General features: G+C 46.6%; 42 protein-coding genes, 1 tRNA gene and 1 riboswitch (2 of these 44 cut by a window edge). Of the genes, 30 read left to right on the forward strand and 13 right to left on the reverse strand.

What is annotated here, in order from left to right; translation table 11 throughout:
- The 4 genes from CIK88_RS10795 to CIK88_RS10810 form a co-directional block, all read left to right on the forward strand.
- Positions 1-192, forward strand: the 3' portion of a protein-coding gene (locus CIK88_RS10795) for a hypothetical protein (RefSeq protein ID WP_094436423.1). 174 nt of this gene lie to the left of the window's left edge; only the last 192 of its 366 coding nucleotides appear in the window; the start codon falls outside the window, past its left edge; the stop codon is at positions 190-192.
- 105 nt (positions 193-297) lie between these two features.
- The gene (locus CIK88_RS10800) at positions 298-684 is read left to right on the forward strand and encodes a hypothetical protein (RefSeq protein WP_094436425.1); all 387 of its coding nucleotides are present in this window, start codon (positions 298-300) and stop codon (positions 682-684) included.
- 170 nt (positions 685-854) lie between these two features.
- Entirely contained in the window at positions 855-1,493 is a 639-nt protein-coding gene (locus tag CIK88_RS10805; protein WP_158214677.1) for a murein L,D-transpeptidase catalytic domain-containing protein, read from the forward strand.
- Between the two features lie 1,703 nt (positions 1,494-3,196).
- A complete protein-coding gene (locus CIK88_RS10810) occupies positions 3,197-5,047 on the forward strand; it encodes a DNA polymerase III subunit gamma/tau (protein WP_094436429.1) in 1,851 nt (616 codons plus the stop codon).
- A gap of 105 nt (positions 5,048-5,152) precedes the next feature.
- Here the strand turns inward: CIK88_RS10810 and asnA are convergent, their stop codons facing one another.
- The 3 genes from asnA to CIK88_RS10825 form a co-directional block, all read right to left on the reverse strand.
- A complete protein-coding gene (gene asnA / locus CIK88_RS10815) occupies positions 5,153-6,190 on the reverse strand; it encodes an aspartate--ammonia ligase (protein WP_094436431.1) in 1,038 nt (345 codons plus the stop codon).
- Between the two features lie 473 nt (positions 6,191-6,663).
- Entirely contained in the window at positions 6,664-9,096 is a 2,433-nt protein-coding gene (gene galA, locus CIK88_RS10820; protein ID WP_254046891.1) for a beta-galactosidase GalA, read from the reverse strand.
- Between the two features lie 313 nt (positions 9,097-9,409).
- Positions 9,410-9,483, reverse strand: a tRNA-Arg gene (locus CIK88_RS10825).
- Positions 9,484-9,915: 432 nt separating this feature from the next.
- Between CIK88_RS10825 and CIK88_RS10830 the strand changes: the two genes are divergently transcribed.
- The 3 genes from CIK88_RS10830 to pepT all read left to right on the forward strand — a co-directional run bounded on the left by CIK88_RS10830 (position 9,916) and on the right by pepT (position 15,359).
- Complete coding sequence (locus tag CIK88_RS10830; RefSeq protein WP_158214678.1) at positions 9,916-12,468, forward strand: C10 family peptidase; 2,553 nt, start codon at positions 9,916-9,918, stop codon at positions 12,466-12,468.
- A 2-nt stretch (positions 12,469-12,470) separates the two neighbouring features.
- Positions 12,471-13,271, forward strand: coding sequence for a ThiF family adenylyltransferase (locus CIK88_RS10835; RefSeq protein WP_094390076.1), 801 nt, complete (start codon positions 12,471-12,473; stop codon positions 13,269-13,271).
- Between the two features lie 864 nt (positions 13,272-14,135).
- Entirely contained in the window at positions 14,136-15,359 is a 1,224-nt protein-coding gene (gene pepT, locus CIK88_RS10845) for a peptidase T (RefSeq protein WP_094390078.1), read from the forward strand.
- 56 nt (positions 15,360-15,415) lie between these two features.
- Here the strand turns inward: pepT and CIK88_RS10850 are convergent, their stop codons facing one another.
- The 4 genes from CIK88_RS10850 to mutA form a co-directional block, all read right to left on the reverse strand.
- Positions 15,416-17,677 carry a cation:proton antiporter gene (locus tag CIK88_RS10850; protein WP_094390079.1) on the reverse strand — a complete coding sequence of 754 codons (2,262 nt, stop codon included), beginning with the start codon at positions 17,675-17,677 and terminating at the stop codon, positions 15,416-15,418.
- A gap of 4 nt (positions 17,678-17,681) precedes the next feature.
- The gene (locus tag CIK88_RS10855; RefSeq protein ID WP_094436437.1) at positions 17,682-20,567 is read right to left on the reverse strand and encodes a putative LPS assembly protein LptD; all 2,886 of its coding nucleotides are present in this window, start codon (positions 20,565-20,567) and stop codon (positions 17,682-17,684) included.
- A 236-nt stretch (positions 20,568-20,803) separates the two neighbouring features.
- Positions 20,804-22,969, reverse strand: coding sequence for a methylmalonyl-CoA mutase (gene scpA / locus CIK88_RS10860; RefSeq protein WP_094390081.1), 2,166 nt, complete (start codon positions 22,967-22,969; stop codon positions 20,804-20,806).
- 4 nt (positions 22,970-22,973) lie between these two features.
- A complete protein-coding gene (gene mutA, locus CIK88_RS10865) occupies positions 22,974-24,824 on the reverse strand; it encodes a methylmalonyl-CoA mutase small subunit (RefSeq protein WP_094436560.1) in 1,851 nt (616 codons plus the stop codon).
- A 201-nt stretch (positions 24,825-25,025) separates the two neighbouring features.
- Between mutA and CIK88_RS10870 the strand changes: the two genes are divergently transcribed.
- The 5 genes from CIK88_RS10870 (at position 25,026) to CIK88_RS10890 (ending at position 30,490) form a co-directional block, all read left to right on the forward strand.
- Complete coding sequence (locus tag CIK88_RS10870; RefSeq protein ID WP_094436439.1) at positions 25,026-26,717, forward strand: putative transporter; 1,692 nt, start codon at positions 25,026-25,028, stop codon at positions 26,715-26,717.
- A 57-nt stretch (positions 26,718-26,774) separates the two neighbouring features.
- Positions 26,775-27,815: an OadG family transporter subunit gene (locus tag CIK88_RS10875; RefSeq protein ID WP_094436441.1), complete on the forward strand. Its 1,041-nt coding sequence runs from the start codon at positions 26,775-26,777 to the stop codon at positions 27,813-27,815.
- 2 nt (positions 27,816-27,817) lie between these two features.
- Positions 27,818-28,273 (forward strand): acetyl-CoA carboxylase biotin carboxyl carrier protein subunit, encoded by a 456-nt coding sequence (locus CIK88_RS10880; protein ID WP_094436443.1) that lies wholly within the window; start codon positions 27,818-27,820, stop codon positions 28,271-28,273.
- Between the two features lie 32 nt (positions 28,274-28,305).
- A complete protein-coding gene (locus CIK88_RS10885; protein WP_173815665.1) occupies positions 28,306-29,466 on the forward strand; it encodes a sodium ion-translocating decarboxylase subunit beta in 1,161 nt (386 codons plus the stop codon).
- Between the two features lie 400 nt (positions 29,467-29,866).
- Complete coding sequence (locus CIK88_RS10890) at positions 29,867-30,490, forward strand: response regulator transcription factor (protein ID WP_254046710.1); 624 nt, start codon at positions 29,867-29,869, stop codon at positions 30,488-30,490.
- Between the two features lie 4 nt (positions 30,491-30,494).
- On the opposite strand, the gene CIK88_RS10895 is transcribed toward CIK88_RS10890, so the two are convergent.
- Together CIK88_RS10895 and CIK88_RS10900 are read right to left on the reverse strand one after the other, a co-directional pair.
- Positions 30,495-31,454 (reverse strand): LuxR C-terminal-related transcriptional regulator, encoded by a 960-nt coding sequence (locus CIK88_RS10895; RefSeq protein ID WP_094390086.1) that lies wholly within the window; start codon positions 31,452-31,454, stop codon positions 30,495-30,497.
- Positions 31,455-31,534: 80 nt separating this feature from the next.
- On the reverse strand, positions 31,535-31,912 hold the full coding sequence (locus tag CIK88_RS10900; RefSeq protein WP_094436445.1) for a hypothetical protein: 378 nt from the start codon (positions 31,910-31,912) through the stop codon (positions 31,535-31,537).
- Between the two features lie 218 nt (positions 31,913-32,130).
- On the opposite strand from CIK88_RS10900, the gene CIK88_RS10905 reads away from it, so the two are divergent.
- The 7 genes from CIK88_RS10905 to ccsA all read left to right on the forward strand — a co-directional run bounded on the left by CIK88_RS10905 (position 32,131) and on the right by ccsA (position 41,562).
- A complete protein-coding gene (locus tag CIK88_RS10905; RefSeq protein ID WP_094436447.1) occupies positions 32,131-33,531 on the forward strand; it encodes a hypothetical protein in 1,401 nt (466 codons plus the stop codon).
- 39 nt (positions 33,532-33,570) lie between these two features.
- Positions 33,571-34,722, forward strand: coding sequence for an imelysin family protein (locus tag CIK88_RS10910; protein WP_094436449.1), 1,152 nt, complete (start codon positions 33,571-33,573; stop codon positions 34,720-34,722).
- Positions 34,723-34,870: 148 nt separating this feature from the next.
- The gene (locus tag CIK88_RS10915; protein ID WP_371327205.1) at positions 34,871-36,280 is read left to right on the forward strand and encodes a di-heme oxidoredictase family protein; all 1,410 of its coding nucleotides are present in this window, start codon (positions 34,871-34,873) and stop codon (positions 36,278-36,280) included.
- A 63-nt stretch (positions 36,281-36,343) separates the two neighbouring features.
- Positions 36,344-37,630: a porin gene (locus CIK88_RS10920; protein ID WP_094436453.1), complete on the forward strand. Its 1,287-nt coding sequence runs from the start codon at positions 36,344-36,346 to the stop codon at positions 37,628-37,630.
- Positions 37,630-38,367 carry a hypothetical protein gene (locus CIK88_RS10925; protein ID WP_094436455.1) on the forward strand — a complete coding sequence of 246 codons (738 nt, stop codon included), beginning with the start codon at positions 37,630-37,632 and terminating at the stop codon, positions 38,365-38,367. The genes CIK88_RS10920 and CIK88_RS10925 overlap by 1 nt, the downstream gene beginning before the upstream one ends.
- A 14-nt stretch (positions 38,368-38,381) precedes the next feature.
- Positions 38,382-39,524: a Rid family hydrolase gene (locus tag CIK88_RS10930; protein ID WP_094436457.1), complete on the forward strand. Its 1,143-nt coding sequence runs from the start codon at positions 38,382-38,384 to the stop codon at positions 39,522-39,524.
- Between the two features lie 34 nt (positions 39,525-39,558).
- Positions 39,559-41,562 carry a cytochrome c biogenesis protein CcsA gene (gene ccsA, locus CIK88_RS10935; RefSeq protein WP_094436459.1) on the forward strand — a complete coding sequence of 668 codons (2,004 nt, stop codon included), beginning with the start codon at positions 39,559-39,561 and terminating at the stop codon, positions 41,560-41,562.
- Positions 41,563-42,166: 604 nt separating this feature from the next.
- Positions 42,167-42,354, reverse strand: a riboswitch (cobalamin riboswitch).
- Between the two features lie 113 nt (positions 42,355-42,467).
- On the opposite strand, the gene CIK88_RS10940 is transcribed toward ccsA, so the two are convergent.
- Complete coding sequence (locus CIK88_RS10940; protein WP_094390095.1) at positions 42,468-43,448, reverse strand: ROK family protein; 981 nt, start codon at positions 43,446-43,448, stop codon at positions 42,468-42,470.
- Positions 43,449-43,584: 136 nt separating this feature from the next.
- Between CIK88_RS10940 and CIK88_RS10945 the strand changes: the two genes are divergently transcribed.
- The 9 genes from CIK88_RS10945 (at position 43,585) to rpe (ending at position 51,576) form a co-directional block, all read left to right on the forward strand.
- Entirely contained in the window at positions 43,585-44,247 is a 663-nt protein-coding gene (locus CIK88_RS10945) for a LysE family translocator (protein WP_094390096.1), read from the forward strand.
- Between the two features lie 15 nt (positions 44,248-44,262).
- Entirely contained in the window at positions 44,263-44,808 is a 546-nt protein-coding gene (locus CIK88_RS10950) for a DUF4924 family protein (RefSeq protein WP_094390097.1), read from the forward strand.
- A 4-nt stretch (positions 44,809-44,812) separates the two neighbouring features.
- A complete protein-coding gene (gene rfbD / locus CIK88_RS10955) occupies positions 44,813-45,661 on the forward strand; it encodes a dTDP-4-dehydrorhamnose reductase (protein WP_094436461.1) in 849 nt (282 codons plus the stop codon).
- Positions 45,658-47,244: a peptide chain release factor 3 gene (locus tag CIK88_RS10960; RefSeq protein ID WP_094436463.1), complete on the forward strand. Its 1,587-nt coding sequence runs from the start codon at positions 45,658-45,660 to the stop codon at positions 47,242-47,244. The genes rfbD and CIK88_RS10960 overlap by 4 nt, the downstream gene beginning before the upstream one ends.
- Before the next feature lie 14 nt (positions 47,245-47,258).
- The gene (locus tag CIK88_RS10965; protein ID WP_094390100.1) at positions 47,259-47,828 is read left to right on the forward strand and encodes an L-threonylcarbamoyladenylate synthase; all 570 of its coding nucleotides are present in this window, start codon (positions 47,259-47,261) and stop codon (positions 47,826-47,828) included.
- Between the two features lie 39 nt (positions 47,829-47,867).
- Positions 47,868-49,673: a chloride channel protein gene (locus tag CIK88_RS10970; protein WP_094390101.1), complete on the forward strand. Its 1,806-nt coding sequence runs from the start codon at positions 47,868-47,870 to the stop codon at positions 49,671-49,673.
- 40 nt (positions 49,674-49,713) lie between these two features.
- Entirely contained in the window at positions 49,714-50,688 is a 975-nt protein-coding gene (gene fmt, locus CIK88_RS10975) for a methionyl-tRNA formyltransferase (protein ID WP_094390185.1), read from the forward strand.
- A 79-nt stretch (positions 50,689-50,767) separates the two neighbouring features.
- Positions 50,768-50,899 carry a hypothetical protein gene (locus CIK88_RS12705; protein WP_256387694.1) on the forward strand — a complete coding sequence of 44 codons (132 nt, stop codon included), beginning with the start codon at positions 50,768-50,770 and terminating at the stop codon, positions 50,897-50,899.
- Between the two features lie 29 nt (positions 50,900-50,928).
- Positions 50,929-51,576: a ribulose-phosphate 3-epimerase gene (gene rpe, locus CIK88_RS10980; protein ID WP_094436465.1), complete on the forward strand. Its 648-nt coding sequence runs from the start codon at positions 50,929-50,931 to the stop codon at positions 51,574-51,576.
- A gap of 130 nt (positions 51,577-51,706) precedes the next feature.
- Here the strand turns inward: rpe and CIK88_RS10985 are convergent, their stop codons facing one another.
- Positions 51,707-52,288: a sigma-70 family RNA polymerase sigma factor gene (locus CIK88_RS10985; RefSeq protein ID WP_094436467.1), complete on the reverse strand. Its 582-nt coding sequence runs from the start codon at positions 52,286-52,288 to the stop codon at positions 51,707-51,709.
- Between the two features lie 208 nt (positions 52,289-52,496).
- Between CIK88_RS10985 and CIK88_RS10990 the strand changes: the two genes are divergently transcribed.
- Positions 52,497-54,440: a sugar phosphate nucleotidyltransferase gene (locus CIK88_RS10990; protein ID WP_094390104.1), complete on the forward strand. Its 1,944-nt coding sequence runs from the start codon at positions 52,497-52,499 to the stop codon at positions 54,438-54,440.
- A 119-nt stretch (positions 54,441-54,559) separates the two neighbouring features.
- Entirely contained in the window at positions 54,560-56,521 is a 1,962-nt protein-coding gene (locus CIK88_RS10995) for a hypothetical protein (protein ID WP_094436469.1), read from the forward strand.
- Positions 56,522-56,619: 98 nt separating this feature from the next.
- Here the strand turns inward: CIK88_RS10995 and rfbA are convergent, their stop codons facing one another.
- Both rfbA and rny read right to left on the reverse strand, forming a co-directional pair.
- Positions 56,620-57,495, reverse strand: a complete 876-nt coding sequence (rfbA, locus tag CIK88_RS11000) for a glucose-1-phosphate thymidylyltransferase RfbA (RefSeq protein ID WP_094390108.1) — start codon at positions 57,493-57,495, stop codon at positions 56,620-56,622.
- A 174-nt stretch (positions 57,496-57,669) separates the two neighbouring features.
- Positions 57,670-57,671, reverse strand: partial view of a ribonuclease Y gene (gene rny, locus CIK88_RS11005; RefSeq protein ID WP_094390109.1) — a 2-nt sliver only. The gene runs 1,537 nt beyond the window's last position; just 2 of its 1,539 coding nucleotides fall inside the window; its start codon lies off the right edge, out of view; the stop codon is cut by the window's right edge — 2 of its three bases fall inside, at positions 57,670-57,671.

The raw sequence follows: 57,671 nt of genomic DNA on the forward strand, positions 1-57,671 counted from the left end.
ACTAATGAAACATATCACACTATAAAATTTCTCATAACGCCTGATGGTGGTTATATGGTAAAGAGTTATTCAGGAAATAGGGCTGATAATTTTATTGGTAAATTTATGAGCATAGGAATGGAAGACAGATGGAGTTCGCCTCTTTATAGTGAATCAGAGTTCAGAATGCCTAAAGATGATGACGAGTGGTAAATAGTGATTGAAAGTGAGCGTAAAGAACTGCTAGAGGACATTAGGAACTGACACAAGTTATCCTCTTTAGCATCATATCAACGTTATATGTAAATCCATAATAATATGAGTACAATAGAAGAACTCCGAATACAGAACGAGGCTTTAGAAAGATCTCCCGAATACCAAAGGATAATCCCCGAGGTAATGAAAGAGGTCTATACCCAGTTTGTCAATGAGAGGATTAAACAGGAAGAGAAATGGCTAGAAATGGATGACTCAGACGATCCGTTCTATGATGGTTCAGGCGAGTCCATGAAAGTTTCTATAAGTAAGAGAATTGCCGAAGCAAAAAGATTGCTGCCTTCCAATCCTGAGCAAGCAGCCGAATTATTCATGCAGCTTGGTTGCTGTCATACTCTATGGGCATTACAAAAGTGCATCCTAAAAGAGAAATACGACATTACTTGGTACACTCCTGCAGAACTTCATCCAGAGATCAAATATGATTAGCTTGGATCTAAGGGAGTAGATTACATGGGTGACAATTTAGACCACGACTTTATTGAATTAGAATACGAAGACAAATACGTTTACATTGACCCTAAATTATATGAATTCTGTGGCAGGACTGGTGAGACTGAATGCCCAAAGAAATAACCAATAACAGTTTCGGAAATACCATGTGGAAGAAGATACTAACGATTACATTAGTCTGCATCGTTGCGGCAATAGCCATAGCGATGGGAGCGGCTTTATTTTGGGGTAAGACTCCATCTATATGCTCTGAAAGAATCAATGAGGCTAAGACCTTCGCAAAAGAAAAAGGCTTCAATCCAGACTACTGCATCTTCGTAGATTTCTCTGCTTATTCTGGCAGCAAAAGATTCATGCTCTATAGTTTCAAAGAGGATAAAGTAATCTATAGCTGCAAGTGTGCTCATGGAAATGATGGTTCTGAGAAGATGGAAGCTACAGAACAGTCGTTTAGTAATGAAAAGGGCAGTCATAAATCAAGCCTTGGTAAATACAAGATAGGCAAGAAGAGGACAATGAACACCATAGATGGAACAATAGACATTAGTAAACTAAAGGTTTCTTGCTATGAAATGCACGGTTTAGAAAAGACCAATAGCAACGCACATTCCAGAGGAATACTATTGCACCCAGACCCAACAATGACTAATATACCCACTCCTTTGCTTCCTTGGCATAGTTTTGGCTGTTTCTCTATACCATATAGCGCATTTAATACCATCTCTAAACACATTGACCAGTCAGAGAAGCCTATATTGTTGTGGGCTTATTATGCCCCATCTTAACTCCATAAGAGAGAGGTGACAAATTAGCTCAAAAATTGCTCTTATATACCCGAAATGTTAAAATGTCCCCTCTCTCATAATAGATTATTTCATAGAATCGCTATATCTTGTGGTATAATTAAGAAATGAGAAGTTCCATTTTGAGGTCTGATTCGGAATACATATACTTGTTTAGAGATTGATTCAAAGTGACTTCGCGGGTGCGCACCACTTTTCTATTTGAATCAATCGTTTCCAGATAAGTTACGTTGAATCAATTAAAAATTCGGACTATGGAAAAGGACATCAAAAAGGGTAATGCCCCGTATTTCGCTGATCTTATCGGCTTTAAGAATGAAAAGTCAAAAGGCTATGCCAACATGAGTTTTACAAAGCAGCTATCACATTAATGTGGTGGCTGTTTTCCTTTTTAATGGATTCCGTACAAAATCAATCCATTTTGTCAATTCCAGACATTTAAGATTTTTAACTTGAACTCTCATTCACTAATGGATATATTAGTGTGTTGAGGCAGAGAATCAGAGTCATTCTTTAATCTTGTCTCTAAATTCTTTAAAAGCCCATGGAGGGGCTTCTACATGGTTGAACCATAGGGTTTCCACGGGATGGACGAAATGGTATTATTCGCCGCGGAAATGCTCAGTGTGTACAGGAAGTGCAGGGTTCTGCCTCGGCAGATTGGGAGCAAAAGGCATTTTGCTGGTTTGTGGTTGCAGAAGGGTATTCTGCCAGCCATGAAGGTGGCTACTCGTCGAGTTGCCGATAGTTTCTCGTCGGCATCTCGATCGATATTCGTTGCTCTTTCGTTCGTTTTTCGCTTGTTCCTCGTTCGGTCCTCGTTCGGTCTTCGATAGACTAACGAATAAGCAACGAGAGACGAACGAGAGACGAACGAGGACCTAACGAGAAGTGAACGAGAACCGAACGAGAACCGAACGATAACGGGTCGGGTGTCAATTGAAGTCTCATAGTCCTTCTGTTGTAACCAGTTTGGATAGTTGAATACGATGTTTGTAAACATAAATGCCTTGGTTTTAATTATACGATAAATGATTTGTTGCAGGGGTACCTTCTTGTTTTGAAAATCATCCTCAGGTAGGGCTGCAAAGATACAACATCACAAAAACCAGATGTCCATCTTTGTCACTCTTTGTCACTTTTTGGTCGAAAATTTAGTTTTATTTAACTTATCTACAGATTATTTTACATAAATTCTACACAAAGAACAGCTAAACGCCTTTGATGAGAGATCAATAGTCGAACTATGAGGTGCCGTATCTTTTATGGATAATAAACCTTAATCAGACCGAAGGTTATTTGTAAACAGTATTTACCTTTACCCAAGATCTTGAGTTTTTTATAAGACTGCATTTTGTGAAGTTTTCAATCACCAGGGTCTCTCACGTTTCATTCAAAATCTCAAAAAATCCAGTATTATAAGAAATGCAAAACCTAACCAAACCTTAATGACCGATTTGGATTAAAGTTAGGTACTCACGCTCGGAGAAACACAAATTTATTTGGATTCTGCTCACTTAATCGTACCTCTGACCTGAAGGTCCAAGGTACTTCTGCTCACTTAATCGTACCTTTAATCCTTCGGTTTTTAGGTACTCCCGTTCGGGAATTCCAAAGAAAAAAGTGTTTTTCTTTGGAATTTCACTCACTTAATCGTACCTTTGTGTGCGAAATCTATTAATCACATGGAAGAATATATCGTATCGGCAAGAAAATACCGCCCTGCCACATTCGATACCGTAGTGGGACAACAAGCACTGACCACTACGCTGAAGAATGCTGTGAAGAGCGGCAAACTGGCTCACGCCTACTTGTTTTGCGGTCCGAGAGGTGTAGGAAAGACTACCTGCGCACGTATCTTTGCCAAGGCTATCAACTGTCTCTCTCCCACGGAAGACGGGGAGGCATGCGGACACTGTGAAAGTTGCCAAGCCTTCAACGAGCAACGGTCGTTCAACATCTTCGAACTCGATGCCGCCTCCAACAACTCGGTAGAGCATATCAAGACACTCATGGAGCAAACCCGCATACCACCGCAGGTTGGTAAATACAAGGTGTTTATCATCGACGAGGTGCACATGCTCTCTACCGCTGCCTTCAATGCTTTTCTAAAAACACTGGAAGAGCCACCTGCACATGTCATCTTTATCTTAGCAACCACCGAGAAGCATAAGATTCTGCCTACCATTCTCAGCCGTTGCCAAATCTACGACTTTGAGCGCATGACCGTGCAAAACACCATTGCTCATCTGAAATCGGTTGCAGAGAAAGAGGGCATACAATATGAAGAGCAGGCATTGGAGGTGATAGCAGAAAAGGCTGATGGCGGAATGCGCGACGCACTCTCCATCTTCGACCAGGCTGCATCATTCTGCCAAGGCAATATCACTTATCAGAAGGTGATAGAAGACTTGAACGTGCTTGACTCCGACTATTACTTCAAGATTATAGACTATTCCATCGAAAACAAAGTAAGCGAAATCATGTTGCTTGCCAACCAGATTATTGCCCATGGTTTCGATGGCGGATTATTGATAGGGGGGCTTGCCAAACACGTGCGTAACGTGATGATGGCGAAAGACCCACAGACCCTGCCTTTGCTTGAGACAAGCGAACAACAACGGGAGCGTCTGCAGCAACAGGCGCAGCGTTGCGACTTGCGCTTCCTCTATAGTGCCCTACGCCTGATGAACCAATGCGACATTAACTACCGACAGTCTTCCAACAAACGACTGCTGGTAGAACTGACGCTCATCGAGGTAGCTCAGCTGACTCAGCCCGCCGAGGGGGCTGGCAGTGGGCGTAGGCCCAGAAGACTGAAATCCCTGTTCAAACACTTGATACGGCAGTCGCAACACACACAGCAGGCTCAACAGGTGGCCTCAGCTGCTACTGCCGTATCCACAGCATCGGCAGCAGGAAGAGTTTCACAGCAGACTTCTTCCGCAACGAATGTTGTACCCACTCCTAAGATTCTGCAACAGACGCAGACTGCCTCTCCCCAGCCCAGGCAGCAGGTGGCTACCTACAATACAGCAAACCGCCCACGGCTGAAAACTGCCGTTGGCTTCTCATGGAACAATCTGCGCAAACAGTCGGACACTGACAAGGCTCCGATGACCGATGTCTTGGTCAACGAGCAAGCTGCAACAAGCGCCGCAACACAGGATCAAGCCGAATTCACCGAAGCCGACCTGACGCGCGAATGGATTGCCATGTGCAACCGTATGCCCCAGCAATACAGTGCTGTTGCCACTCGCATGAAGAACATGACACCGGTCATTAAAGAAATGCCACAGATAGAGGTAACGGTTGACAACCAGTTGGTCATGGAACAGATGCAGCAGATCAAAGGCAGTATTGTCAACACCTTGAAACTGCATCTGCAAAACAATAAGATTACGCTCAACATCGTTTTGGCAGAGTTCGACGAACAAGAGCGTTCTCTGACCCGTCGTGAGCAATACGAAGAAATGGAAAAAGATAATCCCGCAGTCAAGCAACTGCGGGACATGTTGAATCTTGAATTGGCCTAAGCATTATTTATCGCAAACGACTCAGGCCTCTAACTACTGACGCTAAGCAAATCGAGCAGGCAAGCACGACGTCCCAACAGGGGCATCAGGCCTGCCTGTTTCGAATTATATCAACTGCATGCCCAGTGCCTTACACTCGGCGCGCATATCATCGGGCCATATCGAAGCCTGTATCTCACCGATATGTCCTTTATGAAGCAATACCATACACAAGCGACTCTGACCAATACCGCCACCAATGCTTAATGGCAGTTCGCCCTGCAATAGTTTGCGGTGGAAATAGAGTTGCTCGCGATCTTCCTTACCTTCCAGTTTCAACTGTCGCAACAAGGCTTTCTTGTCCACACGGATACCCATTGACGACAACTCAAACGAACGTCCCAATACAGGATACCAAATCAGAATATCACCATTGAGTCCCGGCAGTCCGTTCTCGCCCATTGTTGACCAGTCATCATAGTCTGGTGCACGTCCATCGTGTTTCTCTCCGTTAGAGAGTACGCCACCGATACCTATGATAAACACCGCACCGTATTTCTCACAGATGGCATCTTCGCGCTCTTTCGGCGACTTGTCTGGATACATCTGCAAGAGTTCTTCTGCATGGATAAAGGTAATCTTCTCAGGCAGGAAGGGCTTAATCTGATCGTAGGTCTCACAGGTGAGGTATTCCGTACGGCGAATAGCTGCATAGATGCGCTCTACCACATTTTTCAGATAAGCCACAGTGCGCTGTTCTGGAGTGATAACAGCCTCCCAGTCCCACTGATCGACATAGAGCGAATGTAGATTATCCAGTTCCTCATCGGCACGGATAGCATTCATATCGGTATAGATACCATATCCCGGCTCTATTTTGTATTCTGCCAGCGAAAGGCGTTTCCACTTAGCCAACGAATGAACTACTTCTGCCGTAGCATCGCCAAGATCCTTGATAGGAAACGAAACGGCACGCTCCACACCATTGAGGTCGTCGTTGATACCGAGTCCTTTCAAAACAAACAAAGGAGCTGTGACACGGCGGAGTCTTAATTCAGTAGATAGATTCTGCTGAAAGAACTCCTTGATAAGCTTGATTCCCTGTTCGGTGTGTTTCACGTCGAGCAGTGGCTGATATACTATAGGTTTAATAAGTCTGGTCATTTTTTATGCTTTTTCTTTATTTCGTCTGCAAAGGTACTACTTTTATATTAAATTGCAAGCAAAAAGCCCAGATATTTTTACACAATGATACTATTTTCTTTATAATTAATGCACATTGACGACATATTGCCACAATGAACGGCATTCGAGTTGACAAATGACAGGTATTTACATCATCCTATGCTAAGCCGCCATTTTCCATCAGATCAATATTCCGGAAGGTCTCGCATGGAATCAACAAAAGGGGAAGGTGAAAGCCTTCCCCTCCATATCATTTATTCAAGTTTCGCAACTGAGGGAATTGATTGAAGTTAAAGAAGTTATCACTCCCTACGGTCGTTCGGGAAGTTAAGAGACAATAGCCTTTTGCCGTAAGACGTAGGACATTTGTCTCTTAACTTCTCTCTAACTTCCCTCTAACTTCTCTCTAACTTCCCTAACTTCCCTTAACTTCCCCACATGCGAAAGTTCAGTCATTTAGTATTAATAGTCAGTTCTCCAGTTTTAAGTTTGTTGGCTTCGCCGCTCAACTGCAGTGCAGAGGAATGGCGTGAACTCTGGATGATCACCTGCGCCAGTCCATTGAATGCAGGAATGCTAAACTCATGGCAGTCGTTATGATGAGGATGGTCAGCACCAAGATAAGACGGATCTCCATTTCCTACACCGAGTATTCTGCCATCACCTGCAAGTTTAAACGTCAGCATCGGACAAGCATCGGGCACTATACGTCCCTTAGCATCCTGCACTTCTACTGTGACAACAGCCACATCGCGTCCGTCTGCACTGATCGTCTGACGGTCTGTTTTCATCACAATCTTATAAGCCGGCTTGGTAGTTTCCACTTGTTGGGTAAGCATACGTTTACCATTCTTATAACCAATAGCCACAACCTTTCCGGGCTGATAAACAGCTTGCCATTTCAGGTGACCGTTCTTAGGCATGGTCTGGCGTCCCAGTTTCTTTCCATTCACTATCAGTTCCACTTCGTCGCAGTTACTATACGCCCAAACCTCCACGGTTTCACCTTCATGTCCTTGCAGATTCCAGTGTGGGAATATATGCAACACAGGCTCGTCAGTCCATACAGATTTCAGATACCATGCCTCATCTTTCATGAAACCGCAATAGTCAAGGATACCAAACTCAGAATCATGGGCGGGATATTCCAGCGGATTAGGTTCGCCACGATAGTCAAATCCTGTCCAATAGAAAAGACCGGCAGCCCACGGACGTTCATCATAGAATTTCCACCCGCGCTCTATCACGTTTTCCACGCCAGGTTTTGTTCCTCTGTTCATGCTAACCATGTGTCCGGGCTGTTCTTTTGATTCGAAATACACCCCACGAGTACCACAACCTGTTGTTTCCTCTGTGCCCACGATTTTCCAGTCAGGATTAGCTTTTTTTCTATTATCCACATCGTTTTGAACGATATAATTAAAGCCAACCACATCCAGTCCTTTAATCATCTCCGAACCTCCGGCATTGGCAATAGTAGAATGACGTGTAGGATCGAGCAGTCGGGTATATTCTCGCATGGCAGCAGCAATACGTGTGCCCTGTACGGAGTTTTCTATTCCCCACTCCTCATTACCATCACTCCACAGAATGACTGACGGATGGTTTCGGTCGCGCTTAATCATGTTCTCCAGCAAGCGCAAGTGTTCTGTGTTAATACCGGTCAAACGGTTTTCGTCGATGACCAACAGTCCCTCTCTATCACAAATATCGAGCAAGGCAGGTGTCATGGGGTTATGTGAAGCACGATAGGCATTACAGCCAAACTCCTTGAGCTTCTTGATGCGCCAAGCCTGCAAAGCATCGGGAATAGCAGCCCCTACCCCAGCATGATCCTGATGCATATTGACGCCCTTCAGTTTGATGGGTTTTCCATTAAGCATGAAACCCGATTGAGCATCAAACACCACTTCACGGATACCCGTTGTCGTTTCATAGACATCTGTCACTTCGCCATTCACCTTTACCGTAGTTTCCACCTTATATATATAAGGGTCGTCGGTTGACCACAGATGCGGATGGTCGAGCGCAATGGTCTGTTCGCAGCCAAGGGTCTGTTTGGCGTTTAGACTAAGGTTTACGCTTTCAGCCTTTCCCACCAGTTTACCTTCTGCGTCCAGCAGTCGTTGCTCTACACTGCATTGCTGCGATTCAAGCGAATGGTTGTTGACCTCAGTTTTCACATGAACCACCGCAGCATCGTAGGGTTTCTTGATATCGGCAAACACGAAAGTGCCAAACGGTGCCACACTTACGGAAGCAGACTTCAACAGCCAAGCATCCCGATAGATGCCTGCCCCTTCATAAAACCATCCTTCCTCTAATGTTGCGTCAGCACGCACACAGATGAGGTTCTCGCCTCCATAGTTGACATATTCTGTCACATCATACACCTGTGTAGCATAGCCACTCGGTTCCGTTCCCATATAAAATCCGTTGAACCACACTTGTGCGTTACGGAAGATACCATCAAACTGAATGGCGATATGCTTTCCCAAATCCTCCTTAGGAATACTGATAGTTTTACGATACCATCCTACACTTGTCTCTGGAAATTTATATCCTACAGTCTTATAACCATGCGAATGACTTGCATTCCGAGCATAAGGCAGATTGGTCACCCAATCGTGAGGGATAGTGACAGACACCCAGGTGGAATCGTTGAATTTCTGAGCATACGGACCTTCGTTATGTATGGAATTTGCCTTCGTCAGATAGTTGAAATACTCAGTACCACAGCCAAAATCCTTGGCAGGGTCGGCAGCATTTCCAAAAGCAAACTTCCATCCTTCGTCTATGAGAATCTTCTCACGTACGTTGTCAGCCATGGCACCAGTCATCTGCATACTGGCGACAGCTAAGAGTAACCATTTTCTTATCTTCATTGTTTTTCGTCATTGATTGTTTCTATTTCTGATTATATCATTTTAGAGTGGGCTTTCACCCTTCGTTTTCTCGCCATGAAATGGAAGGATGAAATCCAATATTATTTTTTGCAAAGATAAGGAATTATTGGTAATGCAACGAGTTGAAGACAATATAGTACGCAAAACTGCAAAATAATGCAAATAGTTATGGATAAACAACACCCTGTCATTTCAAAACATCGGTCATTAAAGTATTATACCGCCGATATTGTTGAACGTAGGTATAAATAGCTAAAAAAGAGCATGACTTCTGATAAGTCATGCTCTTTAGTGATTCCGCAGGGATTCAAACCCTGGACCTTCAGAACCGGAATCTGACGCTCTATTCAGCTAAGCTACGGAACCAATGCGAGTGCAAAATTACTAAAAAGCGAGCGAACTACCAAATTTATCTGGTGGTTTTCACCCTTCGTTTTCACTTCTGCCTATCCTTTTGACTACGGTGTATTATGCCTGTCTGTCGGGAATGGTAAAGACAAAGCGTGCACCAGGAGTGTATTGCCAGTCAATATCAACGCTGCCTCCCATTTTCTCTGCAATGGTACGACTGATATAAATTCTATTTCTGCACCATTGTACTCTACCATACCCACTGTTTTCCCCTCATACCAATCTTATTGGCTCAACAAAACAGCTCAAAACAAGTTCATCTGATAAAAAAGATGTTTCATAGCGTAAAAAGCAGGTGTTACGACTTGTAAATCTCAGAAAATCATGCTATATTTGCAAAATAATTACAACCGACGACAACATATAAACCATAAATATAGTAAGCTTATGAGAAAACATTTACTCCTACTCTTTGCCATGTGTTTTGTGCAACTGATGGCTTTTGCAGGACCACGCAGTTACCAACAAGCACTCAAAATTGCACAGCAACAAGCCGAGCGATTGGGCATCAGCATGGACGCCATGTCGCCCCAACCGAGAATGGTTCAAAAGACCAACGGCATCGATCCTGCCTACTATGTGATTGAAAACGGAACGAACAAGGGTTACACCATCGTCTCTGCAGACGACCGGTTGCCTGAGATTGTGGGTTATGCCAAGCAAGGCAACTACACCGAAGACACATTGCCTGAGGCATACGTCGAGTTCATCACCGCCTATCAGAAATTTGTTGAAGAGGTGAAAGCTGGCAATCCCCATGCCCTGCGCACAGCTGCCGAAGCTAAGGCGCTGCGCGAGTCGGCATCCTACACCCAACCTACCGTAGCTCCACTCTTGGGCAACATCCAATGGAACCAAGGCGACCCCTACAACCGCATGTGTCCCGAATACGACGGTGTCCACAAGGCGGTAACAGGTTGTGTGGCAACCGCCATGGCGCAGGTGATGGGCTATTGGAAGTATCCCAGCCAACTACAAGCAGATATTCCTGGCTATACCACTAGAAGCAATAAAATCAACGTGCCTGGCATCAGCAAAGCTACCGATGGCACCTACGACTGGGATAATATCCTACCGCAATACAGATCTGGAAGTTTTAATGATGACCAAGCCAATGCCGTTGCCAAACTCATGCATCATTGCGGTGTAGCTGTAAAGATGGACTATGGGCAATCGTCTGGTGCTAATGTTAATCCTGAACATCTGTCTAAATATTTTGGCTATGACAAAGACTTCATGGCAGAAGTTCGTCGTGAGGCATTCTCCATAAAAGAATGGAATACGTTGATTGACAATGAACTCATAGCCAAAAGACCTATTCTCTACAGCGGACAATCGTCAGATGGCGGTCACCAGTTTGTCTGCGACGGTTCTGACGGAAAAGGTCTGTACCACATCAATTGGGGATGGGGCGGCTATCAAGATGGTTATTTCGACATCACGATCCTCAATCCCGCGAAGGGCGGCATCGGTTCGGGTAATGCACCCGATGGTTATAACCAAGGTAGCGATATGATTATAGGTATCATGCCCGATAATGGTCAAGAGGATATACCACTGGTAACACTCAAGCCGATATATGCCACGGGTATCAGTACTGATACTAAGATCACGATAACCCAAGACACACGAACAAGTGCTACCGACAACTTCAAAATTGAATTCTATAACTACTTCACCAACAGAGCTCCGAAAAAATTCTCTGGCTATTGCGGTTGGGGAATTAAAGCTGCTGACGGCAGTATGAAGCTGATTACTAACACAAGAATGGTTCAGAATCTCCAACAAAACTACTGGTTCCCCAATACCTATAAAATAGACTACGCTTTCCCTGTAGGTGTTACCACCATTTACCCTGTGTATAGTGAAGACAATATCACTTGGAAGGAAGCAGGATTGGAGCGCATGGGCTACTATACGGTAGAGGCTACAGAAACCAGCCTCAAGCAGTTATATCCTTTGACCGCCGAGGTAATCGTAGAAAGCGAATTGCTATCAGGCAAGAGCAATACCATTAAGTTGGATGTTAGCAACGCAACAGACAATGATGTATTCAGTATGCTCAGTGTCTATACCAGCACAGATCAGACTTGTCCTGAAGATGGTGTTAACGTCTATGTAAGTGTACCTGCTAAAGGCAAGTCAATACGTGAGGTGGCAATCCCTGTACCTGCTGAGGAATTCTACCTTTGGGTAAAAGATGTAGATTCTGGTACCGAACTGGTCAGTGCCAAGAAGTTTACTGCAACACCCTCTGGAATTCCGCAACTCGAATTGGTACAAGTTGTAACCAATGCCAGCAATGAGTTTGAAACAGAGGATGCCTATTACAACAATGATAGAGTAAAAGCTCCAAAAGTGAAAGACGACAAGCTGGTGGTTCGGTACGATATCAAGAACAACGGCGGACTATCCTCTGGCACCTGGAGTATTAGTGGTTTTGGTGCTAAAGAATTCACATGGGGTGGTACGAACTCAAACACGATTGTGTTCCCTGGTAACGGTACCATCACCCAACTGACAGCAACATACACACCAGATGCAGTAGGTTGCAAAACCATTTATGTACAATTTAATGGCATCTACGATAATGGCACAGGCGGTACAGAATATGATGTCACCACATCACTACAAGAATGGCAACTCCCTCTTATTGACAAGCTTGGTTACGTTTACAGAATAAGACCTTTTGATGTCGTAGCCTATGTGGCTGGCGCCGAAGGCGGCACGGGCATTGGCAAGGTGGATATCAGCAAAACCTATATCCGCGGTGACCATGGTCAAATCAACATCACAACAGACCGCAACAAGACTGTCAATATATACAAGCTGAACGGACAGAAGGTGGCTGAAGTTAAAGCAACAGCAGGACAACCTGTCAGCATTCCCGTTGCAGCAGGCATCTATGTGGTAGATGGCACGAAAGTTGCTGTGAAATAAGCATGGATATAGAACAAGGCATTTTTAACCGTACAGAGCGACTGGTGGGTGAAGACATCCTCCAGTCGCTTCAATCTAAACGTGTCATCGTCTTCGGTGTAGGCGGCGTGGGCAGTTGGTGTGTAGAAGCATTGGTGCGTTCTGGCGTACGCCATATCACCATTGTTGATTCTGACAAAGTGGCTATCAGCAATGTCAATCGTCAACTCATGGCTACTACAAAAACCGTGGGACGTGTCAAGGTGGATGCACTCAAAGAACATCTTCTCGACATCAACCCTCATGCAGATATCACTGCCCTGCAGATGATATTCGACGAAACGACTGCCGAGAGTTTCCATCTTGAGGACTACGACTATATAGTAGATGCCATCGACAGCCTTCGCGACAAACTGTTGCTCATCGAGTGTGCATGTCGCACCAAGGCAAAATTCTTCTCGTCGATGGGGGCTGCACTGAAGATGGACCCTACCAAGATAGAGGTGGCTGAGTTTTGGAAAGTCAAAGGTTGTCCGTTGGGAGCTGCCCTACGCCACAAATTCCGCAGTCTGAAACGGCGCCCTGCGCGTAAGTTTCTATGTGTGTTTAGTCAGGAGTTACTGCCCAACTTAGGTCCCGACAACTCCGTAGATGCTGCCTTTGCACCAACCGGCACACAGGAAGGCAATCCCGAACTGGCACATCACGATTGGAATGTGCGGAAAGCGCAAATCAACGGATCGTTACTCCACATCACCGGCATATTCGGCTTTACCCTGGCGGGACTCATCCTCAAAGACATCTACAACAAAAGCAAGGAATAATCACACTATCAAGACTTGTATCGACAAGCCGAAGATACAAAAAAAATAGTTTTCTGTTTTTTTCGACCACACGACCACAAACGCGCATAACCTCATGACATTCAGGTTTTTGCTGGTGGTCGAAGCTTTTTTCATCGACCACACATCGACCACCGAGAAACGATTGCAAAAAACCTGCTTACGATGCAAGTGAAAGTTCCTACTGTTTTCCGTTTGTTTTACGTTAGCAGATAAGAACTCTTATACAATATTGCAAAAATTTTTATCCACCATTGGATAACACCTTTATCAAACGTTGGATAATACTTTTATCAAACATTGGATAACTCCTTTATCAAACGTTGGATAACTCCTTTATCAAACGTTGAAAAGATATTTTTAAAACGTTGGAAAACACTTTTGCCAAACGTTGGAAAACATTTTTGCCAAACGTTGGAAAACACTCTTACCAAACGTTGGAAAACACTCTTACCAAACGTTGGGCAATACTTTTGCCAAAGGTTTGGAAATGTCTGACAATACGTATATTGGTCTGAAATGTAAAATTCAACAAATTTTGGCGGTGGTCGATGAGTGGTCGATAGAAACAGCTTCGACCACCACCTAAACTACTGTATGATAGCACGATGCACGCTTCGGTGGTCGAGTGGTCGAAATTTTCTGAAAACTAAAATTTTATGTGTGCCAAGGCAAAAGCTGCTACAAACGTGGAGTGCATAGACAAAATCTACCGCAATAGAAGATTACCACACCCCAAGCGCATAGGCAGAACAGCTACAATTTAACCTAAAAAACTACATTATATTTGGCGGTTCGCCTAATTATTCGTAATTTCGCAGACAGAAACAATAGCAATAAGCAAATATGGATATAACAGAAAGATTCCTGAATTACGTGAAATTTGACACACAGTCGAGCGAAGAAAGCCAGACTGTGCCAAGTACAAGCAAACAACTGTTGTTTGCGGAATATCTGAAGAAAGAACTGGAACGCGAGGGGCTCGACGACGTGGAACTCGACGAGAAAGGTTATCTCTACGCCACGCTCAAGGGGAATATCAAAGAAGAGGTGCCCACCATCGGATTCATCTCACACTATGATACAAGCCCTGACTGCTCTGGTGCAGATATCAAACCACAGATTGTGCAAAACTATAATGGTACGGATATCCTGCTGTCGGAGGGTATCATATCCAGTCCGAAGAAATTTCCCGAACTGTTACAACACGTGGGCGAAGACCTCATTGTGACAGACGGACACACTCTGCTCGGTGCAGACGACAAGGCGGGTATTGCCGAAATCGTACAGGCCATGGTTTATCTGCAAGAACACAAAGAGATTAAGCACGGCAAGATCAGAGTGGCTTTCAACCCCGATGAAGAAATCGGTATGGGCGCCCATCACTTCGATGTAGAGAAGTTTGGATGCGAATGGGCATACACCATGGACGGTGGTGATGTGGGCGAATTGGAATTTGAAAACTTCAATGCCGCTTCTGCCAAAATCACAATCAAGGGAGTGAGCGTACACCCAGGATATGCAAAAGGCAAGATGATCAATGCCAATGCACTGGCTGCGGAGTTTGCCAAGATGTTGCCCGAAAACGAGACACCAGAAACCACCGAAGGCTATCAGGGCTTCTATCACCTGCTGGGCATTCAGTCGAATATAGAACTGGCAAAGCTGAACTATATCATTCGCGACCATGATCGCGAGAAGTTTGAAGACCGCAAACACTTCATCATGCAGTGTGCAGAGAAGATGAATGAAAAATACGGTGAGGGAACTGTAGAGGCTGTGGTTAGCGACCAGTATTACAACATGAAGGAGAAAATTGATCCACAGATGCACGTGATAGACCTCGTATTGCGTGCCATGCAAGATACTGGTGTGGCTCCAAAGGTCAGCCCGATACGCGGTGGTACCGACGGTGCACAGCTTTCGTTCAAAGGTCTGCCCTGCCCCAATATCTTCGCTGGTGGTGTGAATTTCCATGGACCATACGAGTTTGTATCAATACAGTCGATGGAGAAAGCCATGAATGTTATCGTGAAAATCTGCGAACTTACTGCTGGATATAACGACTAAGCATAAAGATAAACAGACCTGACAAGGTCTAAGAAAAATCGGAAACGATACCGATATCAAGCCTTGAGGATTGCCTCAAGGCTTTCTTTTTCGCCAACCACCCAGATGATATCGCCTTTCTGGAACTTGCGTTTGGGATGAATCTGAGAGAGATTTTCCTTTCCTTCCTCCAATCCGACTACCATGCAGCTGTATTGTGAACGGATGCCACTCTCTTCAAGGGTCTTGCCAACAAAAGGACTTGAACCGGTGATGACCATCTGACGGAGCTTCATTTCACGCTTCTCGAAATCAATATCATCGCCCAACACCTCACGCTTAATGGCTTCGCCCAACTGGCGGAGCTGATCGTCGTTGCCGATTACCTGCAGTCGGTCGCCAGGGAAGATGACATCGTTGCCATCGGGAATATTCAACCGATGACCGGCACGAAGAATACTGCTGACATGCACACCAAACTGCTGACCAAGTGCCAACTGACGAAGGGTCTTACCCATCCAACGGGTGTTGAAGGGAATATCGAAGTCTGCCATGTGGACATCACGGTCGAGCAAATGCCCTTCATAAAGTGGGCGGCGACGACCATGCACTTGTGCCTCAATATCGCGAGAACGGAGGTTCTGAATGAAGAGGCGCTCCATCTGTATGCTTCCTTTCTTCAATCCGCGCGACAATACCATCAGTACAACCAATGCCAACGCTATGGAGATGATGATGGCATTCTTGAAACGACTCAGATAGTTGATGATATAGAAGACAAAAGCACAAGCCAATACCACACGAACAATGATGGTAAATATCAACGGAAAATGGTTGACCCAACTCTCTGCCCACAGTGCCTTAAACTCATCAGAGTGGTTTTTCTTAACCACCATTGCACGAAGGAAAGGCGAAATGATAAGCACGGTCAATATTCCGCAGATGGCATTGGCATACCAGTGAAGTTCGTATGAGGGGAAAAAGCTGCGCACAAATGGCAAGAAGAAGGTGAACATCAACACGATGGCAGCAATGGAAAGGATGCTGTAGATAACCGTATTGCGGAGCATCTGTATCAATAGACTCTTCCATTTGTTTTCTGCAGAGGGTGTCTGCGGATGAGATATCGTGATGTGGTTGAGTGCCACAATCCATTTCTTAGGCAGATGGCGCTCCATGATATTGTAACAGGGTTCAGCCATGCGTATCATATATGGTGTCAGAAAGGTTGTGACAACTGATACTGCCACAACCACTGGATAGAGAAAATGGCCTATGACACCAAGCGACAAGCCCAACGATGCAATGATAAAGGCAAATTCACCTATCTGGGCCATAGAGAATCCACACTTCATGGCTGTCTTCAACGGATTGCCACTGATGAGATATCCCAACGAACCAAATACCGACTGACCGATAAGAATGGTCAATGTGATAGCGATGATGGGCCAGGCGTAATCGACCAGCACCTGCGGTTCGACCAACATACCCACCGACACGAAGAAAATAGCACCGAAGAGATTTTTCACTGGTTCGACCAAACGCACGATTTTGTCGGCTTCGACCGTTTCGGCAAGAATACTACCCATGACAAATGCACCAAATGCACTGCTAAAGCCGACCTTGGTGGAGAATACTGCCATGAAACAACAGAGACCAAGCGCCACGATGAGTAGCGTCTCTTCATTCATCAATCGGCGCGTGGCACGAAGGAAGGCAGGGATAAAAAAGATGCCGACCACAAACCAAAGCACCAAGAAGAATCCGATACGCAATACACTCTCGACCATCTGACCACCATCGGGACTGCTGCCACTGGCTATGGCAGACAGCATCACCATCATCACAATGGCAAGCACATCTTCCAGTATCAGCACACTCATCACCATTCCTGCGAATCGCTGTTGGCGAAGTCCCATGTCATCGAATGCCTTATATATAATAGTGGTGGACGACATAGCCAACATACCGCCAAGGAAGATGGAGTCCATGTGGGTCCAACCGAATGCCTTGCCCACCACAATTCCTGCCATCATCATACAGAAGATGATGGTACAAGCGGCTATGACAGGAGCCATGCCCATCTTCACAATCTTCTTGAAAGAAAAATCGAGACCCAGGGAAAACAAAAGAAAGATCACACCGATATCTGCCCACATCTGCACATTGGCACGATCCATCACCGACATGGTATAGGGCATCTGCGGTGAAACTAAGAATCCTGCTACGATATATCCAAGGACAAGAGGCTGTTTCAGTCGCTTGAAGATAAGCGTGACAAATGCTGCCACCACAAGGATGAGGGCAAGGTCTTTGACGAGTGCGGGAAGTTCTGCCATAGATTTAGTACCATTGTACTGCGTTGGAATAGCTGCTGCGCTTATCGTATTTCAGCGCATCGGTCAAGGTTGCTGCATTGCATCGGAACGAGAAATTGTAGCTCGTATAGGGTGCCAGCACCACCGAGCACGACATATTAAAGCAATGGAGGTCGCGCGACAGTGACGCAGTGGTCATTGAAATCTTATGGTTCTCAAAGTCATAACCAGAAGAGAAAGAGATGTTCCAACCATCGGAAATGCGAAGGTTACCGCTGACATTGAGGTTCTGGGTGAACTTATAAGGATAGCGCATCGAATCGTAATTGAACTTGCCACTGGTGTTTTCTCGCATGGTGACACCATAACCCAAACTGAGCGACCAAGGAAGATTGAAAGCCATATAACCGTCTTCGTCGGTCTCTGCCTTGCCGGCATTATCCTTACGGGCACCATGTTTTCCACGTTCCATATCCTCATCGACATTGGTTTCAACACCTGTATCGTAGTCGTCATCACGATTAGCACGACTGTCGCGGTCGTTCTTACGCTTAGGACGTTCGCCCTTCAACCACTTGATAAGGTCGCTCACTTTCTTGTTATCAAGCGTATAAGAGAGGTTTTGCGACATGCCCTGGAAACGACCGAAGCGGCCCTTACTATATTCGGTATGGGTTCCGATGTAAGGACGGGCACCTACGGAATCGGCTTCATAAGCATAAGTGGCAAATACCGCATTGATATTCAACGTATAACTCTTGGTGAGTTTCAAACGTAAACGCGTAGAGAGGTCACTCCATGGACGTTCCTCTGCAGCCATGTTATACGACATTGAGGCTCCCAATTCATCGATGATACTGATTTTCTTCACACCCGTAGAGTCGGCATCGCTCTTCACTTTCATCTCGATATTGTTGGACAAATCCATCGAGATACTACCAGTTTTGCCACGACCTGGCACACCATAGAGTGATCCCTCATAGGGTGAATACTCTACAAGCGACACATTGCCATCGGCATCGGTCTTCTGATAGGTCTTGTAGAATCCATAGCGCGACGCACTGAAGTCTGGTGCATAGTTGAAGCTGACAGATGGTGTCACCACGTGGCGAACCGCCATGATCTTGTCGCCGAATACTTTACGACTGGGGATATACATACCATAGAGCTTGGTAGATGCCGAAACGCTGAAAGCCCAGTTATAGACATTATAGAATCCCTGCAAGGTATCGCGCTTCACTGTCTGTGTGGCTTCGTCCCACGAAAGTTCCTGCTTCTGCGTGTACATACGGTCGGTGAAGGTCAACGACGGATTGATATTCAGATAGCCAAACAATGTAAAATTGCCGCTAATGGGGATGCTATGCTGCATACCGTTGCGCCAATCGCGTGTCAAGCTGGAGTGCATCAAACGATCTTCCTTGGTACTGATGCTATTGCTCAACTGTCCGGTATAGCTCATAGAGATCTTCTCATACCAGCGTTCCTTACCTACAGCATGACGGCGTTTGAAAGGATAGAAGCGCGAAATAGAGATGTTGAGGTCGGGTAATGTCAGGGCGATAGTCGAGTCACGCATGTTCTGGTTGAGGTTGAACGTTGAGCTCAAGCTCATGCCGATACTGGAGAATGTGGTACTCCATGATACCGAGCTGGTACGTGTAGATTGTGTCATTGCCTGCGGATTGTACATCGAAGTGAGGTTGTTGCGCTCATAGCTCGATGTGGCAAAGTTGACACTGGCAGACAAAGAACTATAGGGATTAGCTTTGCTGTCTTGACGGTGACTCCATTGCACCTTGAAACTGGTGGCTTTGGTATAGTCGGGCATATTCTTTTCGCCATTCACCGTATTCTGGTAACTGGCAAAAAACGAACCGCTGTACTTATAGCGTTTGCGATAGTTGGAGGCTGCAGAGAGTCCCCACGATCCTTTGGTATAGATTTCACCCAACAGTTTCAAGTCCATCTTGTCGTTGATGGCAAAATAGTAACCACCATCACGGAGGTAGAAACCGCGCGATGTTTCATCACCATAGGTAGGCATGATAAAACCAGAAGAATAACTCTTACTGAAAGGGAAGAAACCATAAGGTATGGCAAATGGCAATGGCACATCTGCTACTACCAAATAAGCAGGACCGAAAACGACATCCTTACCTGGGCGCATCTTGGCACGTGACAAGGCTATATAGAAATCGGGATGATCTTTGTCGCAGGTGGTATAACGACCGTGTTGCAAATAAATCTCACCATTGGCTCCACGCTTAGCCAGTTGGGCAGTCATATAGCCATCATCCTGCTGGGTATATACATCGCTGATGAGTCCCTTTTTGGTCTTGAAATTAAAAGCTATAGTGTCGTTCTCATAAGTGTCACTACCCATCTTGAATATTGGTGTACCGAATTTCTTACCGAGAGAGTCGAGCGAACCTGTAGCATGTACCAAACTGGAATCGAGTTGCATGAAGATTTGATCACTCTGCAAATCCATATCCTGATATTTCACATGGGACTGGCCATACAGATGGGCTAAACCTGAAGCACCTTCATAGGTCATAGAGTCTTCAGCAGTATATTCCACTGGAGCATCAATACCATTCTTACGCTGACGATTGATAGAGTCGGCACGCAAAGAGTCGTCAATAGCTTTGTTGTGCATCCAGATGGCTTTTTGCAATGAATCCATCTTTGCGGTATCAGCAAGAACCTGTGTTGTGGTATCAATTACAGTACTGTCGGACTTGGCACTATGGGGCAACAACTGCGTATTGACCGTCTGCCCTTTACCCACAGAATCAGACACATCAGTATTGGCCGCTCCAAGTAGAGGAAAGGTCAAACGAGGCATTTCCGCCATTACAAATGTAATGACGAAAAAGAGCAATATGATGAGCATATTTTTTCTCACGGCTGCAAAGGTACAAAGAAAAAATGAATTCACTTACACATCGGCAGATGTTTAACGTAAATTTTTGTAATACTCATATAGATAACATATAGAATACCCACCGCGACACAACATCATATTGATATCGATTTGAACTGCTTTACAAAGATAACAATATAAAAAGCGCGCCATGACACAACGTCATGACACGCTCTTGATATCGGATATTCGTACGATGTACGATTACTGCGTACGATTTATTCCTCGTCGAGAAGAATCTTCATCATCTCACAGGCAGCCTTGGCAACAGATGTACCAGGACCGAAGATGGCGGCAACACCGGCTTTATAGAGGAAGTCGTAGTCCTGTGCGGGAATCACACCACCGGCAATAACCATGATGTCTTCACGTCCAAGTTTCTTCAATTCCTCAATCAGCTGAGGTATCAAGGTCTTGTGACCTGCGGCGAGTGACGATGCACCAACAATATGTACGTCGTTCTCAACTGCCTCACGTGCAGCCTCGGCAGGTGTTTGGAACAATGGTCCCATATCCACGTCGAAACCACAGTCGGCATAACCGGTGGCTACTACCTTTGCACCACGGTCGTGACCGTCTTGACCCATCTTCGCAACGAAGATACGGGGACGGCGACCTTCCTTCTTCGCAAACTTCTCGGTCAACTCGCAGGCTTTCTCAAAGTCGGAGTCGTTCTTGCTTTCTGAACTATACACGCCTGAAATGGTTCTGATTACTGCTTTATAACGACCTACGATTTCTTCGCAGGCATCACTGATCTCACCAAGAGTACAACGCAACTGAGCTGCTTTCACTGCCAAATCGAGTAAGTTGTTCTCGCTCTTGCGGCCTTCCTTGAAATCGCGAACGCACTCGGTAATTGCCTTGAGGGCTGCCTGACAAGCGGCTTCATCACGTGAAGCGCGTACCTCTGCCAAGCACTCTTCCTGCTGTTTGCGTACTGCTGTATTATCAACCTCGAGGATATCGATAGGATCTTCATGGTCGAGACGATACTTGTTGGTACCAACAATGGTCTGTACACCAGAGTCGATACGTGCCTGAGTGCGGGCAGCTGCCTCTTCAATACGCATCTTAGGCAGACCAGTTTCAATAGCCTTTGCCATACCACCAAGTTTCTCGATTTCCTGAATATGCTCCCAAGCCTTATGAACGAGCTCGTTGGTCAGGGTCTCTACATAGTATGAACCTGCCCATGGGTCAATCTGCTTGCAGACTTTAGTCTCGTTCTGAATATAGATCTGGGTATTACGAGCAATACGAGCTGAGAAGTCAGTAGGCAGGGCAATAGCCTCGTCAAGAGCATTGGTGTGGAGCGACTGAGTATGACCCAATACAGCTGCCATAGCCTCAATACAGGTACGGCCTACATTGTTGAAAGGATCCTGCTCGGTCAGCGACCAACCAGAAGTCTGAGAGTGGGTACGCAGAGCGAGTGACTTTGGATTCTTAGCACCGAAGCTCTTCACAATCTTAGCCCACAACAGACGACCTGCACGCATCTTGGCAATCTCCATGAAGTGATTCATACCGATAGCCCAGAAGAACGACAGACGGGGTGCGAAAGCATCCACATCAATACCTGCATTAACACCAGTACGCAGATAGTCGATACCGTCGGCAAGTGTATATGCCAATTCGATGTCGGCAGTAGCACCAGCTTCCTGCATGTGGTAACCTGAGATAGAGATACTGTTGAACTTAGGCATCTTCTGTGAGGTAAACTCGAAGATGTCGGCAATAATCTTCATTGAGAATGCAGGTGGATAAATATAGGTATTACGCACCATGAACTCTTTCAGAATATCGTTCTGAATAGTTCCTGCCATCTCTTCCAGCTTAGCACCCTGCTCCAGACCTGCTACGATATAGAAAGCCAAAATAGGAAGCACAGCTCCGTTCATGGTCATCGAGACAGACATCTTGTTCAAGGGAATACCTGAGAAGAGCACCTTCATGTTCTCTTCATTACAGATAGATACACCTGCTTTACCAACGTCGCCAACTACGCGAGCGTTGTCGGGGTCATAACCACGGTGGGTGGGCAAGTCGAAGGCTACAGACAGACCTTTCTGACCACTGGCGAGGTTACGACGGTAGAATGCATTCGACTCCTCTGCAGTAGAGAATCCGGCATACTGACGGATAGTCCATGGGCGGAATGGATACATCATACTATACGGACCGCGGAGATATGGAGGGATACCTGCTGTGAAGTCGAGGTGCTCCATGCCTTCAAGGTCTTCTTTGGTATATACGGGACGAACCTCAATGTGCTCTGGTGTCTTCCAGTTAGGCACGATGTGGTTCTCTTTCAGCCAGGCTGCGCCATCGGTGGCGTGGATGCCGGCATAAATATCAATATTCTTGAAATCTTTTCTCATAACTTTAGATGCCTAACTTTTGATTGTACTCTTTCAAAGTCTCAAGCACGTTGCAACGAACGTGTACGAAGTTCTCAATACCAGCGGCCTTCAGGTCGTCCATGCATGCAGGAGCTCCTGCCACTACAAACATGGCCCGTCCGTCCAAATACTTGAATGCTGGGATGGCATACTCTGCATATTCATCGTCTGACGAACAGAGAACTACGATATCTGCACCAGCCTTAAGTGCAGCATCAACGCCTTCCTCTACGGTCTTGAAGCCGAGATTGTCGATAACTTTATAACCGGCACAAGCCAAGAAGTTGCAAGAGAACTGTGCACGAGCCTGACGCATAGCCAAATTACCAATGGTCAACATAAACGCAGTAGGTGTCTTGGCCTCTTCAGTATGGATGCGGAGATTCTCGAAGTCGGCAGCCAAACGAGTGGTTTCGAGCTTCTTGAAAGGAGTTTCTTCTGCCTTTCCACAACCACATGCACAAGGTCCGATGGCGCGTTTGCCTTCGCTCTTCTCTGTGAAGTTGGGGAACTGGTTTGTTCCGAGAAGAAACTCTTTGCGTTTAGCAGCATCGCCGTGACGCTTCACATTGGTAGCATTGATATCATCCTGTACGGTGCCATTCTTAACAGCAGCGAGGAATCCGCCTTCTTCTTCCACTTTGAGGAAAATCTTCCAAGCCTCCTGAGCCAACGCATCAGTGAGGTGTTCGATATAGTAAGAACCGGCAGAAGGATCGACGATACGATCGAAATGGCTCTCTTCCTTGATGAGCAACTGCTGGTTGCGAGCAATGCGCTCTGAGAAATCGGTTGGCTTCTCATATACTACGTCAAACGGAGTTACGACGAGTGAATGAACACCGCCAAGGGCAGCACTCATTGCCTCTGTCTGTGAGCGGAGCAGGTTAACATAGCTGTCAAACACAGTTTGGTTGTAAGTAGAAGTAGAAGCGTTGATTACCATCTTGCAAGAGCAGTCGCACTTAGGCTCGTACTGTTTTACAATTTGGGCCCACAACAGACGAGCTGCGCGGAACTTGGCAATTTCCATGAAATAGTTTTCAGAAACGCCCATATAGAACTTGATGCTCTTGGCTGCAAGATCTACATCTACGCCGGCATCCACCAACTGCTGCAGATACTCATTACCCCAAGCAAGGGCATAGCCGAGTTCCTGTACGATATATGCACCGGCATTGTTCAGCGTGTCGGTGTGTACCATAACGCAACGCAGATTGGGATATTCCTTGAAAGCCTCAACCACCTGAGGGAGTTTGGCAAGTACCTTGCTGGTATCCTTACCCTTTTGGATCATCTTGTCTATGGGATCGAAACCTACACCACCCACGATTTTTTCCTTATCATAGCCTTCCTTCTCGAAGTAAGCCTTCAGAATTTCTGCCAGTTCAAGAACATGACATGGGCATGTACGATAGCTGACCTCTACAATATCCAAACGGATATCTTTCAGTAACTTGTCGATAAAATCGGCACTAACAAGATCACCGTCAAAACGGAATCCGATAGAGTTTACACCCTTCATCAGAATGTCGAGTGCCTTTTTGTTGGCCTCTACAGGATCGGTAACGACGATGTTCTGTCGAACATACCATTCGTTAGAGTCTTTTTTATTTCCACGAACGAATGGGAACTCACCGGGAAGTGCATCTGGAGTTTTCAAGTTTGCCAGATCTTCACGGCGGTAGAAGGGTTGTACGTTGAAACCCTCATTGGTTCTCCACACGAGTCGTTTCTGGAAGTCAGCACCTTTCAGATCGACTTCAATCTTGTCCAGCCACTCTTGTGTGGTTGGCGCCTGAAACTCGGTGAAGAGTTTTTCTTTGTTAGCCATAGTTTGAATGATTATGTAAGTTGTTTCGTTGTAGTCAAATTCGGTTATGCACACATGTATTGCGGCCTACAAAGTTACAAATAATTTTTGAACCGCCGAAAGATTTAATAATATTTTGATATTTATAAAAAAAAGATGCACAAAAATTATGCCATTGCGCAATTTTTGGCTACCTTTGCATGCTGTAAGAAAAAGCATGTTATGGAAGCATTTCAATGGTTAAAAGATTTATTTACCACAACTGATTCTGTGGCGCATATTGCGCTACTGTATGCCGTGGTGATTGCCACTGGTGTATATTTGGGAAAAATCAAGATTGGAGGCATCTCGCTGGGTGTCACCTTTGTGTTGTTTGCTGGCATTGTGGCTGGCCACATTGGATTTACTGCCCCACTTCCCATCTTGACATTTATTCAAGACTTCGGTCTTATACTGTTTGTCTTCATGATAGGACTACAGGTTGGACCTGGTTTCTTTGAGAGTTTTGGTACTACAGGCATCAAGCTGAACGGATTGGCCATAACGACTATCCTACTCAACATTCTTGTGATGTTTGCCTGCTACTTCATCTTCTTCGACACATCCAACGTCTGCAACCTACCAATGATGGTAGGTACGCTCTATGGTGCTGTGACCAACACACCAGGACTTGGTGCTGCCAACGAAGCATTGGGTTCGGTATTTACCGACAATGCACCACAGATAGCATCGGCTTACGCTTGTGCTTATCCACTCGGTGTATTGGGTATTATTGGTGCCACTATATTAATAAGGTATATATGCAAGGTTCGCTTGGAGAAAGAAGAAGACGAACTCAACGAGCATGAAGGTGTGAAAGCCAATCAGAAGCCTCACAAGATGCACCTTGAAGTGACCAACACTTACCTTGAAGGAAAAACAATGTTACAGGTTCACGACTTTTTGAACCGCGACTTTGTATGTTCACGTATTCTGCACGAAGGTCACGTGAGCATTCCAAACCGCAACACCGTATTCCACAAAGGTGACCAACTCTATATTGTATGTACAGAAGCTGATGCCGAGGCTATCATCGCCTTTATCGGTCCAGTGATACAGGTCAACTGGGAACAACAGGACCAACCTTTCGTATCAAAGCGTGTCTTGGTAACCAACCCCAAGATGAACGGAAAATCGCTGGCATCGTTGCATTTCTCAAGTGTACATGGTGTCAATGTAACCCGTATCACCCGTCAGGGCATGGATATCTTTGCCTCCAGCAGTCTGCCTCTTCAAGTGGGTGACCGCATTATGGTAGTAGGTCCTGAAGACGCTGTTGACCGTGTAGCCAACGAGATGGGTAACTCTATCCGTCGCCTTGATGCCCCAAATATTGCAACGATATTCGTGGGCATCATCATCGGTATTATCTTCGGTTCACTGCCCGTAGCATTCCCAGGAATGCCTGTTCCAATGAAGCTCGGTATTGCAGGTGGTCCGCTGATTATCGCAATTCTTATCGGACGTTATGGTTATAAAGTAAAATTGGTAACCTATACAACGACATCGGCCAATATGATGTTGCGCGAAATCGGTCTGGTACTCTTCTTAGCAAGTGTGGGTATCAAGGCAGGAGCCAACTTCTTTGAGACTGTTGTAGAAGGTGACGGTCTGCTCTATGTAATGACCGGTTTCCTCATAACCATCATTCCAATCCTCATCGTAGGTCCTATAGCTCGTCTTTATTTCAAATTCAACTATTTCACCATCGCAGGAATGATTGCCGGTACATATACCGACCCACCCGCATTGGCATACGCCAATTCAATCTGTACTCGCGAAGCCCCTGCTGTAGGTTACTCAACAGTTTATCCGCTGTCGATGTTCCTTCGCATCTTCACGGCCCAAATCATCGTGCTGTTCTTCTGCGGATAACAGCCGATAATACATATAATACGAAAAACTTACATAATTATACATTACATTACTAACATGACAAAATTCGGATTTCTGTTAAGCGCTATGTTGCTGGCAGGCACTTCCGCCATGCATGCCCAAATGGATGCAAGCATCAAGCTGAACGAAGTGATGACCAACAACCGCGCCAGCCTGCAGGACGAATACGGACAGCGTGAAGCATGGGTTGAGATAGAGAACATCTCCCACTCAACCTATAATATCCGTGGTATGTATATCACCACTGACAGCTCCGTTCTCCAGCGTTCTATGAGCGTGCCCGAACGCATCAAGCGCATGAGCATCATCCCCAACGGAGAATTGCGCACAAACTTGAGTGGTCGTCAGCACCTTGTACTCTTTCTCAACAGTCAGCCCCATTTGGGTTCACTGCATCTGACAACACCTGTTGACTCTACAAAGTCATTGTGGATTGCACTCTACAACGGTAATGCCACACAATTGATTGACTCAGTCACCGTACCGGTACTGAAAGCCGATCAATCGTATGCTCGTATAGCCAACAACGGCACAGCCGCCGACTGGGAAGTAAAATCAGCCGACCGTGTTACTCCGGGTATATCCAACATCACTACTGTTAGCGAATCAAAGATTGACAAGTTTAAACGCGAAGACCCCCATGGATTTGCCATTACCATCATGGCAATGGGTATTGTATTCGTTTGCTTAGCCCTGCTTTGGATTGTATTCTCCTTGTTCGGTCTGCTTATGAAGCATATTGAAACAGCGAAGAAGGTGGCAAACAAACAACCACTCAAACCAATCACCAAAACTGTTGAGACAGCAATGGAGGTTAGCCGCATCACTGGTAACGTATTGCAAGATGGTCTGAAAACAAAAGGTATCGACCGTGAAATATATATGGCGGTCATCGGTATGGCCCTCAGTCAATATGAGGATGATGTTCACGACGTAGAAAGCGGTGTGATTACCATCCAGCCGAAACCAACCCGTTGGGACGACGAATATTCACAAATGACACATTTCCACGATCCCGTCGTTCCCTCCGACCATGCAGCTCCCCAAATTCCCACAACCACTAATAACGCATTATAACAATGAAGAAATATCAGTATAAAGTACAAGGTGTTGACTACGATGTAGAAATCGAGGAAGTAGAAGGCAACATCGCCAAAGTAAACGTAAACGGAATTCCGTTTGAAGTAGAGCTCCAGCAGCCTATCAATGCAGCTAAGCATCCTACTATTGTGAAGCCAAAGGTTGCAGCTCCCGTTGCTCCTGCAGCCGCTGCACCAACAGCAAAGCCGGTTCAGGCTGCCGCTCCTGCCGCAGCAGGAAGTGGCAATGTAGTAAAGGCTCCACTGCCAGGCACCATCACTTCTATCAATGTGAAGGTCGGTGACACCGTAGCCATTGGCGATACACTTGTCGTGCTTGAAGCCATGAAGATGCAGAACAACATCGAGGCAGAATACGCAGGTACCGTAACCGCTATCAATGTCAATGTAAGTGATGTCGTAATGGAAGGCAGCGCACTGCTGACCATCGGTTAATCGATAAATAAAAAATGTGATAAACACGCAAGATTATGGATTTCTTACATTTCATAGCAGAAAACTTCAATGAGTTTCTGACCTACACTGGTTTTGCCAATGCTACGGCTGGAAACCTCATCATGATAGCAGTCGGAGCGCTTTTCATCTGGCTTGCCATCAAGAAGGACTTCGAGCCCCTATTGCTTGTTCCTATTGGATTAGGCATCATTCTGGGCAATATTCCCTTCCGTGCTGATGCCGGACTGGAGATTGGACTTTATGAAGACAACTCTGTGCTGAACATCTTCTATCAAGGTGTCCGCCAGGGATGGTATCCGCCACTTATCTTCCTTGGCATTGGTGCCATGACAGACTTCTCTGCCCTGTTGGCCAATCCTAAACTGATGCTCATTGGAGCCTCAGCACAGTTTGGTATCTTCGGTGCATATATGTTCGCTTTGCTATTGGGTTTCGAGCCAAACCAGGCTGCTGGTATTGCTATCATTGGTGGCGCCGATGGTCCTACAGCCATTTTCCTTTCATCAAAATTGTCTCCCAACCTCATGGGTGCCATTGCTGTTTGTGCTTACTCCTACATGGCTCTTGTTCCACTGATTCAGCCACCATTGATGCGTCTGCTTACCACCAAAAAGGAGCGCGTCATCAAGATGAAGCCAGCGCGTCAGGTAAGTCAGACCGAGCGTATTCTGTTCCCAATCGTTGGATTGCTTCTCACCACATTCCTCGTGCCTTCAGGCCTTCCTCTTTTGGGTATGCTCTTCTTCGGTAATCTGCTGAAAGAATCGGGCAAGACCACTCGTTTGGCAAAGACAGCTGGTGCTGCTCTGAACGACATCGTGGTAATGCTCCTTGGTTTGACCGTAGGTTGTTCTACTCAGGCATCAGAGTTCCTGACTATAAACACCATCTATATCTTCGCTATCGGTGCTGGTGCATTCATCATCGCCACTATGAGCGGTGTATGTTTCGTGAAGATTATGAACCTCTTCCTGCCAAAGGATAAGAAGTTGAATCCACTGATTGGAAACGCTGGTGTAAGTGCCGTACCTATGGCAGCACGTATTTCCAACAACCTCGGATTGGAATACGACCGTCACAACTTCCTTCTCATGCACGCCATGGGTCCGAATGTAGCCGGTGTAATCGGTTCGGCTGTTGCTGCCGGTACCCTGCTTGGTTTCCTTTCGTAGATAAGCAAAGACATGATATCATCAGCAGGATTTCTCTTTTGGGAAGTCCTGCTTTTGTTTTCCCGCGTGTCTTTCAGCCTCTATCAGTGGTTTAACAGGAAGGTTCATCATACTCCAAACGCGGGTATGATAGCATATATAAATTTCAGTTTTCAATTATTATCGGACACTCGAACACCACTTGAGTTTAAAACTTTGTATGACATAGCCTTACCGGTGGTGTTCGATGGCTTATTTCAGCGTTTGTCGAACATCGACCGAACCCCAACTAAAGCAAGTAGATGCTATATTCTCAGCAGACTAAAAGCCTGTATGGTATATCCATCAAACAGATTCGTTATAAAAAAATTTGGTAGAACCAATTATTCATTTTACCTTTGCGGAAGTTTTCGAAAACACAATGGACAGACACAATACACAACAGGGGGCAGTCATGCCCAAACCACGCATTGCCATCATCGATCCTAATGCACTTGCAGCATTGGGGCTTCGCCATATTCTCCAAGACGTAATGCCTATCATGGAAGTAGATACCTACGGTACACTTACAGAACTGGAAGCCAATCGTCCTGATAGTTATTTCCACTATTTTGTAGATATCAGTGTGGTATTGCGCCATCGTTCGTTTTTCATGGAACGCCAGCGTAAAACTATCGTGCTGACGCTGCAGAACGAAGAAGCATCAGGTTTATCAGGCTTTCATTCATTGTGTGTTAACCAACCAGAAGATCACCTTATCAAGCAATTGCTTGCGATGGAACAGCATGCCCACAAGGGCGGACGCAACTTACCCAATATGCAGGGGGAATCAAATTCTCGAATATTGAGTGATCGTGAAATAGAGGTGATGATACTGATTGTAGAAGGTCACATCAACAAAGAGATTGCCGACCAACTACATATAGGTCTCTCTACCGTCATCACCCACCGCCGTAACATTATGGAGAAACTCAATATCAAGAGTGTCAGCGCACTCACCATCTATGCTGTGATGAACGGTTATGTGGATATCAACCGTATCTGATCGGCTATAGTTTTACACTTGAAATATCTACCAAGCCATTGACAATGGCATAAACAGTAAGTCCTGCAGGCGAATGAATCTGCAGTTTGCGAGCAATATTCCTTCGATGGGTAATGACCGTATTGACCGAGATACAGAGATGATCGGCGATTTCCTTGTTCGCCATGCCTTGAACCAATGAAACTATCACTTCCCGTTCACGGTCTGATAACATGTCATTATTATCATTGCCGCTTTTATTGACCATCGTAGAGATATTTCGCGTCACCTTATCTTGCTTCAGTTGGTTTTCCAATCTGCGTATGGCAGGAGTAAAAATGTAGTCTTCCACGTTAGCGTGATTACGCAACCACTCTTCATTGTTATAGATGTCGTATAGCGCCGCCATGAGTTTATTGTTGGTTTTGCCGTCTGAAGGCAGATATTTAATCACCATCAGTTTAAGTTCTATCAGCACTCTGTCTGTGGATTCATGGTGTTTGGAGAAGGTATCAACATTATAGTTTTTCTTTGCCTCACCATTGAGCAATGCCTCCACATAAGGGAACAAAGTTTTTTCCTCATATCGCATATGACGTTGAATTTCTCTAGCATAGTCATCAAAGAACTTCATTATCAATTGTCCGAGGGCATTATCGCTGTCCAGACAGTCACCCAGTTTCTTGCGTATGGTTGGCAATTGGTAGTCAAGAAAATAAGTATGACTCGCTTCCAGATAATGCAACAGTGTACGTACATCGAGCTGTGCATCGTCATTGAAGTCCGTATGTCCGTTAATAGTGTAATTGACTACAGCGAGAAAGGTATAAGTATCCACATTATTCTCCTCACACATCTCTTTTACAGTCTTATCTCCAAATCCGAGATGAATGCCAAAGCTCTCCAAGGTCTGCAATAGATGATAGTTATCGCGCATAAGCGTCACCATCTTATCGCTTGCTTCATACATTTTCAGAGTTTTCATTGTTGCTTACCTATATATATTAATACGCTGCAAAATTAGTCATTTTCAGACAAACCGACAATACTTTCCAACCACAATACCTATTTTTGGGTATCGTTCTGATTCTCCCATTCTTTCCATTCGCGCAATGCCTCCTGCCAGTCGGTCTGTTCTCCTTTGTCAAGTGCTTCTTGCTGGCGGGCCGCCTCATCGCTTGCTTTATCACGTGCCCGTTTGGCTTTCATCGCCTCAATGGTAGCATCATCAAGTATCTGAATAGCGCCACGACGCACTGCCTCATGGAGTTCTTCCTCACCGAAAGCCTTTCCAGGCTCATTAAAGTCAGAGATATTAAATTCAAACTGCGTGCGCAAGTCGTGACGCACTTGTTTCTGTCCAGCTCTATTGCTTGCATTTTTCAGGCGAAGCAGTTTGGCTATCTGTTTGATTTCATCAGCCGAATATTTGTTTCTTCCCATTGTAACGTTTGATTTCAACGTGCAAAGTTATCAAAAAGAGCGCATTATACAAAACAAATAGAGCAAAAAGAAAATCTTTAAAACTATTTTATATCACCACGATTAAGTATCGCGGATAAAGCCTTCGTTACACTATTTCACGTTTTTTGAGTATTGCATGCCTCATCAAAGCACCGTACCTTTGCAGCCGAAAAATAAACGATACAAGACGCAAAGACATGAACAAGAGACAATTTCTGATGATGGCAGCTGGCCTGTTGACCGCTACTTCCGCAATGGCCATCGGTTCACAAGACAACAACGATGCACTAATTCAGGATGCAACAACAAGCAATGAGACAGCGCCAAAAGCCGCTCAACCCAAAAAGAGTAACAGCAACGACTATGAAAAATGGCGCATCGGAAGCTACGGTGAGATGCTTGCCACCTTCAAAGATTACGGATTGAACCGCTTCTATGGCAATAGCGTAGGCAATACAAAGATCAACCACAACGAGATTTCCATTCCTCGCTTCATCCTTCAAGGCGAATATAAGATTACTCCCAAATGGATTCTTTCTGCCGAAATAGAATTCGAAGCAGGTGGAACAGGTTCTGCCGTAGAGATGGAAGCACAGTCAGGCAGTGAGAATGGCGAATATGAAACAGAAATGGAAAAAGGTGGCGAAGTTGCCCTCGAACAATTCCACATCACCCGACTCATCGCTCCACAATTCAATGTCCGCGTAGGACATCTCATCATTCCCGTAGGACTTACCAACGCCCATCACGAACCTTTGAACTTCTTTACAGCCGCACGACCAGAGGGTGCGACCACGATTATGGCTTCTACCTGGCACGAGACTGGTGTAGAACTATTCGGTACAGTAGGCAAAGGAGCTGCCACTTTCGATTATCAAGCACTGGTAACAGCAGGCCTGAACCCCAATGGTTTCGACTCATACAACTGGATACAAGGAGGGAAACAAGGATTTCTTGAAACCGACAATTTCACTGCTCCTGCCTATACGCTACGTCTGGATTGGCGCGGAATACCCGGTTTGCGAGTCGGAGCATCTATGTTCTACAATCCCAAGGCAGGCAAAAACGCCGACAAACTCATTACCTATGCCAACATGGGCGACATCAACGTACTGCTCTACTCCTTTGATGCACAGTACAGCAACCGTTATGTAACCGCACGTGCCAACTACCTTTCTGGCAATATCACTGAGACCACAGGACTCACTGCCGCCAACAAATACTACTCCAACAAGTCGCCTTACAGTCGTATGGGACCTGTTGCCAAGCGCGCAGTAGATTGGAGCGCCGAAGTAGGTGTGAACCTCAAATCGTTTTTCCCCGGTGTATCCCACTTCCCCGTTATCTATCCTTTCGTGCACTACAACTATTATAACCCACAAGAGAAATGTGAATCAGGTTTGATTGCCGATAAGCGATGCCAAGTCAGCTTATGGAGTATCGGTGCCAACTGGCGTCCATTACCCAACTTGGTAGTCAAAGCCGACTACACCACTCGTCAGATAGACACCTCCAAGATGTTTGGCACGAGCCAATACAATAGCGAAAACGAACTGCGTATCGGTGTGGCATACATGCTGTGGTTCGCTAAGAAATAACCAATAAGCAAATTATAAGCAACAAAACAATACAGACTCATGAAGAAAAAGTTTTTTAAGTACGCACTGCTGATGGTATCAGTATGCACACTCTCCGCCACTGTTGTCAGCTGTGGCGATGACAAAAACGACGTCAACAATCCAATCATCGACCCCAGTCAGGCATCAGATCTTGACTACAGTTCTGCTTATGCCGAGCAATGGGCAAACTACATGGTAACTGTATCCAACCTGCTGAAAGAGGATGCCAACACCCTTTACAACCAATGGAACAATGGCTATGCCAACACCTTCAAGAACCATAACACCACAGAATATAAGTCAGCCATCGACTGTGTGGATCAGATTTTCGAAGGATGTATCGACATTGCAGGTGAGGTTGGCGACACCAAGATTGGCGACCCATACAGCAAATACACTGCCGGCAACAAGACCGAAGCACTCTATGCCGTAGAATCATGGTACAGCTGGCATTCTCGCGACGACTATCGCAACAACATCTACTCTATCCGCAATGCCTATTATGGTTCACGCGACGGTAGCATCAACAGCAATTCTTTGTCAGCACTACTCGCCAAGAAGAATGCTACACTCGATACCGAAGCCAAGGAGAAGATTGCCGCAGCAGCCGATGCCATCTATGCTATTACACAGCCATTCCGCAACAATATCAACACCACCGAAACTGTAGCTGCCATGAATGCCTGTGCCGACCTCGTAAACTTCATCGAACAGGAACTCAAACCTTATTTCGATGCCAACATCAACGACGATGCCACTCTTGATCCCATCGTCAAACAGTATGTTGATGCAGTAGTACTGCCTACCTACAAGGAATTGGCAGAAAAGAATGCAGCTCTCGACACCGCAGTTCGTGCTTTCAAGGCCAGTCCTTCAAATGCAAATTTCTCTGCTTGCGCTCAGGCATGGCTCGATGCTCGTGCTCCTTGGGAACAGAGTGAGGCCTTCCTCTTCGGTCCTGTTGATGAGCTTGGACTTGACCCCAACATGGACAGCTGGCCTCTCGACCAGTCACAGATTGTACAGATTCTGAAGTCACAAGACTTCTCTAACCTCAACTGGAAAGAAGGCGAGAGCGACGACAAGATAGAATCAGCACAGAGCCTCCGCGGTTTCCACACACTGGAATTCCTCATCTTCAAAGATGGTAAAGCACGCACCGTGAAATAAAATTGCTAACACAAGAACCATATTATCCACACATGGCGAAGGCAGGAAAGTCACCATTTCCTCGCCTTCGCTATCGTGGCAAACAAAAAGAAACATACTAAACATGAATAAATGGCTGCATTTCCCTTTGCTGTTGACCGCTCTGGCCATGCTTGGTAGCTGCACCGACGATGAAAAACTCGATGTGACCGACATCGATGTGCCCACTGGCTACGAACTATCAGCAGGCACTTCCACCGGTTTCTATAGTTCATCGGTGGCCTACGACCAAGGCGCAAGATGGCTATCAGGGGCTTATAGTTCACGGTTCAGCTCTGGCGACCAACTCTACGACAATGTCAAATCTGCCAACGAGAATGGCTATGGCGGCGGCCTCGGCCCTGTCTATGCAGGCTACTCTTGTGGCAGTTGCCACCGTAATGCCGGTCGCACGGAACCAACCTATTGGACAAACTTCAAAAACGGAAGCGATGACGGATCCGGACAGTACGGTTTTACCTCCTCGCTAATCTACATCACTCGCCGCAACGGAACATTCTTTCCCAACTATGGCCGTGTCATTCACGACCAAGCCATCTATGGTGTGAAGCCTGAAGGTAAACTAAAAGTGACTATTGACTCGATGACATACTCCTTTCCAGACGGTGAAAAATACACGCTCTGCGTCCCTAAATGGCATATCACCGAATGGTATGCCGACAGTATCCGTCCTGAGGATCTCTTCTGCACCGTTCGTGTTCCGCTTCGCCACGTAGGTATGGGGCAGATGATGGCGCTCGACCCCAACGAAATAGAGGCATTGGCACGCAAGAGCAACTATCCAGAATGGGGCATCAGCGGTCGCTGCAACTACATCACTGAGCGTGGTGTGCGCCAACTGGGACTTTCCGGCAACAAGGCGCAACATGCCGATTTGACCGTCGAACTGGGCTTTTCGAGCGATATGGGCCTCACCAACAGCCGTTATCCAGAGGAGATCTGTGAAGGACAATCACAGATGAAGGATGGTTCGATGATGGGATTGTCCTATCAACAACTGGACTGCACCACAGAGCAGATGGAAGATGTCGATCTTTACATGCAGTCACTTGCTGTTCCTGCCCGTCGCAATGTCAACGATCCCGACGTCATTGAAGGTCAGAAACTCTTTTATCAGGCAGGCTGCCACCTGTGCCACGTCACTACGCTGCATACCAAAAAGCGCGGCACCACCTTGCTGGCAGGCACTACATTGCCTTGGCTTGGAGGACAAACCATACACCCCTACTCCGATTATCTACTCCACGACATGGGTTCAGAAATCATGGGCGTGGGTTTGAACGATAATTTTGTGAGTGGTCTGGCTCGTGGAAACGAATGGCGCACCACCCCGCTGTGGGGTATCGGTCTGCAGAAAAAGGTAAACGGACACACCTATTTCCTGCACGATGGCCGGGCTCGCAACTTCACCGAAGCCATTATGTGGCACGGCGGCGAGGGCGAAGCCTCCAAAAACAAGTTTAAGAACATGACCAAACAACAGCGCAACCAGCTGATACAATTCCTTTGGTCACTTTAATTCAAGCATCTTGTCAGACGTATCATCCAACAACAATCAGGTAAAAACCAACAAATACAACCAATGAAATACAACAGAATCATGGCCATCATTATGGCCTCTCTGCTCTCAGCAGGTGCTTTTGCCGAGACAGAAAAGATAGAAAACAACAGCGAATTTGCTGCCAACGCCAACACCGAGAGTGCCGACAACACCACTGGCAAAATGGATATGGAGAACGGCGTGCTGCCCATTGCCGACGACCGTGGCTTCACCCTTCAGTCTAAGGATGGCAATTTCGTGTTCAAGCCCTATATGTATGTGCAGAGTACGCTCAACATGAAATACTACGACGACGAGGGACTTGACAAAGCCTATAATCAAGATAACATTGCCAACAGTGGCTTTGCCATTCCCTATGCCATCATCGGTTTCACCGGTAAGGCATTCGGTAAGATCGATTACAACATTAGTATCAATGCCGCAGCATCGGGTGGCAATGTGTTGCAACAGGCATGGATTGACTATGCCGTTAGTCCTGCCTTGCGTTTCCGCGCTGGTAAATTCAAGACACCCTTCACACATGCCTACCTCACCACACTTGGCGAGACATTGTTTCCACAGGTTCCCACTTCGCTGACTGCAAGCAGCATCCTACCCTACTCCCTCAATGCCGTCACCCCAAGCATAGGTACCGGATTCGACTTGGGCTTTGAGGTGCATGGCGTCATCAACAATAAGTTTGGCTATGAAGCAGGACTTTTCAACGGAACAGGGCCATCTGTCAACAGTGCCACCAAAGGTTTCAGCGACGACAACCATTTGCCTTCACTGCTCTACGCTGGTCGTTTGACCTATATGCCTAATGGTCCGATGCCCATGACACAGGGTAATGCCAAGATGCAACATCTCGACAAGATGCTTATCGGCATCAGCGCCAACTACAACAACGAGGCAGAAAACGAGAGTACCAACGACTTCCGCGCCGGTTTGGAGTTTGCCTGGCTGAAAAACAAATGGTATTTTGCTGCCGAAGCCTACTACATGCATGTTGGATTCACCGACCGTCAGAAGATAGACAAGACTTATGACTTCTGGGGAGGATATGCACAAGCAGGCTATTTCGTAGCTCCACAATGGCAATTGGGCGTGCGTTACGACTTCATGGACCGCAATGGTTCTTCAAAAGACGGTTTTCTCAACATGCCGGCAGCCGTGGTCAACTATTTTGTACCTAACACCAATCTGAAACTGTCTGCCATGTATCAGTATATCGGTCGTACCGGACATGCCACACAATTAGACCGCGACCTCGATGACCTCGGCATTGCTACCCATACCGCATGTATCATGATGCAATTTGCTTTTTAATGATGAAATATTTGTATAAGTCAATGAAAATCCGTATCTTCGCATTTGCTGCCATCGCTGTACTGCTGTTGGCAGCCTGCGACGACGGACGCATCTATAATGAGGTGGCTGTTGACACCACCGGACGATCAGCCCGACTCACGGCAACCATTACTGGTTTGGACCATTGGACCGATAATTACACCGTGTCACTGGCAGGCTTTGCCGAAGGCGATGACTATGCCAGCATCTCTAAAGCCGTTCGGGCCAATGCCGACGGACAGGTGAGCATGACGCTGAACAATATTCCCGACCAGGTGACGAGTGTTCGCCTCTGTGTGCTCGACCGTCTGCGCAGAAACGTAGTGACGTTTAGCGAAGTGGCAACCGAAGGTGTGCGCGACACCATCCGACTGGAGTTGGGCACCGTAGATGCCAGTATGCTCAATGCTATACAGGAGGGATACCTCAACACAACCTGTGCCAACTGCCACGGCGCAAGCAATCATGCCGCAGCAGGCCTCAACCTTACGGCAGGCAAATCGTATGCAGCACTGGTAGGTGTGGCATCCAGAAAAGTGGAAGGTCACCAACTCGTAGCGCCTGGCAATGCCGCAGAGAGTGTGCTACACATGGTGCTACACAACGAACATGTAGAGGGTATCTCTATGAACCACTTCGACCTTGTGTCGGAAAAGAACGCAGAACTTATCCTGCCCCTTATCGACAGTTGGATTGACGGAGGTGCAGAGCAATAACATCAAAGAAAGATATGAATAGACTGAACACGATACAATACGAAAAGGCACATGCCGACATCTTCTGTTTCGACAATGACACGGCAGTGAAAGAATACCATGCCATAATCCATGTCGATGATGCCACTATGGATTTTCCACAGCAGTTGCAAGCCATCATGGATGCCTATTCCACACTGGTAGAAAACACTTTGCATGGTGCACGCTGCATCTTCAAGCGCTATTTCCTAAGCGACTCTGCCAATCAGGAAGATGAAGTGGCTGCCGCCGATATGACCGATTGTGCCAAAAGTATCATCCAGCAGGCTCCGCTCGACGGCACCAAGGTGGCACTGTGGGTTTATCTGATGACCGACGTACAGACCGGAATAGGTCAAAGTGGCCTTTATGAGGTGCGCCACGGTGCTTACCGTCACCTTTGGAGCGGCAGTGCCCACAACATGGCAACCAACTCTGAATATCAGACTCGCCTGCTTTTCAACGAATACAACCTGCAGCTCATTGAGGAGGGATGCACGCTGAAGGACAACTGCATACGCACTTGGTTTTTTGTCAACGATGTGGATTTGAACTATGGCGGTGTGGTGCGTGCGAGAAACCAGTTCTTCTTCACCCAAGGACTTACTGCCAAGACCCACTTCATAGCCTCTACCGGCATTGGTGGCAGACAGGCAGACCCTAACGTGCTGACACAGTTGGACACCTATGCCGTGGCTGGTATTGAGAAAGAGCAAGTGGCATATCTCTATGCTCCTACCCACCTGAACCGCACCAGCGAGTATGGTGTGAGCTTTGAGCGAGGCACCATGGTCGATTATGGCGACCGCCGACAAGTGTTTATATCGGGCACTGCCAGTATCGACAACAAGGGGCAGATTGTCTATCCCAAGGACATTCGCCGTCAGACCCACCGCATGTGGGAGAATGTAGAAGCGCTGTTGGCTGAAGCCGACTGCACCATGGAGGACGTAGGCATGATGGTGGTCTATCTGCGCGACACTGCCGACTATGCTGTAGTCAGTCAGTTGTTTGCCGAACGCTTCCCTGGACATCCCTACGTGATAGTCCACGCACCAGTATGCCGACCGGGTTGGCTGATTGAAATGGAGTGCATGGCAGTGCGCAAGACCCACCACCCGCAGTTCAACCCATTCTGATAACATTGTAAAGTTTACGTTACAACATCCAAAGATGAAGCATCTCCGCATCGTTCTCACGCTGCTTATGACCATACTCATAGCCACCATGGCTGTTGCCACCTTCGTGGAGCAACGCCATGGGGCTTCGTATGCTGCCACACATGTCTATCACACCTCATGGTTCTTTGCGCTTTGGGCATTGATGGCCTTGGGGGGCATGGCGGCTATATGGCGCATGCGCCTCTGGCGGCGACTGGGTGTGATGTTGCTTCATGCTGCACTGTTGCTGATACTGGCAGGGGCTGCCGCCTCATGGCTGACCAGTAGCGAGGGCACACTCCATTTGCGCAAAGGCCAACCGGCAGATTGCTACACCATCAAAGACTCACAGCTGTCGGCACCATTGCCTTTTCAGCAGATGACCCTACAAGGTTTCTCCGTAGTTTGCTATCCTGGTACAGAGGCGCCACAAGACTTTCAGAGCCAGGTAACCTACATTACGGCAGACCGTCAACACCATGAAGCCACCATCTCGATGAACCATATTCTTGAGGTGGAGGGCTATCGTTTCTACCAAACATCGTTTGACCCTGACCGTCAAGGTTCGGTACTTACAGTCAACTACGACCCATGGGGCACTCCCATCAGCTATGGCGGCTATGTATTACTGGCATTATCGATGGTCTGGTTGCTCATCGACCGGCGCGAAACATTCGGTCGCTTACTGCGGTCACCCCTGTTGCGCCATGGTGCTACACTCATGCTGCTGATAGTTTGCTCCATGTCTGTACATGCCCGAAGTGTGCCTACTATCACGGCAGAACGAGCCAATCGGTTGGCTGAAATGCCGGTGGTCTATAACGACCGAATAGCACCACTCAACACGCTGGCACGCGATTTCCTACTTAAACTCTATGGGCGCACCTCCTATAAAGGACTTACTGCCGAACAAGTGTTATATGGTTGGATGCAGCGTCCTGAGACTTGGTCTGACGAACCAATGCTCTTGGTGAAAGACAGCAAGTTGCGCCAACAGTTGGGCATCGACGGTAAATATGCCCGCCTTGCCGATCTCTTCGACAATACAGGTCAGTATCGACTGCAACAACTCATTGCCTGCGGTGGGGAAACTAAGGCTGTCAGAGATCTCGACGAGAAAGTGGGCATCATACTGATGCTCACCGAAGGTGAACTGTTGCGCCCGGCAAGTGGTGTGGCTATCAATCAGCACCGCCTCGTGGCAGAGATATGTTACAACCGCATACCCTTTGTCAGTCTGCTGTTTATAACCAATCTCACCTTGGGCATATTGGCATTCTGCCTGTTGCTCATCCCTGCGTTTCGTTTCCGCCATTGCTTATGGCAAACGGTCTGCCTCTTGGGAGGACTATCGTGGTTGGTATTGGTGGCAGGCTATGCTTTGCGCTGGTACATCAGCGGTCGCATCCCCTTGGGCAACGGCTTTGAAACCATGCTTTTTCTCGCTCTTGCGCTGCAAACCGTCGGTGTGATGTTCCATCGCCGCCTATCTATTATCGTTCCGTTTGCCCTGCTGCTGTCGGGGTTCACCCTACTGATAGCCCATCTGAGCGAGATGAATCCGCAGATTACATCACTCATGCCCGTACTCCAGTCGCCATTGCTCACCATCCACGTCAGCCTCGTCATGATGGCTTATGCACTCTTGGCTTTCACCATGATGAGTGGCATAGTGGCTCTGATAGCCCATCATCGTGGCCATACCGGCCACGAGGAATTGCTCACCGTACTGTCTCAACTGATGCTATATCCAGCCGTTTTCCTGTTGGCAGGCGGCATATTCCTCGGTGCGGTATGGGCTAACGTGTCGTGGGGAAAGTATTGGAGCTGGGATCCGAAAGAGGTTTGGGCACTCATCACCCTGCTCGTTTATGCCGTTCCACTACACCGCACCACTTTCTTTGCGCCCCATCGACCTGTGGCATACCATCTTTATATGCTCATCGCATTCTTCTCGGTGTTGATGACCTACTTCGGTGTCAACTATTTCCTTGGTGGCATGCACAGCTATGCATGACGCACGCACAGCCTACAAACAGCTTTCTGCCCCATCACTCTCCCTATGCTTTCGCAGAGTATCTATCTGCAGAAAGCCGCCACTTGGTTTCTCACGCCATCAAAATTCTATTTTCCACATCCTTTCACAAAGCCGCATACACACAATTTATCATTACATTGCATCCGTTCACAAGGTACATGGATCAGTAAATTCAATGAATTTGCTCAGCAATCTCAATGAATTTGGTGAGCAATTTCAATGAATTTGGTGAGGAAAACAATTTGATTTGGTGAGGAAAACAATTTGATTTGCCGAGGAAAACAATTTGATTTGCCGAGGAAAACAATTTGATTTGCCAAGCTATGGATATTACCTTTTGAACATCAATATGTTACACGGACAACAAAACTACGTTAGATAAATCATCAAAACATGGGCTGTGGCGGTCGCAAGAAATCAGAAAAGCCCAGCCATCACGGCTGGACTTTCAACAAACGAAATAAACTTACATCAAAATACTTATACATGTATAACTATGACTAAGAGCAACCACATGGTGGCCCTCTTGTGCTTTTTGGTCTTAATCAGTATTGTCGCACGGTCGCCCTTACATCGAGAGCGATGCGCATATTAACATCGAGGCAGGTCTTCTGACTTTGTTCCCACTCCAAACTCCTTCCCGCCATAAAGGGCAGTGGATTGTTTTGCTTGGAATGTGCTAAGGGAACTCACAGCTGCGGGACAGTAGGAGATTCTCACTCACATTCCCTTTTAAACGCTGTTATGCGTACCTTGACGTTGCAAAGATAGTATAATTCCACGGAACCACCAAACAAAACAGCAAAAAAATACCACAGTTGCACAATGCTGGCAACTGTGGCAATTATGATAATAGTTTGCGTTACTATCTGATGGATGAGGGATTAGATTTCCCAACCGATGGCTGACGCACCAAGAACAGCAGCCGAAGCGCCATCGAGTCCGCTCACCAAGAACTGGGCCTTACCCTTGAAAATGTTCATCACGTGGTTGTCATATGCTACTTTGATAGGATCCATGATGAGCTTACCGGCTTTCACCAGGCCACCAAAGAAGATGAATGCCTCAGGAGAAGAGAATGCTGCGAAGTCGGCACAGGCTTCACCAAGCATCGTACCAGTGAAGTCGAAAATCTCTTTAGCCAGTTCGTCACCCTTGCCTGCGGCAATGCTTACGTCGAGCGAAGTAATCTTTTCGGCATCCAGCTCGCGGAGCAATGAGGGACGCTCGGTCTTCTCAAGCATCTCGCGGGCAGTGCGTGCCACACCTGTGGCAGAGCAATAAGCCTCCAAACATCCAGTGCGACCGCAACCGCAAATGCGACCTTGAGCACCACGAACCATAGTGACGTGACCTAACTCACCGGCAAATCCATCGTGACCGTAGAGCAGCTGTCCATTGACAACCACACCCGAACCAACTCCGGTACCAAGGGTGATGACGATAAAATTCTTCATGCCGCGTGCCACACCATATACCATTTCACCCAATGCAGCAGCATTGGCATCGTTGGTCAAGCCAACAGGAATGCCGAGTGCATCGCTGAACATCTGTGCCAATGGCACAATGCCATCGTGTGCCCATGGCAGATTGGGAGCAAACTCTATGGTTCCTCTATAGAAATTGCCGTTAGGTGCACCAATACCCATGGCTTTTATTTTCTCAATACCTCCTACTTGGTCAATGATAGGGAGAAGTGCTTCGACAGAAGCCTTAACAAAATCTTCTGCACAAGTATATCCGCCAGTCTTAATGGCTGTTTGAGTTTTAATGTCACCACGTGAATCTACGATTCCAAAGACAGAATTGGTGCCTCCGAGATCGAGTCCTATGACATATGGTTTGATGCCTTGCTGTTCACTCATAAGTTTATAAATTGTATTTTAAGTTATTGATTTTCGAATTTCAAGTGGCAAAGTTATGAAAAAAACATCGAATAAACAAAGTTTTTTCCAAAGAAATGTACGAGATACACACATTCTTTGTATCTTTGCACTTGATATGCCGTTTCCAATACATATAAATATAGTCGATTTGGTATTCAAGGGAATGCTAATCGGCATGATTGCCTCAGCTCCTATGGGACCTGTAGGCGTACTCTGTGTGCAACGCACACTGAACAAAGGCCGATGGTATGGATTCATCACAGGAGTGGGTGCCGCAGTGAGCGACATCATCTATGCTGCCATCACTGGCTTTGGTATGGCTTTTGTCATGGACATCATCAATAACGACACGAATAAATTCTATCTGCAGATCATTGGCAGCATCATTCTACTGTCGTTTGGTATCTACACATGGAGATCAGACCCTACCAAAAATATCCATCAATCAGGTAAACAACGCGGATCGATGACACACAATGCCATCACGGCATTTCTCGTCACTTTCTCCAATCCGTTGATTATATTTCTATTCATGGGTCTCTTCGCACAATTTGCATTTGTCATTCCAAACAGACCATTTGAGATGATTGTCGGATTTGCAAGCATTGTGGGTGGGGCACTCGTCTGGTGGTATGGACTGACATGGCTGATAGACAAGGTGCGAGGCATCTTCGACTCCAGTGGCATACGCATCATTAATCAGATCATCGGTGCCATTGTCATCATCTTCTCCGTCATATTCCTCTTCGGAACATGTACCAACCTTTACCGCTTTTAGCACATAAGACAGATTATGCAAATAGCACAACAACTCAGAAAGACTAACATAGCAGAGTATCTGCTATATATGTGGCAGGTGGAAGACATTATCAGAGCATTCGACTGCTCGCTGAGCCGCATACGACGCGAATACATCGAGCGCTTCGACTATACCGACGAACAGAAAGAAGATGAGGCTGACTGGTTTGGAAACCTCATCAGAATGATGAACTCGGAAGGTTGTCGGGAGAAAGGACACTTGCAGATCAACAAGGTGACACTGCAGATGTTGCAGGAGCTACATACCCAACTATTGGGTAGTACAAAGTTTCCGTTCTACAGCGCCGAATATTACAAAGTGCTACCCTATATCGTAGAGTTGCGCAACCATGGCGCAAGCAAAGACGAAAACGAGATAGAGACTTGCTTCAACTCGCTATATGGCGTGATGATGTTGCGGTTGCAGAAAAAAGAGATAACACCCAACACACAGCATGCCATACAAGAGATTAGCACACTTATCGGTATGCTCAACGACTATTATCTCAAAGACAAAGAAGAACCACTGCAATTTGAATAGGAAGATGAACATCCTTGTAACAGGTTGCCACGGACAGTTGGGCAACGAGATACAACTGCTGGAGAATAACTATCCACAGCACACCTATTATAATACAGACCGCGACGAACTCGACATCACCGATAGCGATGCCATTGCTCACTTTGTGGATGAACACCACATAGACGGCATCATCAACTGCGCGGCATATACTGCCGTTGACAAGGCAGAAACGGATGAACAACTCTGCACAACACTCAATGCCACTGCTCCTGCATATCTGGCACAGACTATAGAGAAACGCAACGGATGGATGGTTCAGATATCCACAGACTACGTGTTTGACGGCACAAACCATACACCATACGTTGAAACCGACACGACCAAGCCCAACAGTGTCTATGGCAGAACAAAACTGGAAGGAGAAATCAACGTGCAGAAATACTGCAAGCGCACCATGATAGTGCGCACAGCATGGCTCTATTCCATCTTTGGAAACAATTTCGTCAAGACGATGATCAGATTGGGAAAGGAGCGAGACAGCATTGGGGTGGTGTTCGACCAAATAGGCACACCCACCTATGCACACGATTTGGCTAACGCCATTATGACTGCTATAGGACAGGGCATCAAGCCTGGCATCTACCATTTCTCCAATGAAGGAGTCATCTCATGGTATGATTTCACCAAGGCTATCCATCGGTTGGCTGGCATCAATACCTGCCGGGTAAGACCGCTCCACACAGCAGAATATCCTTCTGCTGCGCCACGTCCACACTACAGCGTGCTCGACAAGACAAAGATTAAAACCACATACAACATAGATATTCCCTATTGGGAAGACAGTTTGAAACAGTGTATCGATAAGTTATGAATCAAGAAATAGAAAGAAGAAGAACATTTGCCATCATCTCCCACCCTGATGCCGGTAAGACAACGCTGACGGAGAAATTCCTCTTGTTTGGTGGACAGATACAGGTGGCTGGTGCTGTAAAGAGCAACAAAATCAAGAAGACAGCCACTTCCGACTGGATGGATATCGAGAAACAACGCGGTATCTCGGTATCTACATCAGTTATGGAATTTGACTACACACCTGCAGGTGGCGACATTGAATACAAAGTGAACATCCTCGACACACCGGGTCACCAGGATTTTGCAGAAGATACCTATCGTACACTTACAGCTGTGGATTCTGCCATCATCGTAGTGGATAGCGCTAAAGGTGTAGAGGCACAGACTCGCAAACTGATGAACGTATGTCGCATGCGCAATACGCCTGTTATCATCTTCATCAATAAGATGGACCGAGAAGGACGCGACCCATTCGATCTGCTCGATGAACTCGAACAGGAACTGGGCATCAAAGTGCGTCCACTGTCATGGCCCATCAACCAAGGTGCAAAGTTCAAGGGTGTTTATAATATCTACGAACAGAAGCTCGACCTCTTTACTCCCGACAAACAGCGAGTAACAGAAAAGGTAGAAATAGACATCAACAGCAAAGAACTCGACGAGAAAGTCGGTGAACGCGATGCTGACAAACTGCGTGAAGACCTTGAACTCGTAGATGGTGTATATCCTGAATTTGACGTAGAGACCTATCGCTCTGCCGAAGTAGCACCTGTATTCTTCGGTTCGGCACTCAACAATTTCGGTGTACAGGAACTGCTCAACTGCTTTGTAGAAATAGCTCCGAGTCCTCGTGAGACTAAAGCAGAAGAGCGCATGGTAAAGCCCGACGAACCTAAATTCACGGGATTTATCTTCAAAATCACTGCCAATATCGACCCCAACCACCGTTCGTGTATCGCTTTCTGCAAAGTATGTTCGGGTAAATTCCAGCGCAACCAGCCTTATTTGCACGTCAGACAGGGCAAGACGCTGCGTTTCTCAAGTCCCACACAGTTTATGGCACAGCGCAAGAGTACTATCGACGAAGCATGGCCCGGAGACATTGTCGGTCTGCCAGACAATGGTATCTTCAAAATCGGAGACACGCTGACCGAAGGTGAAAAGCTCCACTTCCGCGGACTGCCATCATTCTCGCCCGAACTCTTCAAATACATTGAGAACGACGATCCAATGAAGTCAAAACAATTGCAGAAGGGTATCGACCAGTTGATGGACGAAGGTGTGGCACAGTTGTTTGTCAACCAGTTTAACGGCAGAAAGATTATCGGTACGGTAGGACAACTGCAGTTTGAGGTCATCCAGTACCGTTTGGAAAACGAGTACAACGCAAAATGCCGATGGGAACCCGTACATCTCTACAAGGCTTGTTGGATAGAAAGCGACAATGCCGCAGAGCTCGACAACTTCAAAAAGCGCAAGTATCAGTATATGGCAAAAGATAAGGACGGACGCGATGTGTTTCTCGCTGACTCAAGCTATGTATTGTCTATGGCACAACAGGACTTTGAGAACATCAAGTTCCATTTCACTTCAGAATTCTAAAAACATACCAACAAATGACCAGAGAAGAAGATATTCGTAAGGCTGTGGAAGTGCTCCGCAAGGGAGGCGTTATACTCTACCCCACCGATACCGTATGGGGAATAGGTTGCGATGCTACCAACAGCGAAGCGGTGAAACGTGTTTATGACATCAAACAACGTGATGATTCGAAGGCACTCATCTGCCTCGTGGATAGCGATGCACGCCTGCAACGATACATCCGCAAAGTGCCCGATGTGGCATGGCAGTTGCTCGACTGCTGCGACAAACCTACTACCGTTATTCTCGACGGTGCGGTCAATTTAGCAGAAAACCTTATTGCCGAAGATGGTTCCGTCGGCATACGCATCACTCAGGAGCCTTTCTCCAAGGAGCTATGCTTCCGATTCCAGAAAGCGCTGGTATCTACATCGGCAAACATCAGCGGTGAACCTGCTGCACAAAACTACCCCGACATCGATCCGAAGATTATCGAAGCCGTAGATTATGTATGCTGGAGCCGCCGACAGGAGCATAAGCCTCACAAGCCATCGAGCATCATTAAACTGACAGAAGACGGTCAAGTGACCATCATCCGCAAATAGCAACCCCCTCAACCAACAGACCGAAACAAGAGAACAGATATGAGTCAACATGAAATAGCGACACGCACAGACTGGAGACACCGCATTCACGAATGGCGGGTAACACACATTAGCGACAGAATGTTTCTACTCGTTCTGGCGTTCTTTGTGGGCCTGTTGTCTGCTGTAGCCGCTTTCATCCTGCACAGTATGATTGACCTGATAGGCTCACTGCTGACGGGTAAGTTTACTGCAACAAGTTACAACTGGCTCTATCTGGTATATCCTGTCATCGGCATCTACCTTACCTCGCTTTTTGTGAGACATGTCGTCAAAGACAATATATCTCACGGTATCACGCGAATACTATATGCCATCTCGTCAAACAAGTCGCGACTGAAAGCCCACAACACATGGTCATCGGTCATTGCATCAGCCATCACCATCGGTTTTGGTGGTTCGGTGGGAGCTGAGGCGCCTATCGTTTTGACGGGATCGGCCATCGGGTCAAGGCTCGGGCAACTGTTTCGACTCGACAACAAAACGCTGATGACGCTCGTAGGATGCGGTGCTGCTGGTGCCATTGCCGGAATCTTTAAGGCGCCGATTGCAGGATTGGTATTCACGCTGGAAGTATTGATGATCGATTTGACCATGGCTTCGCTGTTGCCTGTATTGGTATCGTGTGTGACAGCAACCTGCTTCACCTATATTTTCAGCGGTGCCTCAACACTATTCACCTTCCATCTCGACAACGACTGGACGGTGGAACGTGTACCGGCATCTATTCTATTAGGAATCACCTGCGGTCTCGTCAGCCTCTATTTCATACGGTCTATGAATGCCTGCGAGGATGTTTATGCTCGATTTAAAAACAAGCCATACGTCAAACTCCTTATCGGTGGCGTTGTTCTGAGCACGCTGATCTTCCTCTTTCCTTCACTCTATGGCGAAGGATACCATGCCATCAACCTGTTGCTCAACGGTAAATCGGAGACAGACTGGAACCAGATTCTCGACGGTTCACTATTCTACGGACATCCGGAATATCTGATGATATATCTATCGCTGGTGCTCTTCACCAAGGTGTTCGCCACATCGGCAACCAATGGAGGCGGCGGTTGTGGTGGTACTTTCGCACCCAGTTTGTTCATAGGATGCTTCACCGGATTCGTCTTCTCACGCTTGTGGAACATGAATCAAGTGGGAATATATGTGCCAGAAAAGAACTTTGCACTATTGGGCATGGCTGGAGTCATGTCGGGAGTGATGCATGCACCGCTGACAGGAACATTCCTCATCGCCGAGATTACCAGTGGATACAACCTATTCATGCCGTTGATGATTGTTTCGGTATCGGCATATCTCACCATCATCATCTTTGAACCGCATAGTATATATGGTATGCGACTCGCCCGACAAGGTAAGTTGCTCACCCACCACACCGACCATTCTGTGCTCACACTGATGAATATGGAAACCGTAATAGACCGCGACTACCAATCGGTGGATGCTGATATGGAACTCGGACAAATGGTACATAAGATCAGTCGCTCTAAACAAAGTGTGCTTCCTGTTACTGACGCTGCAGGACATCTGTTAGGGGAAATAGATATTATACGCATTCGCCACGTGATGTTCCGCACCGAACTATATCACCATTTCCATGCCAGTCAACTCATGACTAAACCGGCTGCAGTACTCACCGATGGCATGCCGATGACTGATGTAATGAAGGCTTTTGAACGAACACAGGCTGACTGGCTGCCTGTACTTGACGCTGACCGCTGTCTGCGTGGCTATATCTCACAGAAACGCATATACGGTATGTATCGTAAGATGGTGCGCGACTTCAGTCAGGAATAGCATCTATTTATATTAATAATGTGTAGCAATCATATTAATGATGAAGAAAGAAGACCTTAGAATAGTATTTATGGGAACACCGGAGTTTGCCGTAGAGACACTGCAAGCACTGGTAGAACACGACTATAATGTAGTGGCTGTAGTCACCAAACCCGATAAACCCGTAGGAAGACACGGTTCGGTACTCCAAGCACCTGCCGTCAAAAAATATGCTTTGGAACATGGATTACCGGTGTTACAACCTGAGAAGATGAAAGACGAGAACTTCGTGGAACAGTTGAAGAGCTACAATGCCAACCTTCAGGTGGTAGTGGCTTTCCGCATGTTACCCGAAGTGGTATGGGCAATGCCCGAATATGGCACATTCAATGTACACGCTGCCCTACTGCCACAATACCGTGGTGCGGCGCCCATCAACTGGGCCATCATCAATGGTGAAACACAAACTGGCGTGACAACATTCTTCCTCGACCACGATATTGATACTGGTCGTATCATCATGAGCAAGCCTTTCGACATTCCAGACGATGCCGATGTGGAATATGTTTATGACGGACTGATGCACCTCGGCGCACAACTCTGTCTCGAAACGCTCGAACAAATTGTGGCTACCAATGGGCATCCTGCGACCGTGGCACAAAGCGAAAAGATAGAAGACAAGGACCTCAAAGACGCTCCGAAACTGTTCAAAGAAAACTGCGAAATCAATTGGAACCAGAAAGCAAAACAGGTGTATGACTTCGTGCGCGGCCTCTGTCCCATACCAGGAGCTTGGACCAATCTGATAACACCAGATGGTAAAGAGACACTGTTGAAAGTCTATCGCACAAGCAAAACCGGTCAATCCACCACCGCTGCACCAGGCACAATCTGCATAGAAGGTAAGCGCTTGCTGGTGGCCACTATTGATGAATGGCTCTGTTTCGAGGAACTTCAACTGGCAGGAAAGAAGCGCATGATGGCACGCGACTTCATGAATGGCATGAAGGAACTGGATCAGTGTCACGTGGGATAAGTAAAAAAATCACTTTAAAAATATACTAAAACGGCAAAGACCTCGTTTATTCTTATAGAAAACTATAAGGAAAAAGCCGATGTCAAGCGCCAATAAGCACGAAACGGACAAACCCAACGAAACAACCATCCTGCTCATTAAACAGGTGGCTCGTACCTACAAGACCATTGTTGAAAGCGATGGGACTGTCAAGGTAGTGGGGATGAACTGAACTTGAAACTTAAATCAACAACTGACAAGATGACTAAAGTATCTCCATCATTACTGGCGGCCGACTTTCTGCACCTCGACCGCGATATTGAAATGATCAACAGAAGTGAAGCAGACTGGCTTCATCTCGATGTTATGGACGGGGTTTTTGTACCCAATATCTCCTTCGGCTTTCCTGTACTCGAAGCTGTTGCATCAAAGTGCACCAAACCATTGGATGTGCATTACATGATTGTAAATCCAGAACAGTATATCAAGCAAACCGCTAAACTTGGCGCTATGATGATGAATGTTCACGTAGAAGCCTGTCGCCACTTACACCGCACAGTACAGGAAATACACGATGCTGGCATGAAAGCCGGTGTCACACTCAATCCCGCCACACCTGTTTCCGTATTGGAAGACATTGCAGCAGATGTGGATATGGTATTGCTGATGAGCGTCAATCCTGGATTTGGCGGACAAAAATTCATTGAAAACACCATCGGCAAGGTGCAGCGCTTGCGCCAATTACTCGACCAAACTGGCAGTAAAGCACTAATCGAAGTGGATGGTGGAGTACAGGGCGAGACTGCGCCACGCTTGGTTAAAGCCGGTGTGGATGTTCTTGTCAGCGGTAGTTACGTATTCAAAAGCAAGCAACCAGAACAGACTATCCACGAATTGCGCAATCTCTAAACAACCAATAGCAGTTCAACAACAGCAGATGATCTAAATCATCCTGCACATACGACAACTCCTTTACACCAAGATGAAACATCAGTATTGGTGCAAAGGAGTTTCATACCTCACATCATACTATCAGATACTATATCAAATTAATACGTTTGGCCATACGGCGCATATTGCGAATGGCATAGCGCATACGCCCAAGCGAAGTATTGATACTGACATTGGTAATTTCGGCTATGTCTTTAAACTGCAAACCCTGATAATAACGCATCAATACCACCTCGCGCTGTTCATCAGGAAGCAGATCCATCAGTTGTCGCATGTGGCCACTGAGTTCCTCAGCCACCAGCATATCTTCCCTACTTTTATAGGGATGTCCACAATCTATGACCGTCAGCAACTCGTCATCGCTGATATTTACCGCCTGTTCTTTCTTTTGTTTTCTCACATCATCAATCAGCAAATTACGGGCAATACGCATCAACCAGTATAGAAACTTACCCTGATTGAAGTATTGTCCATCTTTCATCTTCACGATAGCTCTGATGAAAGTTTCTTGAAAGAGGTCATCGGCTTTGTCCTTATCACGGGTCAAAGCCAAGATAAAATCGAATAATTGCTGCTGATTGCGTGCCAACAACTCATCGAAAGCAGAATCCTTGCCCTCCATATAGGCTTGCACCAACATATCGTCGGAGCAGTTTGCATATCCCTTCATGGTCCAAATGTTTTGATTTCTTGAGGGTAGAATTTAATCGATAAGCCTATTGTTTTTTAAGATGGGTTACTGGCAATATTACCATTATATGATGCAAATTTAAGGTAAAATTTCAGTATCTCCAAATTATTCTAACAGAAATTCGTGATTTCTCATTCTTTTGTTTTAACTTTGTGAACTGAATATATAACCAAGCTAAGACTTATTTATGTTGAAACTATTTGTTCCGGGGCGTTTGTGCCTCTTTGGAGAACACACCGACTGGGCAGGCCATTACCGAACCATGAATGCCGATATCCTTCCGGGTATGGCTATAGTTACTGGTATCGAACAAGGAATTTATGCAGAAGTGGAGAAAGCCTCCAACTTCGAAATGCATAGCGATGCCGCTGAAATGAAAGATGCGTGGCGTGACTTTTCATGCCGCATGACAGAGACAGATCTGAAGCGTGTTGCCAAATCGGGATCGTTCTTCTGCTACTGTGCAGGTGTAGCTAGCTACATGTTGGAATGGTATAAGGTAGGTGGTGTACGCATCCGCATCACCAATATGACGCTTCCCATGAAGAGCGGACTATCGTCATCTGCAGCTATTTGTGTTTTGGTTGCACGTGCTTTCAACTTGCTGTACAACTTGAACCTCAACACCATGGGCGAAATGAATATCGCCTATCTCGGTGAACAGCGCACTTCGTCACGTTGCGGACGACTTGACCAAGCATGCGCCTTTGGTGTGAAACCCAATCTGATGACCTTTGATGGCGATGAAATCGAAGTGCAGTCACTCAATGTCAAAAAGACACTACACTGGGTGTTTGCAGACCTTTGCACTGCAAAAGATACAATCCGCATCCTTTCTGACTTGAATAAGCCCTATCCATTTGCGCAAAACGAGAAGGAGCAAAACCTCCATCGGGCGTTAGGAGAATGGAACCACAAAATCATAGAACGTGCTGTGAAATATATGGCAGAGGGACAAGTGGAGCAACTGGGCCAACTGATGACAGAGACAGAAAATATGTTTGAGGAATACATCACGCCCATGTCGCCTGCACTACAAGCACCAAAACTCCATGAAGTATTGAGGGATCCTGCCATCCAACCATTGGTATATGGTGGAAAGGGTGTTGGTTCACACGGCGATGGAAGTGTGCAATTTCTCGCACGCGATGCGGAATCACAGAAGAAATTGGTTGATTACCTCAACAGCGAAGGCATGCGTGCCTACCAATTGACCATCAACCCTGTACATACGGTACGTCGCGCTATTATCCCCGTGGCAGGTTTCGGCACACGACTATACCCCGCGACCCGCGGATTAAAGAAGGACTTTTTCCCCATACCCTGTGCCGATGGCATGGTGCGCCCCGTCATTCTCATTTTGCTTGAAGAACTGGTAAAGAGTGGCATCGAGGAGATTTGTCTCGTATTGGGCTCTGAGGAGGAACGTAAACTCTATACTGAATTCTTCGAAACACCGCTTTCTGCAGAACATCTGTCGAAGCTCAATACCGAAGCACAAGAATATGAAAACCGCATTCTTGATATCGGTAAGCGACTGCGCTACGTATATCAAAAAGAAAAGCGCGGTTTCGGCCATGCCGTTTATCAGGCTGTGGAATTCACACACAATGAGCCAGTGCTCCTACTCTTAGGTGACACGATCTACCGTAGCCATCGCAATAAACCCTGTGCCCTACAACTCATCGAGGAATATGAGCGCTACAACAGACTCATGGTCAGTATCCATTCCGTTCCACTGACCGAAGTTAGTCGTTACGGCATACTCAGTGGCATCTGGGAAGACAAAGAGAACACCATTCTCAATGTATCGGCAATGAACGAGAAACCCAAGGCCAGTTATGCCGAAGAGTTCCTTGGTGTGCGTGGCAACGATGGAAAGAAAGAGTATTGCAGTGTGTTTGGACAGTATATCCTCACACCGGAGGTCTTCCAGCAGTTGGAAACCGATATACGAAAAGCCGATGAAGGAAACGACCATACACGCGAGATAGAGCTCACCTCAGCACTTGAGGCCGTTCGTAGCAACCATGGCATGATGGGTGTGCGGCTTGATGGTGAGATGTATGACATGGGCAATCCCGATGCCCTCTGTCGTTGCGTAGCAGCCTTCTCTAAACCAAAAGAATAATCGGATGCAGAAATACAATATGCAATGTAAATCTGATTGCGAATATAGATACAATTAAGATGTGTAGGAAGTTGTTCTTGTTTATTTTGCTGAGCACCTGCGGGTTCAAGGCAAGTGCGATGAATAATGACAGCATCTCTGTGATGTCTCATCTGCTTGACTATTACTCAAAGGTTCCGCAGGAGCGAATCTATCTGCACACAGATCGTCCTTATTATATGGTTGGCGACACGATATGGTTTCGTGCTCATCTGTTGGATGCCGCCACTCGCATCCCTGTGTCACGCTCGCGCTATGTCTATGTGGAACTCTATGAACAGAATGCCGACACGTTGGTCCAGCGCATGAAAGTGCGTTGTGACAGTAGTGGCGTGTTTGCCAATGCGATGTTTCTATCGAAGACGATGGCGAGTGGTTGCTACACGCTGGTGGCCTATACACAGTGGATGCGCAACTTCGGTTCGGATTATTTCTGCTATAAGCCCATCTATGTGACTGCAAAGACGGGCGACGACCGCTATGTGTCGTGCGTGGAAGCACCTATTGCCCTGCAATCATCGCCCCTATTGGAAGTGAAGCAACGCAAGGGACAATTGCTGATCCGCATGTCGGATGCGAGCGAGTCTGACACGTTGACCTGTGTGATATATGGTGGCGGCAACTTGGTGGAAACACCCTATGTCGGTTCGCGTGTGTTGCGAATCGGCATGGGCCGTTTGCGTCCAGGCGTAGTGACGGTGGCCATGATCCGTCCTCAAGACAAATTGGTCTTGGCCTCTTGTGAGACGCAGATTGCCAGTCGCGACAGCATATGTGTGAGCATGAAAAGTCAGATGACAGAAGGCAAGAAGATGCCCATAGCGTCCACGCTGACCTTGACCGATCAGGAAGGCCGCCCCTTAAAAGGCACTTTTTCGGTTTCGGTGACCGACTATGACGTGGTGAAGCCCGACACGTTGCAGCCAACACTATCGCAATGGGCAGTGAGTCGCCGCGATGGCGTCTATCCCCTTGCCGATATGCTTCGTGGCCGCTATCCACAGATGACCTATCCGATAGAGACAGAACAACGTATCACGGGCAGAGTGAAAGGCACGTTGAAATCGAAATTAAAGAATCCTCATCTGCTATTGGTGAACCCCGCGGAGGGAGTGCGCCATGAGTTTGAGTTGGGCGACAGCAGTCGTTTCTCGCTGACGGTGGACAGTCCCGAAGGCACGACATGGCTATTGGAAGGCACAAAAAAAAGTGGTAGTACGGAGATGGTCGAACTACAAGTTGACAAGCAAATACCCCCTACGGTGAGATTGCCTCACTATGCTTGTCAAACGGGCAATGATTTGTCCGTCTATGTCAAGCAGAGCAACCAACAGCAGATGTATGCTTGGAATGGCGTGGTAGAACTGCCCGAATTTGAGAAGAAAGGAAGTAAAAAGAAACCCAAATCGATGAACTATGGCCAACTGGAAGCCCCTCGCAATCTTTATCCGAATGATCCTCGTATTGAGCATGCGGCATCCATGGAAACACTCCTCAGCCAGTTGGGCATCTATTGTTCTGTTGGTGAAGATGGCCACAAGAGAGTCGGTGGTATTGGACAGATTGTTGGAAAAAAATATGTGGACAATGTGGCAGAAACAGATGACGAAGAAATATTGGCTATCTTGCCGCAGAATGTGCGGAGTATAGAATATTTCTCGATGAACCATCCTCAGAATACGATGTATGGTGTGCGCGCTGATATTAGAGGCAGAATCCCTGGCGTGTTGTTCATCTTCCTTAAAGATGGTTCGGAGATAGGAAAGCGCAAACACCTGCTCTCCATGGCAAGGATATCCCCGTTGGGCTATCGCTACAATATGGAGTTCTATTCACCACAGTATCCCAAGACGGATAAGAGCGACTATACGCGCCCCGACTATCGCACGACGCTCTATTGGAATCCCTCGTTGCAAACCGACGATGCTGGTGAAGCCATTGTGCGTTTTTATTCTTCCGACTCATCGAAACGCTATCTTGTCACGATAGATGGAGCAACGGAAGATGGTCGGCCCGTGAGTTGGCAAGGCTTGCTGCGATAAGAAGATACCGCCCGATGTGTAACGCATCGGGCGGTATCTTCTTATGTGGTCGCGCTTTCCGGGCGAAGAGTGATGCCTTCCAAAAAGACGGTGTCCTGTTATTTCTCTGCCAGTTGCAGGAGGTATTTGCCATATTCGTTTTTTGCCATTGGAGCAGCCACCTCACGAAGTTTCTCTTTCGTAATCCAACCATGCTTGTAGGCAATCTCTTCCAGACAGGCCACTTTCAGTCCTTGACGCTTTTCGATCACTTCGATAAAGGTAGAAGCCTCCGACAGTGAGTCGTGAGTGCCCGTGTCGAGCCATGCGAAACCACGCTGCAATGTCTGCACCTTCAGCGTCTTTTGTGACAGATATTGTTGATTGACTGTTGTTATTTCCAATTCGCCTCGTGCACTTGGCTTGATATTTTTGGCAATTTCCACCACGCTGTTTGGATAGAAATAGAGCCCCACCACGGCATAGTTGGATTTGGGGGTTGCGGGTTTCTCTTCGATGCTGAGGCAATTGCCGTCGGCATCAAATTCTGCCACGCCATAGCGCTCTGGGTCGTTGACATAGTAGCCAAACACCGTAGCGAGTCCTTTTTGTTCCGCATTTTTCACACTCTGATGGAGCAATCCCGTGAATCCACTACCATAGAAGATATTATCGCCCAAGACAAGACATACACTATCTTTGCCAATAAACTCTTCACCTATAATAAAGGCCTGTGCCAGTCCATCCGGCGATGGTTGTTCTGCATATTCGAAACGTACTCCGAGGTCTTCACCTGTTCCCAACAAGCGTTTAAAACCAGGAAGGTCATAAGGAGTAGAGATGATAAGAATCTCCCGTATGCCTGCCAGCATCAAAGCCGATATAGGATAGTAAATCATCGGTTTGTCGAAAATGGGAATCAGTTGCTTGGATATTCCCTTTGTGATAGGATAGAGACGTGTGCCACTACCTCCTGCCAATACGATACCTTTCATAGTTCTGTGTTTTAATCTTTCGGTGCGAAGTTACGAAATATTCTTTGTATGACAAAGAAAATGAATAAGAAAAAGCAAATAACCACCAAAGGTCCGCATGATATACAGCAAAGACTCCCTCTTTCCCTATTAGGCAAAGAAGGAGTCTTCGTTATTTGATACTATGAATTGCTTTT

The sequence above is a fragment of the Prevotella sp. P5-50 genome (assembly GCF_002251295.1).
GTDB lineage: Bacteria > Bacteroidota > Bacteroidia > Bacteroidales > Bacteroidaceae > Prevotella.

Bases quoted from the DNA above. Each gene is read 5' to 3' on its own strand.
- CIK88_RS10800 (WP_094436425.1), top strand. From the start codon at position 298: ATGAGTACAATAGAAGAACTCCGAATACAGAACGAGGCTTTAGAAAGA.
- CIK88_RS10805 (WP_158214677.1), top strand. From the start codon at position 855: ATGTGGAAGAAGATACTAACGATTACATTAGTCTGCATCGTTGCGGCA.
- CIK88_RS10810 (WP_094436429.1), top strand. From the start codon at position 3,197: ATGGAAGAATATATCGTATCGGCAAGAAAATACCGCCCTGCCACATTC.
- asnA (WP_094436431.1), bottom strand. From the start codon at position 6,190: ATGACCAGACTTATTAAACCTATAGTATATCAGCCACTGCTCGACGTG.
- galA (WP_254046891.1), bottom strand. From the start codon at position 9,096: ATGAAGATAAGAAAATGGTTACTCTTAGCTGTCGCCAGTATGCAGATG.
- CIK88_RS10830 (WP_158214678.1), top strand. From the start codon at position 9,916: ATGAGAAAACATTTACTCCTACTCTTTGCCATGTGTTTTGTGCAACTG.
- CIK88_RS10835 (WP_094390076.1), top strand. From the start codon at position 12,471: ATGGATATAGAACAAGGCATTTTTAACCGTACAGAGCGACTGGTGGGT.
- pepT (WP_094390078.1), top strand. From the start codon at position 14,136: ATGGATATAACAGAAAGATTCCTGAATTACGTGAAATTTGACACACAG.
- CIK88_RS10850 (WP_094390079.1), bottom strand. From the start codon at position 17,677: ATGGCAGAACTTCCCGCACTCGTCAAAGACCTTGCCCTCATCCTTGTG.
- scpA (WP_094390081.1), bottom strand. From the start codon at position 22,969: ATGAGAAAAGATTTCAAGAATATTGATATTTATGCCGGCATCCACGCC.
- mutA (WP_094436560.1), bottom strand. From the start codon at position 24,824: ATGGCTAACAAAGAAAAACTCTTCACCGAGTTTCAGGCGCCAACCACA.
- CIK88_RS10870 (WP_094436439.1), top strand. From the start codon at position 25,026: ATGGAAGCATTTCAATGGTTAAAAGATTTATTTACCACAACTGATTCT.
- CIK88_RS10875 (WP_094436441.1), top strand. From the start codon at position 26,775: ATGACAAAATTCGGATTTCTGTTAAGCGCTATGTTGCTGGCAGGCACT.
- CIK88_RS10880 (WP_094436443.1), top strand. From the start codon at position 27,818: ATGAAGAAATATCAGTATAAAGTACAAGGTGTTGACTACGATGTAGAA.
- CIK88_RS10890 (WP_254046710.1), top strand. From the start codon at position 29,867: ATGGACAGACACAATACACAACAGGGGGCAGTCATGCCCAAACCACGC.
- CIK88_RS10895 (WP_094390086.1), bottom strand. From the start codon at position 31,454: ATGAAAACTCTGAAAATGTATGAAGCAAGCGATAAGATGGTGACGCTT.
- CIK88_RS10900 (WP_094436445.1), bottom strand. From the start codon at position 31,912: ATGGGAAGAAACAAATATTCGGCTGATGAAATCAAACAGATAGCCAAA.
- CIK88_RS10905 (WP_094436447.1), top strand. From the start codon at position 32,131: ATGAACAAGAGACAATTTCTGATGATGGCAGCTGGCCTGTTGACCGCT.
- CIK88_RS10910 (WP_094436449.1), top strand. From the start codon at position 33,571: ATGAAGAAAAAGTTTTTTAAGTACGCACTGCTGATGGTATCAGTATGC.
- CIK88_RS10915 (WP_371327205.1), top strand. From the start codon at position 34,871: ATGCTTGGTAGCTGCACCGACGATGAAAAACTCGATGTGACCGACATC.
- CIK88_RS10920 (WP_094436453.1), top strand. From the start codon at position 36,344: ATGAAATACAACAGAATCATGGCCATCATTATGGCCTCTCTGCTCTCA.
- CIK88_RS10925 (WP_094436455.1), top strand. From the start codon at position 37,630: ATGATGAAATATTTGTATAAGTCAATGAAAATCCGTATCTTCGCATTT.
- CIK88_RS10930 (WP_094436457.1), top strand. From the start codon at position 38,382: ATGAATAGACTGAACACGATACAATACGAAAAGGCACATGCCGACATC.
- ccsA (WP_094436459.1), top strand. From the start codon at position 39,559: ATGAAGCATCTCCGCATCGTTCTCACGCTGCTTATGACCATACTCATA.
- CIK88_RS10940 (WP_094390095.1), bottom strand. From the start codon at position 43,448: ATGAGTGAACAGCAAGGCATCAAACCATATGTCATAGGACTCGATCTC.
- CIK88_RS10945 (WP_094390096.1), top strand. From the start codon at position 43,585: ATGCCGTTTCCAATACATATAAATATAGTCGATTTGGTATTCAAGGGA.
- CIK88_RS10950 (WP_094390097.1), top strand. From the start codon at position 44,263: ATGCAAATAGCACAACAACTCAGAAAGACTAACATAGCAGAGTATCTG.
- rfbD (WP_094436461.1), top strand. From the start codon at position 44,813: ATGAACATCCTTGTAACAGGTTGCCACGGACAGTTGGGCAACGAGATA.
- CIK88_RS10960 (WP_094436463.1), top strand. From the start codon at position 45,658: ATGAATCAAGAAATAGAAAGAAGAAGAACATTTGCCATCATCTCCCAC.
- CIK88_RS10965 (WP_094390100.1), top strand. From the start codon at position 47,259: ATGACCAGAGAAGAAGATATTCGTAAGGCTGTGGAAGTGCTCCGCAAG.
- CIK88_RS10970 (WP_094390101.1), top strand. From the start codon at position 47,868: ATGAGTCAACATGAAATAGCGACACGCACAGACTGGAGACACCGCATT.
- fmt (WP_094390185.1), top strand. From the start codon at position 49,714: ATGAAGAAAGAAGACCTTAGAATAGTATTTATGGGAACACCGGAGTTT.
- CIK88_RS12705 (WP_256387694.1), top strand. From the start codon at position 50,768: ATGTCAAGCGCCAATAAGCACGAAACGGACAAACCCAACGAAACAACC.
- rpe (WP_094436465.1), top strand. From the start codon at position 50,929: ATGACTAAAGTATCTCCATCATTACTGGCGGCCGACTTTCTGCACCTC.
- CIK88_RS10985 (WP_094436467.1), bottom strand. From the start codon at position 52,288: ATGAAGGGATATGCAAACTGCTCCGACGATATGTTGGTGCAAGCCTAT.
- CIK88_RS10990 (WP_094390104.1), top strand. From the start codon at position 52,497: ATGTTGAAACTATTTGTTCCGGGGCGTTTGTGCCTCTTTGGAGAACAC.
- CIK88_RS10995 (WP_094436469.1), top strand. From the start codon at position 54,560: ATGAATAATGACAGCATCTCTGTGATGTCTCATCTGCTTGACTATTAC.
- rfbA (WP_094390108.1), bottom strand. From the start codon at position 57,495: ATGAAAGGTATCGTATTGGCAGGAGGTAGTGGCACACGTCTCTATCCT.